The organism is Hwanghaeella sp. LZ110 (assembly GCF_048892525.1).
GTDB lineage: Bacteria > Pseudomonadota > Alphaproteobacteria > UBA8366 > Aestuariispiraceae > Pacificispira.
In genome coordinates this window covers 113,284-158,079 of sequence record NZ_JBLZHT010000010.1, presented here as the reverse complement: position 1 = coordinate 158,079, position 44,796 = coordinate 113,284, and the positions used below count along the sequence as shown (strand labels likewise).

At 56.1% G+C, this 44,796-nt stretch carries 35 protein-coding genes and 1 tRNA gene (1 of these 36 only partly in view); 18 read left to right on the top strand and 18 right to left on the bottom strand.

What is annotated here, in order from left to right; translation table 11 throughout:
* Positions 1-389 precede the first annotated feature (389 nt).
* Complete coding sequence (locus ACOSDM_RS18020) at positions 390-1,328, bottom strand: hypothetical protein (protein ID WP_420725953.1); 939 nt, start codon at positions 1,326-1,328, stop codon at positions 390-392.
* A gap of 126 nt (positions 1,329-1,454) precedes the next feature.
* Here ACOSDM_RS18020 and ACOSDM_RS18015 point away from each other — a divergent pair, with 126 nt between their 5' ends.
* Both ACOSDM_RS18015 and ACOSDM_RS18010 read left to right on the top strand, forming a co-directional pair.
* Positions 1,455-2,255: a GntR family transcriptional regulator gene (locus ACOSDM_RS18015; RefSeq protein WP_420725952.1), complete on the top strand. Its 801-nt coding sequence runs from the start codon at positions 1,455-1,457 to the stop codon at positions 2,253-2,255.
* A 145-nt stretch (positions 2,256-2,400) separates the two neighbouring features.
* On the top strand, positions 2,401-3,147 hold the full coding sequence (locus tag ACOSDM_RS18010) for a hypothetical protein (RefSeq protein ID WP_420725951.1): 747 nt from the start codon (positions 2,401-2,403) through the stop codon (positions 3,145-3,147).
* A 640-nt stretch (positions 3,148-3,787) separates the two neighbouring features.
* On the opposite strand, the gene ACOSDM_RS18005 is transcribed toward ACOSDM_RS18010, so the two are convergent.
* Positions 3,788-4,717 (bottom strand): LysR family transcriptional regulator, encoded by a 930-nt coding sequence (locus ACOSDM_RS18005; RefSeq protein WP_420725950.1) that lies wholly within the window; start codon positions 4,715-4,717, stop codon positions 3,788-3,790.
* Positions 4,718-4,841: 124 nt separating this feature from the next.
* Here ACOSDM_RS18005 and ACOSDM_RS18000 point away from each other — a divergent pair, with 124 nt between their 5' ends.
* Together ACOSDM_RS18000 and ACOSDM_RS17995 are read left to right on the top strand one after the other, a co-directional pair.
* Positions 4,842-5,996 carry an aromatic ring-hydroxylating oxygenase subunit alpha gene (locus tag ACOSDM_RS18000; RefSeq protein ID WP_420725949.1) on the top strand — a complete coding sequence of 385 codons (1,155 nt, stop codon included), beginning with the start codon at positions 4,842-4,844 and terminating at the stop codon, positions 5,994-5,996.
* A gap of 37 nt (positions 5,997-6,033) precedes the next feature.
* A complete protein-coding gene (locus ACOSDM_RS17995) occupies positions 6,034-7,152 on the top strand; it encodes an aromatic ring-hydroxylating oxygenase subunit alpha (RefSeq protein ID WP_420725948.1) in 1,119 nt (372 codons plus the stop codon).
* Between the two features lie 20 nt (positions 7,153-7,172).
* Here the strand turns inward: ACOSDM_RS17995 and ACOSDM_RS17990 are convergent, their stop codons facing one another.
* The 5 genes from ACOSDM_RS17990 to ACOSDM_RS17970 form a co-directional block, all read right to left on the bottom strand.
* Positions 7,173-9,512 (bottom strand): molybdopterin-containing oxidoreductase family protein, encoded by a 2,340-nt coding sequence (locus tag ACOSDM_RS17990; RefSeq protein ID WP_420725947.1) that lies wholly within the window; start codon positions 9,510-9,512, stop codon positions 7,173-7,175.
* A gap of 166 nt (positions 9,513-9,678) precedes the next feature.
* Positions 9,679-9,755 (bottom strand) — tRNA-Met (locus ACOSDM_RS17985).
* A gap of 90 nt (positions 9,756-9,845) precedes the next feature.
* The gene (mnmA, locus tag ACOSDM_RS17980; protein WP_420725946.1) at positions 9,846-11,036 is read right to left on the bottom strand and encodes a tRNA 2-thiouridine(34) synthase MnmA; all 1,191 of its coding nucleotides are present in this window, start codon (positions 11,034-11,036) and stop codon (positions 9,846-9,848) included.
* A 416-nt stretch (positions 11,037-11,452) separates the two neighbouring features.
* Positions 11,453-12,301 carry a universal stress protein gene (locus ACOSDM_RS17975; protein ID WP_420725945.1) on the bottom strand — a complete coding sequence of 283 codons (849 nt, stop codon included), beginning with the start codon at positions 12,299-12,301 and terminating at the stop codon, positions 11,453-11,455.
* A 98-nt stretch (positions 12,302-12,399) separates the two neighbouring features.
* Positions 12,400-13,884 carry a SulP family inorganic anion transporter gene (locus ACOSDM_RS17970; RefSeq protein WP_420725944.1) on the bottom strand — a complete coding sequence of 495 codons (1,485 nt, stop codon included), beginning with the start codon at positions 13,882-13,884 and terminating at the stop codon, positions 12,400-12,402.
* A gap of 127 nt (positions 13,885-14,011) precedes the next feature.
* Here ACOSDM_RS17970 and ACOSDM_RS17965 point away from each other — a divergent pair, with 127 nt between their 5' ends.
* Positions 14,012-14,719 (top strand): DUF1194 domain-containing protein, encoded by a 708-nt coding sequence (locus ACOSDM_RS17965; RefSeq protein WP_420725943.1) that lies wholly within the window; start codon positions 14,012-14,014, stop codon positions 14,717-14,719.
* 318 nt (positions 14,720-15,037) lie between these two features.
* A complete protein-coding gene (locus ACOSDM_RS17960) occupies positions 15,038-15,748 on the top strand; it encodes a hypothetical protein (protein ID WP_420725942.1) in 711 nt (236 codons plus the stop codon).
* Between the two features lie 6 nt (positions 15,749-15,754).
* Here the strand turns inward: ACOSDM_RS17960 and ACOSDM_RS17955 are convergent, their stop codons facing one another.
* Both ACOSDM_RS17955 and ACOSDM_RS17950 read right to left on the bottom strand, forming a co-directional pair.
* Positions 15,755-17,311: a replicative DNA helicase gene (locus ACOSDM_RS17955; RefSeq protein ID WP_420725941.1), complete on the bottom strand. Its 1,557-nt coding sequence runs from the start codon at positions 17,309-17,311 to the stop codon at positions 15,755-15,757.
* 206 nt (positions 17,312-17,517) lie between these two features.
* Positions 17,518-19,140: an ABC transporter substrate-binding protein gene (locus ACOSDM_RS17950; RefSeq protein ID WP_420725940.1), complete on the bottom strand. Its 1,623-nt coding sequence runs from the start codon at positions 19,138-19,140 to the stop codon at positions 17,518-17,520.
* A 237-nt stretch (positions 19,141-19,377) separates the two neighbouring features.
* On the opposite strand from ACOSDM_RS17950, the gene ACOSDM_RS17945 reads away from it, so the two are divergent.
* The 6 genes from ACOSDM_RS17945 (at position 19,378) to ACOSDM_RS17920 (ending at position 25,122) form a co-directional block, all read left to right on the top strand.
* The gene (locus tag ACOSDM_RS17945; protein WP_420725939.1) at positions 19,378-20,988 is read left to right on the top strand and encodes a GMC family oxidoreductase; all 1,611 of its coding nucleotides are present in this window, start codon (positions 19,378-19,380) and stop codon (positions 20,986-20,988) included.
* A gap of 104 nt (positions 20,989-21,092) precedes the next feature.
* Positions 21,093-22,097 (top strand): ABC transporter substrate-binding protein, encoded by a 1,005-nt coding sequence (locus ACOSDM_RS17940; RefSeq protein WP_420725938.1) that lies wholly within the window; start codon positions 21,093-21,095, stop codon positions 22,095-22,097.
* 43 nt (positions 22,098-22,140) lie between these two features.
* Positions 22,141-22,905: an ABC transporter permease gene (locus ACOSDM_RS17935; RefSeq protein WP_420725937.1), complete on the top strand. Its 765-nt coding sequence runs from the start codon at positions 22,141-22,143 to the stop codon at positions 22,903-22,905.
* Positions 22,902-23,651 carry an ABC transporter ATP-binding protein gene (locus tag ACOSDM_RS17930; protein WP_420725936.1) on the top strand — a complete coding sequence of 250 codons (750 nt, stop codon included), beginning with the start codon at positions 22,902-22,904 and terminating at the stop codon, positions 23,649-23,651. Before ACOSDM_RS17935 ends, ACOSDM_RS17930 begins: the two co-directional genes overlap by 4 nt.
* Positions 23,648-23,944, top strand: coding sequence for a hypothetical protein (locus tag ACOSDM_RS17925; protein WP_420725935.1), 297 nt, complete (start codon positions 23,648-23,650; stop codon positions 23,942-23,944). The genes ACOSDM_RS17930 and ACOSDM_RS17925 overlap by 4 nt, the downstream gene beginning before the upstream one ends.
* Positions 23,945-24,018: 74 nt before the next feature.
* Positions 24,019-25,122, top strand: a complete 1,104-nt coding sequence (locus tag ACOSDM_RS17920; RefSeq protein ID WP_420725934.1) for a COX15/CtaA family protein — start codon at positions 24,019-24,021, stop codon at positions 25,120-25,122.
* A gap of 76 nt (positions 25,123-25,198) precedes the next feature.
* On the opposite strand, the gene ACOSDM_RS17915 is transcribed toward ACOSDM_RS17920, so the two are convergent.
* On the bottom strand, positions 25,199-25,591 hold the full coding sequence (locus tag ACOSDM_RS17915) for a DoxX family protein (protein WP_420725933.1): 393 nt from the start codon (positions 25,589-25,591) through the stop codon (positions 25,199-25,201).
* Positions 25,592-25,863: 272 nt separating this feature from the next.
* Between ACOSDM_RS17915 and ACOSDM_RS17910 the strand changes: the two genes are divergently transcribed.
* On the top strand, positions 25,864-27,906 hold the full coding sequence (locus tag ACOSDM_RS17910) for a hydantoinase/oxoprolinase family protein (RefSeq protein ID WP_420725932.1): 2,043 nt from the start codon (positions 25,864-25,866) through the stop codon (positions 27,904-27,906).
* Complete coding sequence (locus tag ACOSDM_RS17905; protein ID WP_420725931.1) at positions 27,903-29,588, top strand: hydantoinase B/oxoprolinase family protein; 1,686 nt, start codon at positions 27,903-27,905, stop codon at positions 29,586-29,588. The genes ACOSDM_RS17910 and ACOSDM_RS17905 overlap by 4 nt, the downstream gene beginning before the upstream one ends.
* Here ACOSDM_RS17905 and ACOSDM_RS17900 read toward each other — a convergent pair.
* The 7 genes from ACOSDM_RS17900 to murJ form a co-directional block, all read right to left on the bottom strand.
* Positions 29,572-30,441: an alpha/beta hydrolase gene (locus ACOSDM_RS17900; RefSeq protein WP_420725930.1), complete on the bottom strand. Its 870-nt coding sequence runs from the start codon at positions 30,439-30,441 to the stop codon at positions 29,572-29,574. The two genes, ACOSDM_RS17905 and ACOSDM_RS17900, sit on opposite strands and share 17 nt — an antisense overlap.
* Before the next feature lie 65 nt (positions 30,442-30,506).
* Entirely contained in the window at positions 30,507-32,000 is a 1,494-nt protein-coding gene (glpK, locus tag ACOSDM_RS17895; protein WP_420725929.1) for a glycerol kinase GlpK, read from the bottom strand.
* Complete coding sequence (gene glpD, locus ACOSDM_RS17890; protein WP_420725928.1) at positions 32,000-33,502, bottom strand: glycerol-3-phosphate dehydrogenase; 1,503 nt, start codon at positions 33,500-33,502, stop codon at positions 32,000-32,002. The genes glpK and glpD overlap by 1 nt, the downstream gene beginning before the upstream one ends.
* 150 nt (positions 33,503-33,652) lie before the next feature.
* A complete protein-coding gene (locus tag ACOSDM_RS17885; protein ID WP_420725927.1) occupies positions 33,653-33,961 on the bottom strand; it encodes a type II toxin-antitoxin system RelE/ParE family toxin in 309 nt (102 codons plus the stop codon).
* A complete protein-coding gene (locus ACOSDM_RS17880; protein WP_420725926.1) occupies positions 33,958-34,209 on the bottom strand; it encodes a CopG family ribbon-helix-helix protein in 252 nt (83 codons plus the stop codon). The genes ACOSDM_RS17885 and ACOSDM_RS17880 overlap by 4 nt, the downstream gene beginning before the upstream one ends.
* Before the next feature lie 131 nt (positions 34,210-34,340).
* The gene (gene trpS, locus ACOSDM_RS17875) at positions 34,341-35,378 is read right to left on the bottom strand and encodes a tryptophan--tRNA ligase (protein WP_420725925.1); all 1,038 of its coding nucleotides are present in this window, start codon (positions 35,376-35,378) and stop codon (positions 34,341-34,343) included.
* A gap of 88 nt (positions 35,379-35,466) precedes the next feature.
* The gene (gene murJ, locus ACOSDM_RS17870; protein WP_420725924.1) at positions 35,467-37,032 is read right to left on the bottom strand and encodes a murein biosynthesis integral membrane protein MurJ; all 1,566 of its coding nucleotides are present in this window, start codon (positions 37,030-37,032) and stop codon (positions 35,467-35,469) included.
* 168 nt (positions 37,033-37,200) lie between these two features.
* Here murJ and ACOSDM_RS17865 point away from each other — a divergent pair, with 168 nt between their 5' ends.
* Positions 37,201-37,554, top strand: a complete 354-nt coding sequence (locus tag ACOSDM_RS17865) for an antitoxin Xre/MbcA/ParS toxin-binding domain-containing protein (protein ID WP_420725923.1) — start codon at positions 37,201-37,203, stop codon at positions 37,552-37,554.
* Between the two features lie 11 nt (positions 37,555-37,565).
* Positions 37,566-38,117 carry an RES family NAD+ phosphorylase gene (locus ACOSDM_RS17860; RefSeq protein ID WP_420725922.1) on the top strand — a complete coding sequence of 184 codons (552 nt, stop codon included), beginning with the start codon at positions 37,566-37,568 and terminating at the stop codon, positions 38,115-38,117.
* A gap of 5 nt (positions 38,118-38,122) precedes the next feature.
* Here the strand turns inward: ACOSDM_RS17860 and ACOSDM_RS17855 are convergent, their stop codons facing one another.
* The gene (locus ACOSDM_RS17855; RefSeq protein WP_420725921.1) at positions 38,123-40,972 is read right to left on the bottom strand and encodes a [protein-PII] uridylyltransferase; all 2,850 of its coding nucleotides are present in this window, start codon (positions 40,970-40,972) and stop codon (positions 38,123-38,125) included.
* A 92-nt stretch (positions 40,973-41,064) separates the two neighbouring features.
* Here ACOSDM_RS17855 and ACOSDM_RS17850 point away from each other — a divergent pair, with 92 nt between their 5' ends.
* Positions 41,065-41,988, top strand: a complete 924-nt coding sequence (locus tag ACOSDM_RS17850) for a sulfotransferase family protein (protein WP_420725920.1) — start codon at positions 41,065-41,067, stop codon at positions 41,986-41,988.
* A gap of 101 nt (positions 41,989-42,089) precedes the next feature.
* Positions 42,090-44,796, top strand: the 5' portion of a protein-coding gene (locus tag ACOSDM_RS17845; RefSeq protein ID WP_420725919.1) for a pyruvate carboxylase. It continues 755 nt past the right edge of the window; only the first 2,707 of its 3,462 coding nucleotides appear in the window; it begins with the start codon at positions 42,090-42,092; the stop codon falls past the right edge of the window.

Genomic DNA, 44,796 nt, shown 5'->3' with positions numbered 1-44,796 from the left:
CCAAAACGCCCAAAACCAAACGCCCCGAAAATGTCTTGGGTTCAAAACCCCCTTCGAGGTATTTAACGAAGGATCAATAACCGTTGCACTTCAAACATGACTCCACCTACCCGCCTGCGCGGGTATGTCGGGGCGTGGGGTTTCACCCTCATCCTGAGGAGGCGCGATAGCGCCGTCTCGAAGGAGGGGCTGTAAGTCCGGTGCTTGCAGAGGGCTCCCCCTTCGAGACGCTACGCTCCTCAGGGTGAGGGTGCATTTGTCTGACACATCGTCACCCCGGACGTGATCCGGGGTCCAGGGCAGCGGGCACCAGTTGCACGGGTGGCCCTGGATTCGGTTCTGACCCTCGACACCAATACCATCTTAAGGAGCGCGGCGTTGGCGGGCTCTTACTCGGCCGCCAGCGTGCTTTCACGCTTACCATCGCCTTCGATTTCTGGGATCAGGGGGATGGGGACATTATAGGGGGCGACATCTTCGCGGATTTTGCTTAAGGCCGCGACGATGATATCGACCTCTTCATCTGGATGGGTCGCACCCAGCCCAAATTCTGTCGCCAAAGCACGGGCGCGTGCGGAGCGTTGACGCTCTTCCTTCGGCAGGTTCACAACGGAATAAACACCATTCAACAGGCTGCCCCGCAGCTTTTTGGCAAACTTCTCACCCAGAAGGACTTTTTCTTCCTGGCTTAATTGCTCAAAGAAACGACGCATCAGGATGCGGCCAAATTGAATGTGCCGGGCTTCGTCGCGCAGGATCAACTGACAGGCCTTGCGAATTTCCGGGAAGGTCGCGTTTTTGTAACGAGCAGTCAACAATTCGCCGGACAATTGTTCAAACAGCGTGTTGACCGCCATCCCCGCATAGAAGGACATTTGCTTTTCTTCTGACTCCGTGTGGAATTTTGGAATGATCAGTTGGAAATAATCACTGCGCGGTGTTGGCTGATACCCACCCAGGGCATCTGCGATGCGGAAGGAGGCCTCATGATGGCGCAATTCTTCCATGATGAAGTTCGCCACATGCTGTTTCACCTCAAAAGGCAGGTGTTCATAGATTGCCTGGCGCAGCCGTTCCGCGCCATACGGTGTGGCACCATGTTCCATCCAGGCCCGCAGGGACCACCATTCAGCGCCTGCTTCCCTAACCTCGGCAGGAAGGGATGCGGTTTCTTTCGCCAATGCGGCCCAATCTATATCCTGGGCCGGGTCCCAAGCCATATCGCGCGCCTGCAGGCACAGTTGCCAGATATCATCATACTGCAATTTACCGACGACAGGATAGGGGTTCGGATTCTGAACAGTTTCTTCCAGCATTGAGGCTTCCATATCGTCGCTCCCGGTGTCAAAACAGTGATCATTAAAAGGCTGGATGGCCCTTTGATCAATTAGTATAGTCTTATAGACTAATTCGTCTAGTGGGATTCTGAAGAGAATTCATTTTTAGGAGTGACTATGGTGTCGGAGCCATTCGCGGGAAACCAAATTGACAGAAATTCACCGGTTCCTTTGTTCCTACAGATCCGTCAGGCACTGCTGGCTGACATACGAAGCTGGCCTGATACGGCGGCGCAATTTCCCACCGATCTGGCGCTGGCCCAGCGTTTCAGTGTCAGCAAAATGACGGTTCGCCAGGCGATCGATGACTTGGTCGAAGCAGGCTTGCTTGAGCGGCATCGTGGTCGCGGTACCTTTGTAACGGATCGCGCCTTTGTTGAACAATTGGACCCTGTCCTGGATATCGATCAGCAATATGCGGCGGCGGGGCACAGTCAAACAACACGGGTTCTCAGTTTCGATCGTCGTCCAATGACAATGCGGGAACAAAAACTCTTTGGGGCGCAGTCGGATGAAACGGCTGTTCATATTCGCCGGTTACGATCCGCCAACGGCCTGCCACTGGCCCTGGACGAGCGTGTTATGCCCGCCCCCATTGCCGATCAGGCGAATTTCACCGCTGATAATGCAGTACAATCGATCATTGCGCGGTTACGGCGCGCGGTTCCTTTGGCCCGCGCTAAGTGGCAAATGAGCGCCCTGTTGGCCGATAAAGACCTGGCACTGAACCTCAGCATCCATCAAGGGGCTCCGGTTCTGGAACGGGCAATGACCTATCTGGACCCGAAAGGCGCGATCCTGCTGACGGGGCGCAGTCTTCATCGTGGCGACCTTGTCAGTTGCGCCTTTGAGCTTCCGCTGGATGGTCCGGAACACACGGGCCTGCTGGAAATGGCACGCGGGGAAGCCTTGAACTAAAGGAACCGAACTTAAAGAATGGACAGTCAATCCGCGTCCGGTACTCTGGTCGACACGCGTTGTTGGTATCGTGCTGATTGCCCTTGATGAAAGTGATTGAATGTCCAGTTTCAACTACACCCTAAATAACGCCCGAAAAAAGATTATGGCGGGTGGGCAGATTGTTGCGGTTATGGTGCCGGACGACTCTTTAAGGGAGTATTATACAAACCCACTGCCCCGGTATGAGGAGTGCTATCGTCTTGATAGAGTCTGCCTGTCTGGAGATCAGTTCTGGGCGATGACCGATGGCGAACATCTGCCTTATCAAATGGGCAAAGGAATTCAGGAAGCTCTGCATTTTGGTTATACGAACAGCGCGCCTCTCTACTTTTCGACTCAGCGAAAAGACTTTGAAAGCGCTCTTCGGGACCAGACCCAACAACTGACCCTCTGCAATATGCGCCAATACAGCGATTTTAAGTTCATCCTCCGCGATCCGATTGAGAAGGTTTGGGATTCGGAAGATCGCAATAATCTGGAGGTGCTGCGCCAGGCAGTCCAGCAGGGTCTATCTTTCCGATTGGTATTCGAAGACGAGGCCGGTCTGGTCTTTTCGCTGCCAGTCGACTTGCCGATGCTGTTCTACGAAAAGGGTGATCTTAGTGTTACAACCAAGATATCGTATTTCTATGATTTCTGTATGGATCCAATGTCATTGATCGAGGCCATTCGCGCGAAAAAGCCGGATTTCGAGCATGACCGTGATCCACTTTCCATCAAGGCCCGAATAACCAGTCGCGTTGTGCCCGCCTATTACAATCTGTTCCTGGATGGCAGCTATATCGGTGTCCCGGAAATCTTCTCAGGCAAGAAGAAAGCCTGGAAGATGGCGCGCCTGTTTAGCTATTGAATCCAAATGTGAATTTAAAAGAGGGTCGCTGTTTTGCCCTGTCCTGCGCGGGAACACGCGCATGCAACTTGCTCAGTATCGTAACTTCTAAACACCTTGATGTTCGAAGCACCCATTCGAATACTCGTATGTTTTCATTGGGTTGACGCGCATTCTCAGGGTGTAGTATTTTTTAACAGTGCTGTTGTATTAAAGCAGGCAGGCAAAATCATCTATTGGGGAAAGGTGCTCTGGCCGGGGAGGGGAGTTATGATACTGCCACAGAATTTATGGTCGGTGGCCTGACAGATGTCATCAACGGAACCTCTGACAATATTACGCGAATGCATGATCAGGCGGACCAACAGCTGCAACAACAGCCCGCTTCAAGCGCCACGGGTGCCGGTTCTTCCAATACGTCGTTAAACAGGACGTCTGAGAAGTATTCATTTACATGCCCTGCGACAGGCCGGACTCACAGTGTACCAATTTCAGCGGCCAGCAATGCTTGCCGAAATGCTATGCGGCGTTATGCAAAGGCTGTTAGTTGCAACATGATTGATGACCTAGAAGGCGCCCAGAACGCGTATTACTCCGCCTGCGCCTCAGAAATGTAAGCAATCGACATGCCGCGGTTGCGTCGGATTCTGGTGAGATTGCCCTATCGAAATTGGTGACCAGTCGATCCCCCTTCGGATCGGAAATAGGTGATCGTGTGATCCGTGAAACGCTGAAGGATTGCCCCAAAATGGGCGGCATCGCGGGAAGCCAGAACCACCTTCAAGGGGCGAACCACGTCTACGATGCGTAAAGTTTTAACCCTTCGTCCGTCATAGGTTGTCGATGGCGGGCGCATAACCAGTAAGGTGAAGCCAAACCCGGCTGCCACGGCGCTTCTGACGGTTTCCATTGATTTTGAGACATAGGATATCGGGGGATCGATTCCGCATTCTGCCAGCAAATCCTCAAAATAGGCGCGGCTGCCCGCCCCTTCGAACATGACATAAGGCTCCTTTGCCAGTTCTGACAGACGGATGGACCGGCGATTGGCCAAAGGATGATCCGCCGCCAAAACGACCATTGGCTGGATTGATGCCAGTTCCACAAAAGTCAGCCCCTGTAATGCGCCCCCCCGATCATAGGTCAGGGCAAGATCCAGCGTCCCGTTGCGCAGCGCATCGGCAAGGTCGCTCAGTGACATCTCCCTGTGTTGCACCGTTATCCCCGGCGCGGTGTCAGCGAAGGATCGGATCAGGCCCGGCGCAAAGAACGGTGCCAGCGTCCAAAAAACACCCAGACGGATTTCCCCTGATGCCTCTGCGGCAATGGCAGAGGCTTCGCGCGCAACTTGTTCAGCTTGTTCTTCCAGCGCGACCGCATGTTGCAGAAACAAGCGACCCTGCAAAGTCAGGGTCAGACCTCGGGCGTGATGACGCTCGAACAGAACAATGCCAAGAATATCCTCCAATTTGTCCAAGGCTTGCGCGATGGAGGGTTGGGAAATGTTCAGCGCGCGTGATGCCTGTGCAATGCCGCCCTGTTCGGCAACAGCCCGAAAATAGGTACATTGGCGCAGGGTGTATCGAACCATATTTTATCTTCTTTAAAGCTAGGATAATTGAGTTTGTGCCTATCTTCAGAAAAGTTCAATCTTCTGTTCAATACGATCATTGTTCCCTGTTTTTCGACGCGCCCATTTTTGAAGGACTGCTATCATGTCGTTGATCCAGCCGAATGCCGAATTGTTGAAAGCAGCCGAACGTCCGTTTGAAGACGCCCGCGCAATGCCGCCCAGTGTTTATACCAGTCAGGCGTTTCTGCAGCAGGAGCTTGAAACCATTTTCTCCAAAGACTGGGTCTGTGTCGGTCGTGTCAGCAGTTTGGCCAATCCGGGGGATTATCTGACCTATGAATTGGCGGGCCAGCCCGTCTTTGTGATCCGAGATCGGGAGGGGGCGATTAAGGCATTCTCAAACGTCTGCCTGCACCGCATGTCGACCATGCTGCAGGGCTGTGGCAATACCCGCGCTGTTGTATGCCCCTATCATGCCTGGACCTATGGTCTGGACGGACAATTGCGTGGCGCGCCCTTCATGGGCCAGACGACAGGATTCTGTAAGGAAGATTACAAACTGCCCGCCATACGGTGCGAAGAATGGCTGGGTTGGATTTATATCACGCTGGACAATGATCGTCCCTCTGTTGCTGAGGCGCTGGAGCCCCTGCGGGAGATGATCGCGCAATATGGCATGGAAGACTATGTCGAATGCTTTCGTGAAACTCATGTCTGGAACACCAATTGGAAGGTCCTGGCCGAAAATTTCATGGAATCCTATCACCTGCCGGTCTGCCATGCGGCAACGGTGGGCGGCTTTTCCAAGCTGGAGGAGATGGAGTGTCCGCCGGGATTGCCCGCCTTCAATTATCATTGGATTACCAAAGAGGCATCCCTGGCGATTGGCAATGCCCATCCCAGCAATACCAAGCTACAGGGCCGTTGGCGCAAGACGACCGGGCTGCTGACGCTATACCCCAGTCACCTGATCACTCTGACGCCAGGTTATTTTTGGTATCTATCGCTGCACCCCAAAGGGCCAGACCAGGTCGCTATGGTTTTTGGTGGGGGCCTGTCGCCGGACTTCATCAATGATCCAAAGGCGGATGAATATATCGCGACGCTGAAGACCCTGCTGGACGCGGTGAATGAGGAAGATAAAGGCTGTACGGAGAAAGTGTATAAGGGCATGAATGCTAACTCAGCAAAGGCCGGGCATTTATCCTATCTGGAACGCCCCTTGTATGATTTCATGCATTACATCGCGGACCGAACGGCGGGATTTGATCGTTCCACCGCGCTTGCGGCAGAGTGAGACCTCGATGGACGCTCCGAGCGCATCAATCTCTCACATGACCGACACGCTCCGCATCATTGCGACCCTGCCAGCGGATCAGGCTCAGACGCTGCCCGGTCGGTTCTATACCGACCCCGATTATTTCCAATATGAGGTCGAGACCTTCCTGTCCCGCGAATGGCATTGCCTGGGCCGAGTAGATGAAATTCCCAATCCTGGGGATTATTTCACCGCCCGCCTGTTTGCGGAGGCCCTGTTGGTCGTGCGTGGTGATGATGGACAGGTTCGGGTCTTGTCCAATGTCTGCCGCCATCGTGGCATGCTGCTGGCGGAAGGCAGCGGTTCCACACGGCGCTTTGTCTGTTCTTATCATGCTTGGAGTTATGATCGTTCCGGTCAATTGAGTGCCGCGCCGCGTATGCAGGAGAAGGGTGTTGGCGCAAAAACCTGCCGCCTGCCAGAATTTCGCTGCGAGGTTTGGAACGGTTTTATCTATGCCAACCTGGACGATGGTGCGATACCCTTGGCGCCTCGATTGGAGGCGCTCAATCAGGTGCTGGCCCCCTATCGCACCCAGGGGATGCGCTATGTTCAGAGTTTTGAGGAGGAATGGCAGACCAATTGGAAATGCCTGGTTGAGAATTTCATGGAGTCCTATCATCTCTCCGTCGTGCATCCAAAGACGCTGCATCCCTATACTCCGACAGGCCTTAGCCGGAAGGCACTGTCTGGCGAGGCTTTCACCTCCTATTGTGCCAATTATCCCGATACGGCCGCAACAAGGGGGCTTGGGGCAGACACGTTACGTGTAGAGGAACGCCGCCGCTCCACTCTGTTTTCTGTCTTCCCTACTCAGATTGCCAGCCAAGCCGCAACGCTGTTGGTGTCCTTTGGAATCCAGCCGCTTGCCGTTGACCGCATTCGGGTGCGTTGGACCTTGTCCACCTATGGCGATGAATTGACACAGGATGAGCTCGATGCCCGCATTGCCCTATGGCAGGAGGTCAATCTGGAAGACCGCATCAAACTGGAAAAGATGCAACAGGCCCTAACCTCTCGTCATGCCACATCCGGCCCCCTGGCCCCGGAGGATTACGAAGGCACCATCGCAGACTTCCATCGATATCTGGCGCGGCAACTGCCTGCCATGCCTAAAATCGCGGCGGTCGGCTGAGGTGGAAAAGTCGGCTACCGTCAGATTTTGCGAATATCACACCAGGAACAACGCAAGGGGATTGATCCACTGATCGGGTCCCGGTGGTCTGTTGAGATTGCCTGATTGAAATTGGTCGCCATTCTGTTTCCGTCCGGATTGGGGGCATCGTCGCTGTTGCTGACTGCCCAGCCATGCTGTGCAAAGACCGCGTCTGGGGCCAGGTCCTTGGTTGGTTTGGCTCGGGCGATGAAGCGCCCGGCCTTGGTGGAAATCTCAACCCAGTCATGCAGCGCGATGCCATAGGCCTCAGCCGTTTCCAATGACAGTTCCAGAACCGGGTCCGGGGTCAGTCGCCGCAGTGAAGCGATGTTTCGGCCCTGGGAATGGCAATAGGTGATGGTCTTCGCAGAACTGAGGCGCAGGGGGTAGGCGGTGTCCGTATTGGCGGGCAACGCCCCGGCATCCAAAGTCGGCACCGGATCATACCCGCTCTGCAACAATTGTTCGGAATAGATTTCCAGTCGCTTTGTCGGGGTTGCGAAACCATTCTCCAGATAGGCAGACAATTTTACGCTGTCTGGCAGTGTGATCCCTTCCGGGTTTGCTTTCAATTCTTCCAACTCAACGCCCGACGGGGCCAGAATATGGGCGTGTCCCTTATCGGCGTCACAGTCGAACATAACATCGGCCAGCCCCAGGCGTTGTGCCAGATCCAAAACAATATCCGTATCACTGCGCGACTCCCCGATGGGCGGGATGATGGCAGGCCTCAGTTGAACCTTGCGCATGCCTTCCAGACTGACATCGAAACCGGGTCTCAGGCCCTCGCGCTCCCAGGACGTGGCGACGGGCAGGACGATGTCGGCGTATTCTGCGGTGGCGTTCAGGAAGAAATCCGTATGGACATGGAACTCTAGTTTTTCGAAGGCTTCCCTGGCTTTCGCGGGATCAGGCTGGGCTGCCAGGATATTACCGCCAAAGGATATCAAGGCCCTTATCGGATAGGGTTTCTGCGTCAGGACCGCGTCATAGACATCGCGTGCCGTCACCCATCCCAATTTGCCAGGGCCAATGGGGCGCGTGTCCAGGCCCAGAGCCTTGTCGCGCTGTGCGTCGGTCAGCAGGTCATGGCCCGCAATATCGTTGAATCGGGCCGCCCCACCGGGGATATTGCCACCCGCGCGGCCATAGCTGCCGGTTAAGCCATACAGAATGGAAATCGCGCGGTCGGTCTGGCTTGCCGTCGCACTCTGCCCCACGCCATTCCAGGCGTAATAGGCGACCGATGCGCTGTCGGCCAGAATATCTGCCGCCTTCTGTAGCTGTTCTTCCGGAATGCCGGTGATTTCCGCCACACGGGCGGGGGGATACTCCGCCGCCGCCTCTGCGAAGATCTGCAATGCGGTCCGGCAAGGGATGTCTCCCGTGGCGGTGGACACCTGATTCCTGGCCATCAGGGTGGCCTTTGTAGGGTCCGCCCGCCACTGTCCAGGCCCCGCCGTGTCAAAGGCCAACAGCGAGTCATCCCCTGATCCAGCGGCCATTATGACGGCCGCGTCCCCTTGTGGGTCCACATCGCTTTGGCGCAGGTATGCACCGGTATCATCGCGCACCAGAAAGGCCGCATTGGTCCATTCCCGCACAAAGGCGACATCAAACCGGCCAGATTTCAGCATCAGATTCGCCAGCCCCAAGGCCAGCGCCTGATCGGTGCCGGGCCGCACCTTAAGCCAGCACTCCGCCCGCCTGGCATACAGGGTCGGGCGGGGATCGACGACGATCATCTTGACGCCGCGCCGCATCGCCTTTTGCACCTCAATCGACCGCGCCAACCAGGTCGCTGCCGGGTTATGACCCCACAGCAACACGCAATCCGTATGGGCGAAATCCGGCGTGCCGATATCGCTGCCATAGGTCAGCCGCGACACAAAATCCTTGTGCCAGTTACAAATCTCTGTCCCGTAAATCGTATTGGGGCTGCCATAGGCACGGATGAAACGCTCAACCCAGGAAATACAATCCGACATATGGGTGCCGCTGGGCGTGGTAACGGAAAAGGCAACCTGCTCCGTCCCATGCGCGTCGCGAATGCGCCCCATATGGCCCGCGATTTCGCTCATCGCCGCATCCCAGGAAATCGGCTCCCAGGTCGGCACCTTGGCCCCTTTTGGGGATGTGCGCCGCAACGGCTGGGTCAGGCGGTCCTTGTGATAGACCAGTTCCGTCACCGCCTTCCCTTTGGGACACAGCGTCTTGCCACTGGGATGACCGGGCATCGGCTCAACCCCCACAATCGCCCCATCCTCAACCAACACCTCGCAGCCACAGCGCGACCGACATTGCGTACAAAAGGCAGGCACACGCTGTTGCTCAGTCATGATAAACGCTCCAAGGGTCCGCCCAGGGGGAAACGGATTGGGTCAACGGAAGGCCAGGGCACGCCAGCCCATGCCGAATAGTAGCCACAACAGGCTAATGCGCAATGGCTCGTCCGCACAGGGAAAGTTAAGGGGTTTGGCTTTATTGGAAGTGCTAGGAGAAAAATGGTGGCGGATCAGGGATTCGAACCCCGGACACACGGATTATGATTCCGCCGCTCTAACCAGCTGAGCTAATCCGCCACGATGCGCTGGGCATCTTCTCTGCAGGCTGGGGCGCGGGGGCCTTTGCACTGCGGAGGTGCGCTTCAATATAAAGACTGACCCGGCCTGTCAAGCGGCGACATTGCCTTGGGTCGACATTCCTTGCCGTAAAATCCATCCGCCACCCAAAACGCGGCTTCGGGCGGCATCGTTCGGGGCATAGAAAACACAGGCCTGGCCGGGGGACACGCCAAATTGCGGCTGGTCGAAGGCGACCGTGACATCGCCCAGCGGTGTTGTCGCGACGGTGGCCTGCACCGGGGCCATGGTGTTGCGGATTTTGACCAGCACCGATTGCGGCCCATCGGACAGGCGCGACGGGTGCAGCCAGTTGACCGTGCCCAGGGTCAGGCTGCTGACCGCCAGGGCCTCACGCGGGCCGACGATGACTTGTGCGTTTTCGGGGTCCAGGCGGATGACATACAGCCGGTCCGTGTCGTCGGCGCGCCCGCCAATGCCGATCCCCTTGCGCTGACCAATGGTATAGCGCAACACGCCGTCATGCTGGCCCAGCACGGTGCCATCCAGATGCACGATATTGCCGGGGCGGGCGGCTTCCGGGCGAAGCTTCTCCACGATGCGGGCATAGGAGCCGTCGGGGACGAAACAGATGTCCTGGCTGTCTGGCTTGTCGGCGACGGGCAGGTCGAAAAAATCGGCCAGCAGGCGGGTTTCCGCCTTGGTTAATCCGCCCAGTGGGAAGCGCAGATAATCCAACTGCTCCTGCGTTGTGGCGAACAGGAAATAGCTTTGATCCTTGCCGGGGTCCACGGCGGCATGCAGTTCGGACGGGCCGTCTGCGGGACGTTGGCGGCGGATATAATGACCGGTGGCGAGTGCGACGGCGTTGAGTTCCCGTGCGGTGCTCAACAGGTCGCGGAACTTCACGGTCTGGTTACAGCGCACACAGGGGATGGGTGTCTCGCCCCGTGCATAGGAATCGGCGAAATCCTCAATCACCGCATCGCGGAAGGCGCTTTCGTAATCCAGCACATAATGGGGAATGCCAATCCGGTCGGCCACATTGCGGGCGTCATGGATGTCTTGCCCAGCGCAACAGGCCCCTTTTTTCTGGATCGCCGCGCCATGATCATACAGCTGCAACGTGATCCCCACCACGTCATAGCCCAATTCTTTCAACAGGGCGGCGGTGACGGAGGAATCAACGCCCCCGGACATGGCAACGACCACGCGCGCACCGGCGGGCATGTCTAGGGTGGCCGGGTCAAATCCGGCAAGAAGGGTTTCTGCGCTGCTCATAAGCCCTGAGATATAGGAAAAGGGGGCGGGAACGCAAGGGCGGTGTCAGGGGGATATAGTAATCCCGCAGTGGGATGCACTATCTGCGCCCAATCCCTAGAGGGGGAGGACGGTTCTGTCTGCGCCCAACCCCTTGAGGGGGGAGGACGGGTCTGTTTGCTCCCTCCCCCTAGAGGGGGGAGGGTTGGGGTGGGGGTGATAGGCCGCAAGGCCTTTCCCTGCAGTAGACTGGATTGCGGAGGAGAGAGCACCCCCCTCCCAACCTCCCCCCCTCAAGGGGGGAGGGGTGAAAGATGGGGCTCCCCCCTCAAGGGGGGAGGGGTGAAAGATGGGGCTCCCCCTCAAGGGGGGAGGGGTAAAATATGGGGCTCCCCTACAAGGAGGGAGGTGCGGCGGTAGAGTGTCCGGGGCAATTCCTACCGGAACATCATCACCGGGATTTTGCACAGGCGCAGCATGGTGCTGGTGGTGGATCCGATGATCAGGGTGCGCATGCGGGAATGGCCATAGGCGCCCATGACCAGCAGGTCGATGGACTCGCTGTCGACGATGTTGGAAATTACCGTGTCGGCCTGGCCGGGGACGATATCCGCATGGGCCTTGATGCCGCCAGCGGCCAGGATTGCCAGGGCATCATCCTGTTGCTTCTGTGCCTCTGGGGATAATACGCCGACGGTCAACAGGGTACAATCCAGGCCGCGAAACAGCGGACTTCGGGCGACATAATCCACGGCTTTCAGGCTGCTGGTCCCGCCATCATAGGCGATCAGGAAGCGTTTGATCGGGCGGAAGGCGCGGGACGCAACAAAAAGGGGCTGGTGGCTGGCCCGTGCGATCCGTTCCAGGTTCGAGCCCAGATGCAGTTTGGCGAAATCGGCGGCCTCGCCGCGCTTGCCCAACAGGACAATATCCGCCTTGGAATTCGTCACTGTATCAACGATGTCTTCGATGCGCAGGGTGGTGGTGATCGTCGCGCTGCCTTTGGAGTCGATCAGGGCCTTGGCGTCGTCCAGGATGGCGCGCCCCCGTTTCTGGGCCAGCTTGTTGCGCTGCTCATCCAGCGCAGTCAGTTCCGCCAGTAAAGAACTGCGCGCGCCCAGTGTGATATTGCCACTGAGATTCTGCGGCGTGCTTTCCGTATGGCGGCGGCCCAGAACATGGGTGATTTCAATTGAGGCCTCCAGGCGCTCGGCCAGCCAGGCAGCGTGATCGCACACGCTTTCTGAATAGGTCGATCCATCCACCAGGGCGATGATGTTCGTCATAAAAGTCCTCCCACCGTCAATGTCCTGGAGCCTCATGCGTTCGCATGAGCTCACACAAGAAGCTCCAGCATTTCATATTTTAAAGCAAATGCACCACACTAGTGTCCGAACAATCGGTCAAGGGCACCTGGTTTGTCATGCACGCCCAACTGATCGACGATGGTCTCGCTGGCCTCGTTCATGCCGATAATGTCTACCGTCGCGCCATCGCGGCGGAATTTCAGCACGACCATGTCCAGGGCGGCGACACTGGAGATATCCCAGATATGCGCGCGGCTGACATCAATGGTGACATGCTCCAACGCTTCCTTGAAGTCGAAGGCGGCGGTGAAGGCATCGGCGGAGGCGAAGAAAACCTGGCCTTCCACGATATAGGTGCGGCTTTTGCCATCGGTGCTGCGATGTGATGTGACGCGGAAGATCTGGGCAATCTTCCAGGCAAAGAACAGGCCCGACAGCAACACACCAACAAAGACACCTATCGCCAGATTATGGGTGGCAACAACGCAGACAACGGTTGCCAGCATGACGATGGAGGAACTGCGCGGATGGCTGCGCAGGTTCTTGATCGATGACCAGCTGAAGGTCCCGATAGAGACCATGATCATGATCGCGACCAGGGCTGGCATTGGAATCTGGCGCACCCAATCGCCCAGAACCACGATCATGAATAACAGAAACACCCCGGCGGCAAAGCAGGACAGACGGCCCCGGCCCCCGGATTTCACGTTGATCATGGACTGACCGATCATCGCACAACCCGCCATGCCCCCGATAAAGGCGGTTGCGGTATTGGCCAGACCCTGGCCGATGCATTCCTGGTTCTTGTCGCCGACCGTATCGGTCAGGTCATCGACGATATTGGTCGTCATCAGGGATTCCAACAGCCCCACCGCCGCGACCGCTGCGGAATAGGGCAAGATGATCAGGAAGGTATCCAATGTCAGCGGGATATCTGGGATCAGAAACATTGGTAGGGTGGAGGGAAGATCCCCCATATCGCCCACGGTACGCACATCCAGACTGAAATAGATCGAAATGCTGGTCAGGACCAGAATACAGATCAGCGGCGAGGGGATGGCCTTGGTCACATAGGGGAACAGATAAATGATGGCCAAGCCGCCAGCAACCATAACATAGGTCAAGGATGGAACGCCCATCAGTTCGGGCAATTGCGCCATCAGAATCAGAATTGCCAGCGCATTCACAAAGCCCGTCATGACAGAGCGTGAGACAAAGCGCATCAGCGCCCCCAGCTTCAGAAACCCGGCGGCAATCTGTATCAGACCGGCCAGGACAGAGGCAGCGAGCAGATATTGCAGCCCATGATCGCGCACCAGGGTTACCATCAACACCGCCGTTGCCGCCGTCGCGGCGGAGATCATGCCCGGTCTGCCGCCCGCAATGGCAACGACAACAGCAATCGCAAAGGAGGCATAGAGCCCAACCTTGGGATCAACGCCCGCGATGATCGAAAACGCGATGGCTTCGGGGATCAAGGCTAAGGAGACAACAAGACCGGCGAGCAAGTCGCCGCGGATGTTTCCAACCCATTGATCACGGTAGGCGCTGAAAGAAATCATGGCGTTCCTGAGTATTTGGGGGGCTGTGGCGCGAAATCGCGACTGTGTTAAGGTAGGTGTATAGACATTCGGAATGCTGCATTGCAACATTATTAGGACTTTGAGGGACCTCAAAAGAGAGAATAGGATGCGACGGATGACCAAGGCTGCGATCAAAGGACGTTTGTGCGTGGGGATTTGGGCCCTGGTCGGTTGGCTAATGATCGGTCTGCCAGCACACGCCTGCAGCCTGGCGCTTCTTTTGGCGCAGGATGTTTCCTCCAGCGTTGATGCCGGGGAACATAGTTTTCAATCGCGCGGTCTGGCCTCTGCCCTGACGGATCCCGATGTAGTCGCTGCGATCCTGATGGGGGGTGGCATTTGGATATCCGCCTTTGAATGGAGCGGTCGGACCAATCAGATTGTGCATGTCGACTGGACCTATCTGGACAGTCCGGCCGTGATTGGACGGGTGGCGAAAACCATTGCTGCTGCACCGCGCGGGCATGCGGATTACCCAACCTCGCTGGGCTATGCGCTGGGCTTTGCTGCGGTTCACATGCGCAAAGTGCCGCAACGCTGTGCCAGGCAGGTTGTCGATGTTGCCGGCGATGGCATCAATAATGAGGGTTTCCCGCCGGAAGCCGCCTATCGTGCCTTTGATTTCACCGATATCACAGTGAATGGATTGGTCATTAAAGGGTCTGACCCTGACCCGGAGGCATTCTATCGCGAAGAGGTTGCCAAGGGGGCAGGTTCTTTTGTGGAAGTCGCTTATGGCTATCAGGATTATGCTGAGGCGATGAAGCGAAAGCTGATCCGGGAAATTAGCGGAGCTTCCCTTGCGATGCGGTAGCAGGTCAAGCTTTCCTATTAAAACTATAAATAAAAATTTTATAATCTTGTCTTTTTTCACAAAATATTGTGTTGAAAAATAATAAAAAAATCCCAATTATTAGTATGTGATAAATAATTATCACAATATTTAAAGGAGATTTTTATGTCTTTTAAAAGCTTTTCTACGCAAACGTCTGAAAACAAAAAAACCGCAGATGCCGCGAAACCGGCCGCAGCGGATGCTAAGACAGCAGCGCCGAAAGCGCCGGCTGCTCCTGCAAAATCCTAACGGGATTTACCGGGATAACCGGGTTTTCAAAGATTTAGGCGGTATTGAATGATTTCACATTTTGCGATGTCTGCATTGTTGTGCGGGCTGAGGCGTAGTATTGCCTGTTTGATGCCTGCCATATTTATGTCCGGTGTATTCATGGGCGGTATGTCGTCCCTGTCATTGGCGCAGACTGGCCCGGTACCCGCGAACGCCCATGAAAAAAGCTATGGCGGCGGGTGGGAATGCAATGATGGGTATCGCCTGGATAATGGGGCGTGCCTGAAAATTCAGATACCGGACCATGCATATGCCATTCAGTCCAGTTATGGGCCGGGCTGGGAATGCAATTACGGGTATCGCGAAAGCAAAGGTCAGTGTGCGAAGATCCGGGTACCCGCCAATGGCTTTTTAGACTCGTCAGGAGAGCGTTGGGAATGCGAGCGGGGTTATCGAACGGCCCGCGACACCTGCGAAAAGATCAACATCCCCGAACACGGTTATCTGGTCGACAAGGCCTATGGCAGCGGATGGGAATGCAAATACGGGTATCGTGAATCCGGTGATTTCTGCGTTGAGATCATCGTGCCAAAGAATGGCTATCTGGCGGAACGATCAGATGGCACGGGCTGGCTGTGTAATCGCGGTTTTAGGGCAACCCGGGACGATTGCGTTCCCGTTATCCTGCCAGAGAATGCCCATCTGGATTATTCTGGAAACGGATGGGACTGTAACCGTCCCTATCGCCAGAATGGGAATATTTGCAGTCTGCAATAGGGATGATCAATAGCCGTCATGCTGGCGGTCCAGGTCATCGAACAGGGTCAGTTCGCCATTAAAGAACAGTTCCACCGTGCCGACCGGCCCGTGGCGCTGTTTGGCGATGATGAATTCAGCGACATTGCGTTTTTCCACCAGCAATTGCTCGTGACGCAGGCGGCGTTCTTCGAATTTATCGGGGGCCTCATTCGGGCGTTGTTCCGGCGTTTCCTTCTCCAGATAATATTCCGGGCGATAGACGAAGGATACGACGTCGGCATCCTGCTCAATGGAGCCTGATTCCCGCAAGTCAGACAGTTGTGGGCGTTTGTCTTCGCGGTTTTCGACCTGACGCGATAACTGTGACAGGGCCAGAACCGGAATTTCCAGATCTTTTGCCAGGGTTTTCAGGCCCCGCGTGATTTCCGACACTTCCTGCACGCGGTTGTCCATACGCTTTTCCGGGGGGCCTTGCAGAAGTTGCAGGTAATCAACCACGACCAGATGCAGCCCGTATTGGCGTTTCACGCGGCGGGCGCGCTGTCGCAACCCGGTAATCGACAGAGCGGGCGTGTCATCAATATACAGTGGAAGGCGACCCAGTTCCTGGCTGGCAACCACAACCCGCTCGAACTCTTCCTGTTGAATATCGCCGCGCCGGATCTTGTCAGAAGGCACCCCGGCACAGGTGGAAATTAATCGCCCGGCAAGCTGTTCCGCGCTCATTTCCAAGCTGAAGAACAGGACAACGCCGCCTTCTTCAATTTCACGGCCATCGTCGGTTACGATTTTTTTATAGGCCGATGCCGCGTTATAGGCGATATTTGTTGCTAGGGCTGTCTTCCCCATGGCGGGACGACCGGCCAGGATCAGCAAATCCGATTTGTGCAGACCGCCCAACCGGTCATCAATATCCCGCAGCCCCGTCGTGACCCCCACGATATGGGAATCCCGGCTGAACGCCTGTTCCGCCATCATCAGGGCAGCCTTTGCGGCGAAATCGATTGATTTGACGGTACGGTCCACTTCGCCTGTCGTGGCAAGGTCGTATAGGCGTTGTTCCGTCTTTTCGATCTGCTTATCGGCGGTGAAGTCCATGTCCTGATTGTCATAGGCATCGTTGACGATGTCTTCGCCAAGCCCGATCAGTTCCCGCTTCAGATGCAGGTCATGGATTGTTTTGGCGTAATCGGATGCGTTCAGGACTGTGACAACATTGGTCGCCAATTCATACAGATAGGCCGTACCGCCCGCTTCCCGCAGAATTTCGTCCCCTTGCGCAATATGGCTCAGGGTTGCGGGGCTGGCGACCTGTCCTTTATCGATCAGCTTTTTGATATGTTCATACAGGCGCTGGTGTTCCGGCACATAAAAATGCATCGGGCGCAACAGATCGGCAGCGGCCTCATAAGCGCGGTTGTTGCGCAAAATTGCCCCCAGCAGAGCCTGTTCAACCTCCGCATTGAACGGGGGCTGGCGAAAGGCTTTTTGTGCTTCCTCCCCGGTATGGGAGCGATCGCCGTGCAGGGGGCGCACATTGTTTGCAGTGGTGTCAGAATTCGTCGGTTCAGCGCGATCCATGGTGCAATTGCTTTCTGTAGGGTCGGACACTGTAACCCGAGTCGCCCCAGGTTGCAGGGGGAACATGCGCGAACGCACCCTGTGTATAACAAGGATATCGGGGGGAAGAAAAATTTAAGGGTCTCTGTATCCTAAAGAAACGGCCCGGACAGAGCCGGGCCGTTCCAATCAGGTCTCCATTCATACGAATGGTACGACGAAGGTGATTACTTGAACCACCAACGCTCCGCATTCTTATGTCCGTCCAATTCCCAGTTACTGGCCAATTGTTCGGGCAAACCAATTTTCGTGCTGGCCGCTTGGGTATAGGCCATGAAGATCGGAATAATGCTGCCGCAGTCTTCGTTACAGATCTGCTGCATTTCAACATACATTTCGCGGCGTTTGGCCGAATCCAGCTCTGCGCGGGCTTCGATCAACAGCTTGTTGAAACGATCATTCTCCCAGCGGGACTCGTTCCAGTCGGCACCGGCCGAGTAAATCTGACTGAAAACCCAGTCTTCGGTCGGGCGTCCACCCCAATAGCTGCCGCAGAAGTCTTTCTTCAGCCACACATTCGACCAGTAACCATCATCCGGCTCACGAACCACATTCAACTCAATACCGGACTGTTTGGCAGTTTCCGCAAACAACTGAGCGCCGTTCACGGCCCCTTCAAAAGCTGTGTCGGCAATGTTCAGGTCAACCTTCAGGTTTTCCATGCCAGCCTTCTTCAGGTGGAATTTGGCCTTTTCCGGATCGAACTGACGTTGCGGCAGTTCTTCCTTGGTGGCGCGATAGACGTTTGCCGGTCCGACCGGGTGATCGTTCCCGACCTCGCCCAGGCCTTGCAACAGCTTGTCCACCCATTCCTGACGGTTCAGGGAGTATTTCAGCGCCAGACGTACGTCATTGTTGCTGAAAGGAGCTGCCTGGCAGTTCATGGGCAGGGTTGCGTGCTTGTTACCATAGGTTTCGAAGACATTGATCGTCGGAACCATGCGCATCAGGCTGACCGTGTTCAAATCCAGGTTCGTGATGCTGTCCAGTTCGCCGGTTTGCAATCCGGTGTTACGGGCGTTTGCATCGGCAACGAACAAGGATTCAACTTCATCAAACCAGGCGCGGCCTTCTTTCCAATAGTTCGGATTCTTCTTCACAACGGTGCGAACGCCGGGTTCGAAGCTTTCCAGGCTGTAACCGCCTGTTCCAACGCCGGATTCCCAATCGATCGTGCCATCCCCTTTTGAGGGGCAGATGCCCAGGTGATAATCTGACATCAGGAACGGGAAATCCGCGCTGCCGCCTGACAGAGTGACAACAACGGTGTCCCCATCGGCCTTTACGTCAGTGATTGCTGAAACAATACCCTTCGCTGCTGAATCGCTTTCACCGCGGTGATGGTTGATTGAATCGACAACATCCGTCGCATCCAGTGTCTTGCCATTATGGAATTCAACACCCTTGCGAATCTTGAAGGTCCATTGTTTTGCATCAGGTGTTGCTTCCCAGCTTTCCGCCAGTTCACTGGTCAACTGATTATCCGACCCGATTTCAGTCAGGTTATTGCGCAGCATCCCGAAGCTGACATTGATCATGTAGGAATCAAGGATCTGTGCAGGGTTCAGTGTATCACCCGATCCCCCGCCGGTCAGTGCCTGGCGATATCGCCCGCCTGCCTTAGGTGTGGCGGCTTCGACCTTTTTCACATGGCCGAAAACCGTGCTGGATGCGACGCCGACGCCAAGCGCGGCGACGATAAATCCACGCCGGTCTAATTGACCTTTCTCAAACGCGGATTTGATGCGGTTAAATTTATGACGGAGTTCACCGTCCATCTTGGTGGTCATATATCCACACTCCCTGTTTCGTGTGTGTTGCGTGCCCCAGTGCATGCATTAAGGCGATGACGGTAAAGATATGCGCGGCAAATTGTAAGCAAAACTAAATTCGCCTTTGGTTTAGTTGAATTCACCACTCAGCCGATCACTCTTTCCGCCAAAGATTCGTAACGCTATCATGGTCACAGCGCATTGCAAGAAATCAGAAAGCATTCAGGTGCGTGCGGGGAACGTCAGGGGTATTTTATGGATTTAGGCAGCTATGATTTTGTCATCGTTGGTGCAGGAACAGCCGGATGCGTTCTGGCCAATCGGTTGAGTGCCGATCCGGGGAACCGGGTTCTACTGTTAGAAGCGGGTGGGCGTGACACGTATCCCTGGATTCACATTCCTGTTGGATATCTTTTTACCATGGGCAATCCGCGCACAGACTGGCTGTTCAAGACAGAGTCGGAACCAGGACTGAACGGGCGCGCGCTGGATTATCCCCGGGGCCGGGTTCTGGGGGGATGTTCTTCCATTAATGGTATGATCTATATGCGCGGCCAGGCACGCGACTATGATCAATGGCGCCAACAGGGCAATCCCGGCTGGGGATGGGAGGACGTCCTGCCTTATTTCATGCGGTCTGAAGACCATGTTGATGGGCCTACTGACATGCATGGCAGTGGCGGGCCCTGGCGTGTTGAACATCAACGGCTGCGCTGGGATATCCTGGATGCCTTTCGTCAGGCCGCGATGGAATCCGGCATTCCCGCGACAGATGATTTCAACACAGGCAATAATGAAGGGGTCGGATATTTCCAGGTCAATCAGCGGCGCGGTTTTCGATGGTCCTCTGCGAAGGGCTTTCTGAAACCCGCAAAGAACCGCAAGAACCTGCGGGTGATTACAGATGCCCTGTGCAAGACCATCGTGTTGGAAGAGGGGCGCGCGACGGGCCTGACCCTGTCGGTCGCCGGGGTGGATGCGACTGTTGCCGCGCGATGCGAGGTGATTTTGGCCGCCGGGGCTGTCGCCTCTCCTGTGATCTTGCAACGCTCTGGCATAGGTCCGGGCGCAGTCCTGTCTCAGCAGGGTATTCCCGTGCGGCAGGATTTAAAGGGGGTTGGTGAAAACCTGCAGGATCATCTGCAGGTTCGGCTGGCTTTTAAGGTTCAGGGCGTTCGGACCTTGAATGAGTTAAGTCATAACCCTATCCGCAAGGCCATGATGGGTTTAGAATATGCGATGTTCCAATCTGGCCCCTTGAGTATGGCCCCCAGTCAGTTGGGATGTTTTGCGAAATCAGACCGGGATCGGGAAACGCCCAATCTGCAATATCATATCCAGCCCCTGTCGACGGAAAAGCTGGGGGAAGCCCTGCACCCCTTCCCAGGCTTCACCGCCTCTGTCTGTAATCTGCGCCCTGAAAGTCGCGGCACAGTGCGCCTGCGGTCCGCTGACCCGATGGACAAGCCGGTCATACGCCCGAATTATCTGAATGATCCGGCGGATCGTCGTGTCGCCGCCCAGGCCATTCAACTGACCCGGCGAATCGCCAAGGCGCCCGCCCTGCAAAAATTCAATGCAACAGAATTCAAGCCCGGGATTAAAATTGATGGGGATGAGGCTTTGGCGAAAGCAGCGGGGGATATCGCAACCACCATTTTTCATCCGGTCGGCACTGCTAAAATGGGCCCCGAGGGAGATGACAGCGCAGTCGTCGATCCCAGATTAAAGGTACGGGGTATTGCGGGCCTAAGGGTGGTCGATGCCTCCATCATGCCAACCATCACGTCCGGAAACACCAATTCACCCGTCGTCATGATCGCTGAGAAAGCCTCAGCCATGATCCTGGAAGACGCGAAACGATAAAACACATAAAAAATGTTGTTTATAATATTTTACGGTTTTGGTTGACAAAATAGCTGGGAAGCCCGATTTGCTGGGTCGGAATTCTTAGCTGCGGAGGTTTGATCATGTCCTTTACGAAACGCATTTTGATGGCGGTTACGGTATTGTTTGCTTCTGTGCTGCCGATGCGCGCCCAGGCCGATACAGTGATTGAGGTTGGATACATGCCAATCCTGCCGGTATCACAGTTGTTTGTTGCGCTGGAAAACGGCTGGCTGGAAGGCGATGATGTCACGGTCAAACTGGTACAGTTTCAGAATGGTCCTGCCATGGTGCAGGCGCTGTTGGCGGGTCAGTTGGATGTAGCCCATTTTGGGATTGGTCCGGCCATGGTCGCCAGGGCCAAGGGCGCGGATATCAAGGTCGTTGCCGCCAGCATTCAGGAACAGATCAGCCTGATCGCGTTGAAAGATTTAGCAGGATATTTTGAAACTGACCCCGCAACTGCCTTTGCGCGTTTCCAGGCTGATACCGGTCGCAAGGCGGTCATCACGACCTTCCCGGTCGGGTCGGTTCCAGAAACCGTGCTGCAATACTGGTTGCGCAAGGGGATCAAGGTCGATCCGGACCAGGTGGAGATTATCTTTCAAGGGGCGGCCCAGGTTCAACAGGCGCTGTTGACCGGTGCGGTGGATGGCGCGGCGATCCTGGAACCTGTCGTGACCAGCGTTCTGAAGAAAGTGGAAGGATCGAAAGTCGTTGCTGCTGGTGCTCAGATGTTCAAGGGACAACCCGGCGCCGTCATGGCGGTTCGGGAAGGCCTGATTGCCCAACATCCAGACCTCGTGACCCGCCTTGTAGATGCCCATAAGCGCGCAACTGCAGTATTGAACGATAATCCGGATCAGGCCGTTGCGGCGGTTCAGAAATATGTCGGCGGTGGGCGCATGGAGTCTGAAACAGTCCTGGCGGCGTTGACTGCATCGGCGAATAGTTTTGTTGCTGATCCATCGCAAATCGTTGACGGAACGCGCGAAATGCACGATTTCCAACTTGAAATCGGGACGTTGAAGGGTGAGGTTGATATCGACAGCTTGTTCGATACATCCTTTTACGATGGATTGAAGTAAATTCTCCCCAAGCCAATGGGGACTGCGCGGTAGGACATTGGGCATGATAACGGGCACTGCACATTTGCGCCGGGTTGCGCTGGGCGTTGCCGGTTTGCTGACCTTTCTGCTGTTGTGGAAAGCGACGGAAAGCTTTGAATGGGTTCGTCGCGGCACGATGCCAGATCCTCTGCTGGTTCCAGCCGCGGCGATGGATGAATGGCGGTCCGGGCGATTTCTGCCTGCCATAGGCTCCAGTCTTATCCATTACTTCTGGGGGCTTGGGCTGGGGACGGTGATGGGGTTCATCATTGGGGCCCTGGCTGCGACCATCCGGCCTTTTGATGATTTTCAGCGCTATCTTGCCCGGGTGTTGCGGCCAATACCGCCTTTGGCCTGGGTGGTTTTTGCGATCGCCTGGTTTCAGGTCAGCCATGCTGGCGCAGCCTTTGTTATCTCCATCGGCGTCTTCTGGGTGAACTATTTCGCCACCTATACCGCCGTTCAGAATGTCGATCCCCGCTATTACGAATTGGCGAAGGCTTTTGGGCAAGGCAACTACCTGGCGCGCAGTATGAAGGTCACGCTGCCCGCAGCGATGCCTGGCGTCATGGGGGGCGTGCGAACCGGTGTTGGACAGGCTTGGATGACGTTGATCGCAGCGGAATTATTGGGCGTGCCGGGGCTGGGTCAGGAGATGAATTCCGCTGCGGGCGTTGGCGCTTATGAGGCGGTGGTGGTCTATATGCTGGCGATTTCGGCGGTTTATGCGCTCAGTGATATACTGTTTGCGACGGTGGAAGGTAGACTCCTGCGGTGGCGCCCATGACAGATAAGGCGGTCGTATCTCTCCGCAATCTAAGCTTTACTTATCCGGGCGCGACCTCTCCAGTCTTCAAGGATTTTTCCCTTTCTGTTGGCGGCAGCGAGTTTGTCGCCATTGTGGGTGGGTCCGGCGTTGGGAAATCAACCATATTGCGCATCGCATCTGGCCTGATACAGGCGGAATCCGGTTCGGTTGAGATATCAATAGCCAAAGAACCAAGCCGTCGCCGTCGGGCCCTTGTGTTTCAGGATGGCCGACTGATGCCCTGGCGGACGGTCGCGCAGAATATTGCACTTGGCCTGGAAGGGCTGGCATTGAGCGAGGCAGAGAAAACCCGTCGCATCGCTGATGTTCTGGCGCTGGTCAATCTGTCTGACATGGCGGATCGCTGGCCCCATCAATTGTCCGGGGGCCAGGTACAGCGTATCGGCATTGCCCGTGCCCTGGCGGTGAAGCCTGATGTCTTGCTTATGGATGAACCTTTCAGCGCCGTAGACGCGATGACCCGCCGTCATTTACAGACAGAACTGGTGCGGATCTGGCAGCAAAGCGGGACGGCGATTATCTTTGTCACGCATGATATCGATGAAGCCGCCTTTCTGGCAGATCGGATCATCGTGATGGGCGACAGTCCGGCGCGCATCGTGAACGAAACCATTGTTCCCGTGGATCGGGATTTGCGGCGCGATTCTCAAGACCTCAGCCGTTATGCAGACAGCGTCGCAGGCGCCCTGGATTTCCAGATATGATGAAACTGATCATCCATGCCCCGACGCCGGACGCGCTGATCCGCGCCCGGAGAAACATTCAGAACCTGTTGCGGGCCAATCCGGATGCGCAGGTCGAACTGGTGATCAATGGCAAGGCGGTGCCAGAGGCTTTGGCCTCCCCCGACGCGGACAGTGACCCTTATCTGGTGTTGTGTCAGAACAGTCTGAAGGCTGCGAACCTGACGGCACCAGAGGGGTTTAGGACAGAGGCTGCGGCGATTGAATATATCGCGCGGCGTCAGATGGAAGGGTGGGCCTATTTCCGCGCCTGATTTTGAACAAGGGGTTGCCCCGCGACGCCGGGTCGCGCTTTCCCGATGGTTCCTATCGGGGTAGATATAGCGCCATGAGCACAGATACAGCCCCTTCAGCATCTTTTAACGATGCCTCTCAGAATCCAAATGCCCGGCCTCGCGCGATTGGCTTTTGGCTTGTTGCCGTTGCCTTCATGGTTTTCGCCATGATGATCATTGGCGCCATTACCCGACTGACGGAATCCGGCCTCAGCATGGTTGAATGGCGGCCTTTGATGGGGTTTCTGCCCCCAATTTCGACCTCAGAATGGGAGCGTGTTTTCGCGCTGTACAAGCAGACATCACAATATGCGATGATGAACCAGGGTATGACGCTGGATGCGTTTCAGCACATTTTCTTCTGGGAATGGTTTCACCGTCTGTGGGGGCGGCTGATCGGTGTTGTCTTCGCCGTGCCGTTTTTCTATTTCCTGATCCGGGGCCAGATTCCAAAAGGCTATACAGGCCATTTCTGGGCGTTGCTATTCCTGGGCGGTCTGCAGGGCGTGATTGGCATGTGGATGGTGAAAAGCGGTTTTGTGGACCGTGTTGAAGTCAGTCAGTATCGCCTGGCCATTCATCTGGGCATCGCCTTCTCCATTCTGGGCTATACGGTCTGGCTGGCGCTGGGGCTGTTATTTCCGATTGAGGAGAACCGCAAGCCCGTTGCGCGACCGTTCCGGCGGTTGGGTGCCTGGGCGCATGGTGTTATTTTTATCACCATCCTGTCGGGCGCGCTGGTGGCGGGTTTGAATGCGGGTTTTATTTATAATGAATGGCCAACCATGGGCGGCCAATTCATTCCAGACGGGTATTGGGATCAGACTTTGGGCCTTGCCAGTCTGTTTGAAACGCTGGAAGCCGTGCAATTCAACCATCGTATTTTGGCTTACATCACTGTGATCACGGTGTTTGGCCTGTTCTGGTGGTCCCGCCGGATGACCTTGCCACGCCGCACCAAGGCGGCCATCCACGCGCTGTTCGCAATGGTTTGTATTCAGGCGTGTCTGGGGATCGCGACGTTGTTGAGCATTGTCTGGTTGCCGCTGGCGGTGATGCATCAGGCCGGTGCCGCAATGACATTCTGTCTGGCGCTGTGGTGCCTGAAAGAATTGCGCGGCGGCAAGGATGTCCCCACCGCCGCGCATAGGTTATGATCTGACAGGCTGGCTTAGAATTCGCGACCGATCAATCGGTCAACAGACAGGAAACCACCACCCCGGATAACCAGGATCAGGGCCGCAATCGCCCAGAACAGGGATATTCATATCCGCCATTCGACCACATGAAACCGTTCGATGCATGGAACAGGGTCGCCTGACCCATGAAAATCAAGACGGCAATTGCCACTGGACGGGTTAACAGCCCCAGAACCAGCATCAGGCCGCCGAAGAATTCTACCAAGCCGACCAACAGGGCCAATTCATAGCCAGGTGTCAGGCCCACGCTTTCAAAGAACTGTCCGGTTCCTTCCAGACCCCCGCCAAACAATTTGCCGTAGCCGTGCGGCATCAGCAAAGCGCCGGTGGTGATGCGCAAAAGCGGATCTGTATAGGGCGTCAGCGCCGTGGTGATGGATTTGGTAAACGGGATAATCGGTTTCGGTTCCGTCGTGGTATACGCCATTTTGTAAGTCCCTTCAGTGATCATCGATCTGGTTTCCAGGCCCCAATGGCCTTTACGATGGCGGAAATATACGATCAATCATGACGGAAACAAAGAGGCGGTATCGAAAAGAATTGTTTCTTTTTTATGCATAATCCTGTTTGTTGATAGGATCATTCCACCCATTTGGTATCATTGTTCCACAGGATAGATTCATTTGTACACGAACGAATTGACCGCATGCTGGTCTGCTGTCAGGCTGAATTTTCATATTGGGAAACGTCGAGGGACAAATGACGAAGATTGTTGGCTGCGATGTTGGGGGAACCTTTACAGATCTGATCTATTTGGATGAGGCAACCGGGCGCGCCCATATCGCCAAGGTCCCGACCACGGTTGCCAATCAATCACAAGGAGTTCTGGCGGCTCTGGATGCGGCGGGCGTTGAAATCGCCACGCTAGATAGTTTGGTTCATGGCACGACAGCCACCACCAATGCCCTGCTGGAGCGGAAATTGGCCAAGACCGGGCTGATCACGACGGCAGGATTCAGGGATATTCTGGAACTTGGGCGTCGCACACGGCCCAGCGCCTATGGCTTGACCGGCAGCTTCACGCCCTTGATCCCGCGCAATCTGCGGATGGAAGTGCCAGAACGTATGGATGTTGATGGCAATGTCGTCATCGCGCTGGATGAGGCTGCTGTGAAGCGAGCCGCAGAAGCCCTGGCCGCGGAGGGGTGCGAGTCTCTGCTGATCCATTTCCTGCATTCCTATACCGACCCAACCCATGAAAAGCGGGCAAAGGAAATTGCCCTGTCGGTCTGGCCCAACGCCTATGTCACGGCGGGGCATGAGATTTTGTCGGAGTTTCGTGAATATGAACGGGGTGTCACGGCGGCTGTAAATGCTGCGGTTCAACCCATTCTGGAACGCTATCTAGCCCGCCTGACCAAGGGATTGTCACAGCGTGGCTATATAAAGGATCTGTTGGTGATGCAGGGCAATGGCGGCACCGTCTCGGCGGAAGCGATTTCCAAACTGGCAGTCAATACGGTCATGTCGGGGCCTGCCTCTGGCGTCATGGCGGCCGCCCGCACCGGCAGCGTATCAGGGCGCGAAAATCTGATCACCTTTGATATGGGGGGGACTTCCTGTGATGTCGGCTTGATCAAGGATGGCACCCCTCAGGTCTCCAGTGAGTTGGAAATCGAATATGCCATGCCGGTGCATGTGCCCATGGTCGATGTTCACACCATCGGGGCTGGCGGTGGATCCATTGCGCGCATTGATGCAGGGGGATTGTTGCAGGTGGGTCCGGAAAGTGCCGGGGCTCAACCTGGCCCTATCTGTTATGGGCGTGGCGGCACGGAACCGACAATCACCGATGCCAATCTGGTACTGGGCCGTCTAAACCAGGCCCGGCTGTTGGCAGTAGAGGGTGCGCCAGACATTCGCGCCATTCAAGATCGGATCGCGGCTGTTATTGGAGAGCCATTGGGCCTGTCCTGGGAGGCGGCGGCGGCAGCCATTTTGCGCATTGCTAATGATCGTATGGCAGGCGCGGTGCGCATGGTCTCTCTCAGCCGTGGTCATGACCCTCGGGACTTTTCCCTTTTCGCCTTTGGCGGGGCGGGTCCATTGCATGCCGGTGCCATTGCACGGGAACTGGGCGTTCCAACGCTGCTGATCCCCGCCAGGCCTGGCATCACCAATGCGCTGGGCTGTGCTGTGGCCGACCTGCGCCATGACTTTGTCAACACGATCAACAAGCCTATGGCCAGTGTCGATATGGGCTTGGTACGCGATACATTTGAAGCGCAAATTGCCGAGGGACGCGCGCGTCTGGACCGGGATGGCGGAGGTACCGGAGCGGTCCGCGTGATCCACACTGCCGACATGCAGTTCATTGGTCAAAGCCATCTATTGTCCGTCCCTATTGCCGATCCCGCGATTTCCAGGGAGGATTTGCAGGCTGCATTTGAGGCGGTTTATTGGGCACGGTTTGAAGTGGCCTTACCGGAAATCAAGGCCAATTTGGTCAATCTGAATACGGCAGTAATTGGTATTCGCCAGCAGGTGGATTTGCGCCTGTTACTGGATCCGGTGCCAGCTGATGTGCACCCGGAAAGCCGATCGGTTTGGTTTGAAGAGGGGGGGTGGACCGAGACCCCGATCCTGCAGCGCGCAACTCTTTCGCCCGGCACCCAACTTTTTGGCCCCGCCATTGTCGAACAGATGGATACAACCACCGTTCTGGCACCGGGCATGCGGGTTGAGGTCGATGAGATCGGCAATATGATAGTCCATGTCGGACCTGGAGGGGTGGCAGCATGACGACAGAAATTGACCCCATCACGCTGGGCGTTATCCAGAACGGCTTGCAACAGGTCTGCAACGAGATGGACCTGGCCTTCTGTCGCGCCGCATTTTCGCCAGTGATTGCGGAGGCGATGGATCGATCTGACGGGATTTATGCGGCAGAGGACGGTGCGCTGATCGCTCAAGGGGATCTGGGCCTGCCGGTCTTTGTCGGCACAATGCAATATGGCACCCAGGCGGTCATTCAGCGGGTTTCTAATCCACAGCCGGATGATGTGATCATCTGCAATGACCCCTATCTGGGCGGCACACATTTGATGGATGTGCGGTTTTATCGGCCGTTCTTTTATCAGGGCGAATTGTTCTGCTGGTTGGCCAATACCGGCCATTGGCCCGATACCGGTGGCATGGTGCCCGGTGGCTTTTCCGCCCGCGCAACAGAGGTGGAACAGGAAGGATTGCGTATTCCCCCGGTGAAGCTGTTCAAGCAAGGGGAATTGGACCCGGAAATCCTGGCGATCATTCAATCCAATATCCGCATCGCTGATCAACGGATTGGCGATATCCAGGCCCAGGCGGCGGCCCTAAAGATCGGGGACAAACGCCTGACCGCCCTTTTGGATCGATATGGACGCGATACGGTCGCGCAAGCGATTGCGGAATTGCGAGCCCGGGCCGAACGTCTGATGCGGGCCACCATCGCGGATGTGCCGGACGGCGTATATACAGGTGAAGCCTTCGTCGATTCAGATGGCGTTGTGGATGAACCCCTGAAAATCGCCATGCAGATCACGGTCAAAGGGGATGAGATGACCTTTGACATGACAGGCTCCTCACCGCCCTGTCGCGGGCCAATGAACAGCGTGATCGCGACCACGCGGTCTTCCGTCTATCTGGCGATCAAGCATATCTTTCCCGACGTGCCGCTGAATGCAGGCACGTATGCGCCGTTAAAGATCATCGATCCAAAGGGAACCTTCCTTTATGCGGAATATCCCCGCCCCGTCTCAGGCTGTGCGGCGGAGGTATCTCAACGCATTGCTGAGGCCGTGTTTGCAGCCCTGACTAAGGCGATTCCGGATCGACTATTCGCCGCACCTGCCGGGTCCAGCGGCAATTTTGCTTTGGGGGGCTATGACCCGGACAAGCAGCGGTCTTATGTCATGTATGTCATCTCCGGCGGAGGATATGGGGGCCATGCAGGGGGTGATGGCTTAACCAATGGATGTTCCACAATCGGGATTTCAAAATCCCAACCGATCGAAGTGTTGGAGCAATATTATCCGGTCCTGTTCGAACGCTATGCGCTGGCCGAAGGGTCGGGCGGTGCAGGTCAACATCGTGGTGGGTTTGGGATTAACTATCGCGTACGCGTACGCCGGGGGGAGGCACGGGCCTCTATGGTTATGGACCATGGGCGCACGGGGCCGCAAGGGGCGCTGAATGGATCAGAAGGCGGCGCGAATACCGTCCGCTTCGATTTCAAGGATGGCAGTACCCATACACCCCTACATCTGTCCAAGGAACAGGATATCACCGTGCGACCCGGTGATGTGATTGATGTCTGTACCCCTGGCGGGGGTGGTTATGGCAATCCGTCCAATCGGGACCCACAGAAGGTACAGGATGATATCCGCAAGGGCTATTACAGCGCTGAACAGTCCGCGGCCCTGTTTCCAATCAAGGGTTCTGAATAAAGTCCTTAATTTCTTCCAGGATTGGCGCCTTGCCGCGCAGCAGCGTGCTAAGCGCCAGGATCGTGTCCGCATGGCTGAGATCGGAATAGAAATGGGTCTCTACGGGTCGGTCTGATCCGGCCAGTCCAGCCGCAAGCACGCGCGTGTTTTTGGGCAAGACTGTTGTATCGGCCTCCCCATGGAACAATAGAATGGGAGGCGTGTCGGCATTGATGAAGTTTACCGGTGACACATTCGGATCGTCCAGAGAGCCTGCAAAGGCGTCCCGCGTGACCTTGTATTCCTTTGGGTCAAAATCATAGGGGCCGGATATACCGATCAATCCGACGACATCCTCAGGCACGGCACCTGACTCTTTCAGGTACTGTGTGTCCAACCCCAACAAGAGCGCGTTATACGCCCCGGCCGAATGCCCGGCCAGATAGACCCTTTCCGGGTCGCCCCCATAGTGATCGATTTGTTGCTGTGTCCAGGCGACGGCAGCGGCATTGTCTTTGATGAAATCTGGAAACCGGACATCCGGCACCAGACGGTAGTCCGCCACCACCACGACCAGCCCCAAGGCGGCCAGCGCACGTCCGGCAAATTCATAGTGTTTCTTTTGACCGGTCTTCCAGGAACCGCCATAGAAAAAGACAATCGTTGGCAGCTTCTTTCCCTGTATTCGGTCACTTGGGGCATAGATATCCAGCTTTTGTCGGGGGTCATCCCCATAGGCGATATCCTGCGCGACCTGTTCACTGCCCTGGTCATAGGGAACGACGGCATTAAAAAACCCCAATGGGGAACACCCGGTCAGTGATATCAATGCAACAAAGGCCCCGATCACTCTTTTTTCGATGGAAAATGACACGCACTAAGATCCTTGAATAAACAGCCCCTGCTATCTGTACGTATCTGAAAATAGATTGGATGATTTTAACTGGATGAAAGCGTACGCCTGACCGCATCCTTCCAGCCCGCTCTTTTCGTGCCGCGCGTCATGTCATCCATATCGGGCTGGAACCGTCGGTCCAGACGCCAATCGGCGGCGAAGCCCTCTTGATCCGGCCAGACGCCTGCTTGCCGCCCCGCCAGCCAGGCCGCGCCCAGGGCAGTGGTTTCCAGAACCTGCGGGCGATCCACAGGTGCATTCAGCAGATCAGAGAGTTGCTGCATCGCAAGATCACTGGCCGTCATGCCGCCATCGACCCGCAGAACCGTTTCAGCCGATGCTGATTGGGGCCAGTCCTTATGCATTGCATCCAACAGGTCTGCGGTTTGGTGGGCCACAGATTCCAGCGCAGCCCAGGCCAATTCTGCGGCGCCGGTTGCTCGTGTTATTCCAAAGATTGCTCCGCGTGCCTCTGCATCCCAATGAGGCGCGCCAAGCCCTGTAAAGGCCGGTACCAGATAGACCGATTGTGCCGGATCGGCCTGCTGCGCCAAAGTGTTCACATCCTTTGAGTCCTTTATCAACCCCAGGCCATCCCGTAGCCACTGCACCGCCGCCCCGGCAACGAAGATTGACCCTTCCAGCGCATAGGTTGGTTTCCCGTCCAGGCGATAGGCTAATGTGGTCAGCAGGCGATTGTGGGATTGGCTGGCCGTATCGCCCGTGTTCAACAGCGCAAAACAGCCAGTGCCATAGGTGGATTTCAAACTGCCGGGCTGGAAGCAGGCCTGGCCGATTGTGGCCGCATGCTGGTCGCCCGCAACACCAAGAATCGGTACAGAGGCCCCCAGAATTTTTGGATCCATCGTGCCGAATTCTGCGGCGCAATCCAGAACCTTGGGCAACAGGGCACGGGGTATGTTGAACATCTGCAACAGGTCCTCGTCCCAGTCCTGCATGTGGATGTTAAACAACAGTGTGCGCGCGGCATTTGTCGCATCGGTCGCATGGACCCGCCCACCGGTCAGGGTCCAGATCAGCCAGCTATCGACCGTGCCGAAGGCCAGTTTTCCCGATGCCGCCTGGGCACGCGCACCCGGTACAGTGTCCAGAATCCAGGCGATCTTCGTTGCGGAAAAATAGGGATCCAGTAACAGGCCTGTTTTGGCCGTCACGTCCGCTTCAACACCGGATTGTCGCAACCTTGCGCACAAGTCCGCCGTGCGTCGGTCCTGCCAGACAATGGCGTGATGGATCGGCCTGCCGGTGGTGCGGTCCCACAGGATGGTTGTTTCGCGCTGGTTTGTGATGCCCAGACCAGCCAGGTCGCGTGCCTCTAAACCAGCTGCCGCCAGCGCTGTCTTCATCGTTTCAACGGCTGTGGTGATCAGGTCTTCTGGCGCATGTTCCACATGACCGGAAGCTGGGAAGTGTTGGGCGAATTCCTGTTGGCCGCTGCCCAGGATGTGATACCCCTCGTCAAAGATCAGCGCGCGGGTGGAGGTCGTTCCTTGATCCAGGGCCATGATCTTGGACATCAGCGGTTTTCCTTCATCCACGCGTCCAGGGCCTGGACCTGATCCGGGGTAAAGTGCAGACCCAGCTTGGTGCGCCGCCATAAAACATCTTCGGCACAATAGGCCCATTCCTGAGCCATCAGGTAGCGCAGTTCGGCTTCATAGAGATCGGCACCAAATAGACGCCCCAAATCTTCCAAGAATTTCGCATCCCCCAGAATGTCGCGCGTCCGGGTGCCATAGTGACGGATCATGCGATCTATAAGGCGGTCTGGTAGGGCGGGATGTTCCGACTGAATAGCGTCTGCTAGGGCCTTTGCGCCCTGAGCCGGGAAATCACCACCCGGCAGGCTGGCACTTTGGGTCCAGGCAGGCCCTTTCGCGCCCAGTCGGGCCTCGATTTTGTGCAGCATGCTTTCAGCAAGGCGGCGATAGGTGGTGATCTTGCCGCCGAAAATATTCAACAGCGGTGCTTCCTCTGGCCCGCCCTCATCGCGCAGGACATAATCGCGGGTCGCCTCTTGCGCGGCGCTGGCCCCATCATCGAACAAGGGACGCACGCCGGAATAGGTCCAGACGATATCATCGCGCGTGATCGGGCGTTTGAAATAGGCCCCGGCACCCGCCAGCAGATAGTCGGTTTCTTCGTCCGAAATACCAAATTGATCCAGGTCGCCGGCAAAGTCACGGTCCGTGGTGCCGATCAGGGTAAAATCCTGCTCATAGGGAATGGCGAAGAATATCCGCTGATCGGTGTTCTGAAATATGTAACAGCGATCATGATCATACAGCTTGCGAACCACGATATGGCTGCCCTGGACCAGACGGACATGATGCGCCTCGTTATCGCCAAGGGCGCTGCGCAGAAACTGATCCACCCAGGGGCCCGCTGCATTGACCACAGACCGGGCCATGACCGTGCGCTGCTCACCACTGTCGGTATCTTGCAAGGTGATGTGCCACAGCGCGCCCTCCCGCTTCAGCGCGCGGCACTCGGTGCGGGGCATGATATCTGCCCCCCGGTCCGCGGCATCCCGGGCGTTCAACAGGGTCAGGCGCGAATCCTGAACCCAACAATCGGAATATTCAAATCCGGTTACATAATCATCCTTCAGCGGCAGGCCCGCCGGGTCCCGGCGCAGGTCCAGAGATTTTGCAGCGGGTAACAGCTTTCGCCCGCCCAGATGGTCGTATAGAAACAGACCCAATCGCAACAGCCAGGCCGGGCGTAGTCCACTGTGATGGGGCAGGACGAAACGCAGCGGCCAAATGATATGGGGCGCATTGCGCAACAGGGTTTCCCGCTCCATCAGGGATTCACGGACCAGTCGGAATTCGTAATGTTCCAGATATCGCAATCCGCCATGGATCAGCTTCGTCGAGCCGGAGGACGTGCCACTGGCCAGGTCCTTCTTCTCACACAATCCAACGGAATAGCCGCGGCCCACGGCGTCCCGTGCGATACCACAGCCATTGATACCCCCACCGATGACGAAGATGTCATAGGGTCCTGGTTGCGCCATTCAAAACTCCTTCGTCAATCGCCGCATCACGATAACATCGGTGCCCGCCCGATACACGCATAAGGTCTTTTGTGTCAGGAGGAAAGGGAATGGATTATGACAATTGTTGCAGGACCGGATTGATTGCCAAATGCTGTTCGACTTGTCGTATTAATCGCTCTTCTTCCTGTCTCGCAGCGCTTTAACAAGATCGCGGGATGTCTGGAAAATTGCTAATATAGTCACCGTCTCGGTGCCGACTTCATAGACGATCAGGTAGGGAATCCCAGAGACACTTAGTTCTCGCGTCTCAGGCAGGCGACCTGGACGGCCCAGAGATGGAAATTCCAGCAATTTTTCCGCTGTTTGCACAATCCCTCGAAACACGGTCTCTGCGGCAACGGGATTATCCAGGGCGATATAATCCACAATCTCCTCAAGATCACGGGCCGCTGGTTCGGCAATGATTAATTGCGTCAACGTTCCCAGCCGTGTTTCGTGGCAATGCCGGAAAACACCTTATCTGCAGGAATGACTTTGCCGGTCCGTGCAGCAGCAATCCCGGTTGTGATCCGCTCCAACTGCCAAGCGTTGGCTTCAAGGTATTGTTCAATAGCTTGATTGACGATGTAATTGCGAGACCGGTCCATCGCATTTGCCAAAGCATCAATTTCGGACACTTTGGCCGTGCGGATTGTGATAGGCTCAGATGTGGCGCGCTCAGACATGGTGTGCTCCATTGTAATCACATGTAATCACATGTAATCGTATCACCAAATGCCATTTGCGCAAAGTTAAGCTTACAGCGCAACCTGGGCGCTGTAGTGGATAAGATTGAAATAATACTGCTCTGGCCGCTCTAAGCGCTGACCAGCCCCAGCGTATCGCGGACTTCTTTCAGAATGGGCGCGGAGAGGGCTTTTGCCCGTTCGCCGCCCTTAGCCAGGATACGGTCGATTTCTGCCCGATCTTCCAGCAGTCGGTTCATTTCCGTCGTGATGGGTTCCAGATGCGCGACCGCCGCGTCGGCGAGAATTTGCTTGAAGGCGCCAAACTGGCTGCCGCCGATTTCAGACAAGGCTGTCTCAACCGTCTGATGGGTCAGGGCAGCATAGATCGTCACCAGATTCTCTGCTTCCGGTCGACCGGCAAAGCCCTTCTTGTCGGTGGGGAGGTTCTCCGGATCGGTTTTTGCCTTCTTGATTTTCTTGGCGATCTCGTCGGCCGTATCGGTTAAGTTAATGCGCGACATGTCCGATGGATCGGATTTCGACATTTTCTTGGTACCGTCGCGCAAGGACATGACGCGGGTCGCCTCGCCCAGGATCAAGGGTTCGATCACGGGGAAGAAATCCGCCACGCTCCAGTCATTATTGAACTTGATCGCAATGTCGCGGGCCAGTTCCAGATGCTGCTTCTGATCTTCGCCCACCGGAACATGGGTGGCGCGATAGGCCAGGATATCGGCGGCCATCAGATTGGGATAAACGAACAGACCCGTTGAGGCGTTCTCTTTATTCGATCCGGCCTTTTCCTTGAACTGCGTCATGCGGTTCAGCCAGCCCATGCGCGCCACACAATTGAAATACCAGGCCAGCTCCGCATGATCCGGGTTCTGCGACTGATTGAACAGGATGTGCTTGTCCGTATCAATGCCGCAGGCAATAAGCGCGGCGGCCACCTGTCGGGTTGCTTCGCGCAGGCCGGCCGGGTCCTGAAATACGGTCAAGGCGTGCTGATCCACGACGCAATAAATGCATTCATAGTCTTTTTGCAGCGGTGCCCAGTTGCGGATCGCGCCCAGATAATTGCCCAACGTCAGATTGCCGGTTGGCTGAATGCCTGAGAAAACGCGGGGTTTATGCGGTGATGGTGTGGTCTTGGAAGGCGCGGTCATGGGATGTGGACTCCCCGAACGATGTTGAAGAAAAATTCGCCTCGCTTATCGCGGGTTCCGGGTGGGGGGTCAAGTCTGGAACGCTGGATTAGTCTGTAAGCCTGCGACGGCGCGTCAGGGCGCGTTTTACTTCTCTAAGGTCTGTGCCTCCCAAAACCTGCGCCAGGGTGAAATAAAGAAATGCGCCGATCAGGACCAATCCTGCCAAAGCAGCGATCCGTAGCATCAAAGTCCATTCCACCAGTTGCGGCATAAACTGGATCCCCGCATAGAGGGCCAGGCCCATCGTGATGGCCGCCAGCAACAGGCGGGGCAGGCGGCGGCGAAATCTTGTATCCAGCGGCAGATGCCCGCGTTGGGACAGGATAGCGGCCATCATTCCCGCATTGACCCAGGCCGCCAAAGAGGCGGCAAGCGCTATGCCTGTGGATCCCATCACCTGCATCAACAGATAGGCTAGAAGGACATTCACGGCCATCGAGATAGCCGCCAGGATCAAGGGTGTCTTGGTATCACCACGGGCAAAAAAGGCGGGCGATAGGATCTTTGCCAGGACGACTGAGGGCAGGCCGATTGCCATCGCGGCGGTAATGGCCGCTGTGATCTGTGCATCCTCCGGCGCAAAGGCACCGCGCCGGAACAGAACATCCACAACCGGCATCGGCATCGCGATCAGGGCGGCGGTGGCAGGCAATGTAAACAAAAGCCCGATTTCCAAGGCACGATTCAAACTGTCGGAGGCGCCCGTCATATCCTTGGCGCTTAACTGGCGCGATAATAGGGGCAGCAGGGCCACGGATATAGCAACGCCGATCACGCCCAGCGGCAATTGCGTCACCCGGTCCGCGTAATACAGATGGGCAATCGCGCCTGCGGGCAGCAGAGAGGCCAGCATGGTGGAAACAACCGTGTTGATCTGACTGACACCCGCGCTCAAAACCCCAGGCCCCATGCGCCGCAACAGGGAAATGATGTCCGGTGACAGGCGCGGGCGCGGCAGATGCACCAGAATGCCTGCACGGTGACAGTCCCAGGCAATCAGCCCGAACTGTAAAACCCCGCCAATGAACACACCCCAGGCCAGCGCGAAGGCAGGCAAGGTCGGCAGCAGGTCAGAGAGGCTGAGCCCCATCGCGACGATAAGCACAATATTCAGCAGTAAAGGGGCTGCCGCCGCCGCACCAAACCGGTCCACCGTGTTCAACATGCCAGACAACAACGCGGATAGAGCCATGAAGGTCAGATAGGGAAAGGTGATGGTGCTCAAGGCCACAGCCAATGCAAATGTATCTGCATTCGTGCCAAATCCAGGGGCCAGCACCAGAATGACAAAGGGCATGAAGGCCATTGCCAGCACGGTCAGCACCAACATGGTCAGGACCAGCAGAACCGCAGCCTCTCCCCCAAAGCGGATGGCGCTTTCCTTGCCTTCCCGCTCCAACCGTTTGGCATAGATCGGGACCAGGGCGGCATTCAGCGCACCTTCGGCAAATAAGCGACGGAACAGATTGGGTAGACGAAAGGCGACGACAAAGGCTTCTGCCGCGGGTCCAGCCCCCAACACGCCGGCCATCATCGCATCCCGGGCAAAGCCCAGCACCCGACTGACCATTGTCCAGCCGCCTACCGTCGCAATGGACCGCATCAACGCCATACACTTCCTCCAACCGCAAGAAGCAGCAGCATTAGCCGGATTCGACCGTCCTGGCGAGTGTGGGAAAGAGGCTGAATGGGAAAGAAATTATAGACTAAATCTTCCATTTTTCTTTCACCAATTGACTTTAATTCAAGAAAAACTAAATATCATGGGGAAGCTGCCCATATGAAAGTGACGATGATGAGCGTAGCGCTGGTAAAAATTTTGGACGATTTAAAGCGGGTCGGGGGTTTGAAGGGTACAGATTTGGCTAATATCGTGGATGCATCTGCGGCTACCGTGTCGCGTTGGTCCCATGATAAGGGAAGCCCCCCTCTCCCCATCCAGGCCATGATCGCTGATTTGCGTTATATTGTGGAACGACTCTCAGATTTCTATACGCCGGATGAGGCGCGCCTTTGGTTGCATGCCCGTCATCCACTTTTGGACGGCGCGCGGGCGATTGATTTAATTCGGGATGGTAAGGTGGAACCGGTCCTGGCTGTGATTGAGCGGCTGGATGCGGGCGCTTATCTGTAGAAACGCTGCGCATGACATCGACCCATGCCCGCGACATTGTGCTTTTGGATGCAATAGACGCTTTGCCACGGATCGGCTATGAGGGTCCGCTTTGGCGTGTGTGTCGACAGGGGCGTGATCCGCTTCAAGGGCATGCCTCTGGCGGGCGATGGGATCCTGGTCGTTTTGATGTTCTGTATTGTTCGCTTGATCGCAATGGTGCGGCGGCTGAGATGCAATTTCATTTATCCCGCGAACCTGTCTTCCCCTCAAAATTGGTGTTTGAGCGGCATCACCTTGGCGCACAGTTGAAACGGACTCTTCGGTTGGGTGATATGACGGCCTTGGCAGCGTTGGACGTAGATATTAAAACCTATGGATCTCTGCACTATCAACGATGCCAGGAAATTGGGGATGCAGCCTGCTTTCTAGGGTTTGATGGTTTGATCGTACCCAATGCGCGGTGGGACTGTTTGAACGCAGTAATCTTTACAGAAACAGCGGAACCAAGCGCCCTGAAACTGCTGTCCAGTGAACAGATTGATTTAATGAATTGGGCGCGGAAGTTTAAGAAACCGCGCTGATAACCTTACTCCGCCGCTTGAGCCTTTGGGTTGGCGGCGCGTTTGGCGGTTTTTTTGGCCAGTGCCTTGCGGGCGTGTTTGGTGGGGGGCGGTGCGGTTTGGGCCTCTGCCTCCAGCAGGGCATAGCGCAGGGCCTGGCGGATCTGGTCCAGGCGACCGGCATGTTCCACCTTCAGGCCGAATGTATCCTTCACATAAAAGACGTCGACGACCTGTTCGCCATAGGTGGAAATCTTTGCAATCGCGATTTGCAGGCGCTGTTCCACCAGGGCGGATGTGATCCGATACAACAGGCCCGGTCGGTCGCGCCCGTTGACTTCGATCACCGTATGGGTTGCCGATGCGCGATTGTCGATCAAGACACGGGGCGGGACGGTAAATACCCGCGTGCGCGATGGCAGCGAGACTTTCGCCCGTTTCATCAATTCATCCAGGGGACGGATTTCGCCCGCCAGGGATTGTTTCACCATGGCAGACAGGCGCGCCAACCGGTCCGGGCGAGAGAATGTGCCGCCCTCGGCATCTTGAATCAGAAATGTGTCCAAAGCCATGCCGTCTTTCAACGTGCTGATTTTGGCATCCACCACAGTTGCGCCCGCCAATGCAATAGCACCTGATAAACGGGCGAACAGACCAGGATGGTCCAGGCAGTAGACGGTCAGTTCCGTAACCGACTTTTCCTCATCAACACGGGTATCCAGGGTTAATTCGTCGCGATGCCTTTCCGCGCCGCGCACCAGACGGGCATGGTGGGCCAGCGTGTCCAGATCCAGCGCCAGGAAATATCCTTTCCCACCGCGTTTCAGATGCGCGTCGATATCTGCCTGATCCCAGCCATCCTCCAACAATCGATCCGCCAGACGGGTCTTTGCCGCAGCGGCGCGCAGGATGCGCCCTTCGGAGGCGGACGCCCCCGCCATGACTTCTTCAGCGCGATAGAACAGATCGCGCAGCAACGTCGCCTTCCAATTGTTCCAGACATTCGGGCCTACGGCCTTGATATCGACAACTGTCAGACACAATAAAAGCCTCAGCCGTTCAGGTGATTGCACCAGGGCCACGAAATCGGTGATGGTTTTGGGGTCTTCCAGGTCCCGCTTGGTGGCGGTCATGGACATGGCCAGATGGTGCAGGACCAACCAGGCCACCGTGTCGGTTTCAGCCTCGTTCATGCCCAGACGGGGACACAGCTTGCGTGCAACCTTCGCGCCCAATTCCGAATGGTCGCCACCGCGTCCTTTCGCTATGTCATGCAGCAAGGTTGCCACGTATAACACATTGCGGGACTGGATCTGATGGATAACTTTACAGGCGACCGGATGTTCTTCGGTCAACAGGCCGCGTTCAATTTTGTTCAGGATTCCGATCGCGCGGATCGTATGCTCGTCGGTCGTGTAAACATGGTACATGTCATATTGCATCTGGGCGACCACGCGGCCGAAATCAGGCACAAATTTACCCAACAGGCCGCATTCATTCATATCGCGCAGCGTCAGGTCCGGTGATTCTTTCGCGCACAGAATTTCCATGAACATCTGATTGGCGTCTGGATCATTGCGAAAGGCGGCATTGACCTTGCTCAAAGATCGGGTGACGGCCGTCAGCGCATCCGGGTGCAGGGCCAGGCCGGTTTCATTGGCGACCTTGAAGATGCGCAACATCTCCAGGGGCGATTCCCGGAAGACCTTTTTATCGGCAATGGTGATGCGCTGGCCTTCAAGCGGGAATCCTTCCGCATCGCGCTGAAAGAATTTCGCAGGCAGGCGGAAAATGGACCGCCGCTTCTGGGCAGCTTCAAAGGCGGCCAGGAAGATGCGGGTCAGATCCCCAACATCCTTGGCGACCAGAAAGTAATGCTTCATGAAGCGTTCAACGCCGCTGCCCCCGGCACGGTCGTTATACAGCATTCGATTGGCCAGTTCCGGTTGCACGTCAAAGGTCATCCGTTCCTCTGGCCGGTTTGTCAGGTAATGCAAGTGGCATCGCACGGACCACAGGAAGAATTGCGCCTTGGCGAAGCGTGCGACCTCGGTTTTGGTCAGAGCACCTTCTTCGATCATCTCGGCGATATCTTCCACGCCATACAGGAACTTTGCACTCCAATACAGGGCGTGCAGGTCCCGCAATCCGCCCTTGCCGTCCTTTATATTGGGTTCCAGCACATAGCGGCTGTCGCCCATGCGTTCGTGCCGCTCATCGCGCTCAGCCAGTTTGGCTTCCAGGAAATCCATCTCCCGTCCCGCGACAATCGATTTGCGAAAGCGCGTGCGCAGCTCAGAGAACAGGGACTTATCACCCCAGATATAGCGCGTCTCCAGCAAGGCGGTGCAGATTGTCCAATCAGCCTTTGCCTGGCGCAGGCATTCATCAACGGACCTGGTGGAATGCCCAACCTTCAGCCCGATGTCCCATAGGGTATAGAGAATGGTTTCGACTACCTGATCGACGCGCGCGGCTGGTTTTCGATTGTGCAGGAATAAAAGATCCACATCGGATTGGGGGGCCAATTCGCCCCGACCATAGCCGCCTACGGCAATGATGCTGATAATTTCGGCATCGGTTGGATTGGGGGCCGGATAAATATGCTTGGAAATGCTGTCATACAGCACACGCAGAATCTGGTCGATCAGGAAGCAGTTGCCCGCGACACAGGCCGCCCCGTCCTGATCCTCAAAGAACCGGGTTCGGATTTCTTCGCGACCTTTAGAGAGGGCATTTTTCAGGATGCCAAGCCACGCCGCGCGCGCCTGAGCCTCGCCCTGGACATTGGCCACGGCGTTCGACATTTCTTCCTGAAGGGTCAGGCGATCAATGATCTGGCGCTGCCGCTTCACCTTTACAGATGTATCTATCATACTCTTAACCTAGCGCGCTTTGGGCTGTTTGACGAGGGGTGGTCACATCGGGACTTGGCCCGTATCATGACATTCTAGGGGGATTGAATATAATGAAGGATTTGATTTACCCACAAGAATGGCAAGATGTTGAAGCGTCTATCGCGCGTTTATCCGACAAACAGATATTGTTTGTCTGTGGGGCGGTCAAGTCCGGCACCACCTGGACGCAGTTATGGCTGGATCATCATCCCCAGATCGTCTGTCGGGGGGAAGGGTGCTTCTTTAATGTCTATGCGGGTGCGCTACAGCAGGTATGCCAGGAAACCAGTAAATTTGTGCTGCGTCAGAATGCGACCAAATTTTCAGATTATCCGATATTCCCCCAATTTAATCTGCCCCATGTTCAGTATCTGTTACGGCAATCGGTGCTGGCACTATTAGCGACATATGGGGATCGTCCAGAAATCCGGGTGGTGGCGGAAAAGAACCCCCCGACCCTGCAGTCGACGGAAACGGTTCTTCAGATTTTCCCGGAAGCAAAGATTCTGAACCTGGTGCGGGATGGTCGCGATATGGCGGTTTCGACTTGGCATGAAAATATGCGGCGGAATGCGCAGGCTTTTAAGGATCAGTTCCCCACATTGGATGATTTCATGCCCGAGATCGCGAAAATCTGGGCGAATGCTCAGACGATCGCGGTGTCGTCACAGAAGACCTACCCAACGCAATTCAGACAAATTCATTATGAAGATTTACTGCATAGTCCACAGCCGATCATGGCGGATGTCTTTGCCTGGTTGGGCGTTAAGGCGGACCCTGATACAGTTGCTGAATGTTGTGCGGCAACATCGTTTAAGGCTCTGTCTGGTGGGCGTGACGCGGGCCAGACCGATGACAGCAGTTTCTTTCGCTGCGGTGTTGAGGCGCAATGGCGGCTTGAGCTGACGCCAGCCCAGCAGGATATTTTCTGGCAGATTGCCGGCGATGCAATGCAGGCCCAGGGCTACGATAAAGACGGGCGCGTAACTCAGTAATTCTGACCTTTCCTGATCCTAATCAGTCTGCTTTCGCAGTTGCACAATACGCTATTAAGATGCGACAGTTTGTAACTGTACGCATCGTTCGGGGGAAGATCATGCCGACGCAAAAAGCACAACCGCCGCAAAAGGTTTTGGTCGCCAATCGCAGCGAAATTGCCATTCGTGTAATGCGGGCAGCCACGGAACTGGGCTTTGGCACCGTCGCGTTATATGCGGAAGAAGACAAGCTGTCCCTGCACCGGTTCAAGGCGGATGAAAGCTATCACATCGGTCAGGGGCTGGGACCGGTTAAGGCCTATCTGACCATCGAAGAGGTCATTCGGGTCGCGAAGAAATCCGGGGCGATGCTTATTCATCCAGGCTATGGGTTTATGTCTGAAAACCCTGACTTTGCTGAAGCCTGCGCCGCAAATGGCCTGATCTTTGTCGGGCCACCGCCGGATGTGATGCGGTCGCTGGGCAACAAGGTTTCTGCGCGCCATATGGCGGTGAAGGCGGGTGTGCCGGTCATGCCAGCAACCGATCCGCTGCCAGAAGATATGGATGAATGCGCCAGAATGGCCGAAGATGTCGGATATCCCGTCATGCTGAAAGCCAGTTGGGGGGGCGGTGGTCGCGGCATGCGGGTGATCGAGGATGCCAGCAAGTTGAAAGAACAGGTTAATGCCGGACGGCGAGAGGCGGAAGCCGCTTTTGGCAATGGCGAAGTCTATCTGGAAAAACTGGTACAGCGCGCCCGTCATGTCGAAGTGCAGATCCTGGGCGACAGCCATGGCAATCTGGTGCATTTGTTTGAGCGGGATTGCTCCGTCCAGCGGCGCAATCAGAAGGTGGTGGAACGCGCCCCGGCCCCCTATCTGGATTCCGCCACGCGGGAACGGATATGTCAGTCGGCCCTGAATTTGTGCAGGGAGGCTGGTTATATCGGCGCAGGCACAGTTGAATTCCTGATGGATTCCGATACCGGTGAATTCTATTTTATCGAGGTCAATCCCCGTGTTCAGGTCGAACATACGGTGACAGAGGAAGTGACCGGTATCGATATCGTCAAGGCGCAGATCCTGATCGCGCTGGGCGGTCATATCGGGAATGAGGAAGAAACCGGTGTCCCGCCTCAGGATGCGATCTTCCTGAATGGACATGCCCTGCAATGCCGGGTCACAACGGAAGACCCTGAATCGAATTTTACCCCTGATTATGGTCGTATCACTGCCTATCGGGGGGCAACGGGGTTTGGCATCCGATTGGATGGCGGGACGGCCTATTCCGGTGCGGTGATCACGCGCTATTATGACAGTTTGTTGGAAAAGGTCACGGCCCGGGCGGCTACGAAAGAGGCGGCTGTGCGCCGTATGGATCGGGCGTTGAAGGAATTTCGCATTCGGGGTGTCGCGACCAATCTGGCGTTTCTGGAAAATGTCATCAACCATCCGGACTTCGCCAGTGGCAATATCACCACACGCTTTATCGATACGACCCCGTCCCTGTTCCATTTTCCCAAGCGGCGCGACCGGGCGACCAAGCTGTTGCGCTTTATCGCCGATGTTACCGTGAATGGAAATCCAGAAGTCGCGGGCCGCCCCAAACCGCCAGCCCATGCCTTGCAGCCAGTTGTACCCATCACCGTCTTTGGGGAACCACCTAAAGGGACCAAGCAGATATTGGACGAGCGGGGTCCGGAAGGGTTTCGCGATTGGATGCTGGCCGAACAACGAGTTTTGATCACTGATACGACGATGCGCGATGCGCACCAATCCCTGTTGGCGACGCGTATGCGGTCTTATGACATGGTTAAGGCGTCCGATGCCTATGCCAGGAGACTGCCGGAACTTTTCTCTCTGGAATGCTGGGGCGGGGCGACGTTTGATGTCGCGATGCGATTCCTGAAGGAAGACCCCTGGGACCGTTTGGCTGATATCCGTGCGGCGGTTCCCAATGTGCTGTTACAGATGTTGCTGCGCGCGTCCAATGCCGTGGGATATACCAATTACCCGGATAACGCGGTGCAGTACTTTGTCGAAAAAGCGGCCGATGCGGGTATGGATGTCTTTCGTGTCTTCGACAGCCTGAACTGGGCTGATAATATGAAGGTCGCGATGGATGCGGTGTTGAAAACCGACCGCCTGTGCGAGGCGGCGATTTGTTATACCGGGGATCTGTTCGACAAAAGCCGCCCGAAATACGACCTGGATTACTATGTCACATTGGCGCAAGAGCTGAAGTCCCATGGCGCGCATATTCTGGGCATAAAGGATATGGCGGGCCTGTGCCGCCCGGCGCAGATCCGAACCCTGGTGAAGACATTGAAGGCGGAAACCGGACTGCCGATCCATTTTCACACTCATGATACGTCTGGTATCGCGGCGGCGACGGTATTGGCGGCGTGCGAGGCTGGCGCGGATGCTGTCGACGCGGCGATGGACAGCTTTTCGGGCTTAACGTCCCAGCCGAACCTGGGCTCTATCGCGATGGCGTTGCAGGATACGGATCGGGCAACCGGTCTGGATCCGGCAACTATCCGGGCATTTTCTGATTATTGGGAAGCCGTGCGGGTGCAGTATACGGCCTTTGAACCGGATCTTCGTGCGGGCGCGTCAGAAGTATACCTGCACGAAATGCCCGGCGGTCAGTTTACCAATTTGAAAGAACAGGCCCGGTCGCTGGGGCTTGCCGAACGCTGGCATGAGGTTGCCCGCATGTATGCGGAAGTCAATCAGCTGTTCGGCGATATCGTGAAAGTGACACCGTCTTCCAAGGTTGTGGGCGATATGGCCCTTTACATGGTGTCCAGCGGCATCTCGC

Coding starts and splice junctions, on each gene's coding strand:
- ACOSDM_RS18020 (WP_420725953.1), bottom strand. CDS start 1,328: ATGGAAGCCTCAATGCTGGAAGAAACTGTTCAGAATCCGAACCCCTAT.
- ACOSDM_RS18015 (WP_420725952.1), top strand. CDS start 1,455: ATGGTGTCGGAGCCATTCGCGGGAAACCAAATTGACAGAAATTCACCG.
- ACOSDM_RS18010 (WP_420725951.1), top strand. CDS start 2,401: ATGGCGGGTGGGCAGATTGTTGCGGTTATGGTGCCGGACGACTCTTTA.
- ACOSDM_RS18005 (WP_420725950.1), bottom strand. CDS start 4,717: ATGGTTCGATACACCCTGCGCCAATGTACCTATTTTCGGGCTGTTGCC.
- ACOSDM_RS18000 (WP_420725949.1), top strand. CDS start 4,842: ATGTCGTTGATCCAGCCGAATGCCGAATTGTTGAAAGCAGCCGAACGT.
- ACOSDM_RS17995 (WP_420725948.1), top strand. CDS start 6,034: ATGACCGACACGCTCCGCATCATTGCGACCCTGCCAGCGGATCAGGCT.
- ACOSDM_RS17990 (WP_420725947.1), bottom strand. CDS start 9,512: ATGACTGAGCAACAGCGTGTGCCTGCCTTTTGTACGCAATGTCGGTCG.
- mnmA (WP_420725946.1), bottom strand. CDS start 11,036: ATGAGCAGCGCAGAAACCCTTCTTGCCGGATTTGACCCGGCCACCCTA.
- ACOSDM_RS17975 (WP_420725945.1), bottom strand. CDS start 12,301: ATGACGAACATCATCGCCCTGGTGGATGGATCGACCTATTCAGAAAGC.
- ACOSDM_RS17970 (WP_420725944.1), bottom strand. CDS start 13,884: ATGATTTCTTTCAGCGCCTACCGTGATCAATGGGTTGGAAACATCCGC.
- ACOSDM_RS17965 (WP_420725943.1), top strand. CDS start 14,012: ATGCGACGGATGACCAAGGCTGCGATCAAAGGACGTTTGTGCGTGGGG.
- ACOSDM_RS17960 (WP_420725942.1), top strand. CDS start 15,038: ATGATTTCACATTTTGCGATGTCTGCATTGTTGTGCGGGCTGAGGCGT.
- ACOSDM_RS17955 (WP_420725941.1), bottom strand. CDS start 17,311: ATGGATCGCGCTGAACCGACGAATTCTGACACCACTGCAAACAATGTG.
- ACOSDM_RS17950 (WP_420725940.1), bottom strand. CDS start 19,140: ATGACCACCAAGATGGACGGTGAACTCCGTCATAAATTTAACCGCATC.
- ACOSDM_RS17945 (WP_420725939.1), top strand. CDS start 19,378: ATGGATTTAGGCAGCTATGATTTTGTCATCGTTGGTGCAGGAACAGCC.
- ACOSDM_RS17940 (WP_420725938.1), top strand. CDS start 21,093: ATGTCCTTTACGAAACGCATTTTGATGGCGGTTACGGTATTGTTTGCT.
- ACOSDM_RS17935 (WP_420725937.1), top strand. CDS start 22,141: ATGATAACGGGCACTGCACATTTGCGCCGGGTTGCGCTGGGCGTTGCC.
- ACOSDM_RS17930 (WP_420725936.1), top strand. CDS start 22,902: ATGACAGATAAGGCGGTCGTATCTCTCCGCAATCTAAGCTTTACTTAT.
- ACOSDM_RS17925 (WP_420725935.1), top strand. CDS start 23,648: ATGATGAAACTGATCATCCATGCCCCGACGCCGGACGCGCTGATCCGC.
- ACOSDM_RS17920 (WP_420725934.1), top strand. CDS start 24,019: ATGAGCACAGATACAGCCCCTTCAGCATCTTTTAACGATGCCTCTCAG.
- ACOSDM_RS17915 (WP_420725933.1), bottom strand. CDS start 25,591: ATGGCGTATACCACGACGGAACCGAAACCGATTATCCCGTTTACCAAA.
- ACOSDM_RS17910 (WP_420725932.1), top strand. CDS start 25,864: ATGACGAAGATTGTTGGCTGCGATGTTGGGGGAACCTTTACAGATCTG.
- ACOSDM_RS17905 (WP_420725931.1), top strand. CDS start 27,903: ATGACGACAGAAATTGACCCCATCACGCTGGGCGTTATCCAGAACGGC.
- glpK (WP_420725929.1), bottom strand. CDS start 32,000: ATGTCCAAGATCATGGCCCTGGATCAAGGAACGACCTCCACCCGCGCG.
- glpD (WP_420725928.1), bottom strand. CDS start 33,502: ATGGCGCAACCAGGACCCTATGACATCTTCGTCATCGGTGGGGGTATC.
- ACOSDM_RS17880 (WP_420725926.1), bottom strand. CDS start 34,209: ATGTCTGAGCGCGCCACATCTGAGCCTATCACAATCCGCACGGCCAAA.
- trpS (WP_420725925.1), bottom strand. CDS start 35,378: ATGACCGCGCCTTCCAAGACCACACCATCACCGCATAAACCCCGCGTT.
- murJ (WP_420725924.1), bottom strand. CDS start 37,032: ATGGCGTTGATGCGGTCCATTGCGACGGTAGGCGGCTGGACAATGGTC.
- ACOSDM_RS17865 (WP_420725923.1), top strand. CDS start 37,201: ATGAAAGTGACGATGATGAGCGTAGCGCTGGTAAAAATTTTGGACGAT.
- ACOSDM_RS17860 (WP_420725922.1), top strand. CDS start 37,566: ATGACATCGACCCATGCCCGCGACATTGTGCTTTTGGATGCAATAGAC.
- ACOSDM_RS17855 (WP_420725921.1), bottom strand. CDS start 40,972: ATGATAGATACATCTGTAAAGGTGAAGCGGCAGCGCCAGATCATTGAT.
- ACOSDM_RS17850 (WP_420725920.1), top strand. CDS start 41,065: ATGAAGGATTTGATTTACCCACAAGAATGGCAAGATGTTGAAGCGTCT.